55 protein-coding genes (2 of these 55 cut by a window edge) are annotated in these 56,611 nt (G+C 62.8%); 25 read left to right on the forward strand and 30 right to left on the reverse strand.

What is annotated here, in order from left to right; translation table 11 throughout:
* From HNQ71_RS05915 to HNQ71_RS05940, 6 genes are all read left to right on the forward strand, one after another.
* Positions 1-461, forward strand: the 3' portion of a protein-coding gene (locus HNQ71_RS05915) for a zinc-dependent alcohol dehydrogenase family protein (RefSeq protein WP_184871608.1). Its footprint begins 529 nt before the window's first position; 461 of the gene's 990 nt are visible here — the last part of the coding sequence; its start codon lies beyond the left edge, outside the window; it ends in the stop codon at positions 459-461.
* Between the two features lie 165 nt (positions 462-626).
* Positions 627-926, forward strand: a complete 300-nt coding sequence (locus tag HNQ71_RS05920) for a TFIIB-type zinc ribbon-containing protein (protein ID WP_184871609.1) — start codon at positions 627-629, stop codon at positions 924-926.
* Positions 927-1,000: 74 nt separating this feature from the next.
* On the forward strand, positions 1,001-2,023 hold the full coding sequence (locus HNQ71_RS05925; protein ID WP_184871610.1) for a Tim44 domain-containing protein: 1,023 nt from the start codon (positions 1,001-1,003) through the stop codon (positions 2,021-2,023).
* 390 nt (positions 2,024-2,413) lie between these two features.
* The gene (locus tag HNQ71_RS05930; protein WP_184871611.1) at positions 2,414-2,965 is read left to right on the forward strand and encodes a MaoC family dehydratase; all 552 of its coding nucleotides are present in this window, start codon (positions 2,414-2,416) and stop codon (positions 2,963-2,965) included.
* 2 nt (positions 2,966-2,967) lie between these two features.
* Entirely contained in the window at positions 2,968-4,128 is a 1,161-nt protein-coding gene (locus HNQ71_RS05935) for a CaiB/BaiF CoA transferase family protein (RefSeq protein ID WP_184871612.1), read from the forward strand.
* 26 nt (positions 4,129-4,154) lie between these two features.
* Positions 4,155-5,291 carry an extracellular solute-binding protein gene (locus tag HNQ71_RS05940; RefSeq protein ID WP_184872247.1) on the forward strand — a complete coding sequence of 379 codons (1,137 nt, stop codon included), beginning with the start codon at positions 4,155-4,157 and terminating at the stop codon, positions 5,289-5,291.
* Between the two features lie 10 nt (positions 5,292-5,301).
* Here the strand turns inward: HNQ71_RS05940 and HNQ71_RS05945 are convergent, their stop codons facing one another.
* Both HNQ71_RS05945 and HNQ71_RS05950 read right to left on the reverse strand, forming a co-directional pair.
* Positions 5,302-6,141 carry an amidohydrolase family protein gene (locus HNQ71_RS05945; RefSeq protein ID WP_184871613.1) on the reverse strand — a complete coding sequence of 280 codons (840 nt, stop codon included), beginning with the start codon at positions 6,139-6,141 and terminating at the stop codon, positions 5,302-5,304.
* Positions 6,142-6,204: 63 nt separating this feature from the next.
* Positions 6,205-6,990: an IclR family transcriptional regulator gene (locus HNQ71_RS05950; protein ID WP_184871614.1), complete on the reverse strand. Its 786-nt coding sequence runs from the start codon at positions 6,988-6,990 to the stop codon at positions 6,205-6,207.
* 168 nt (positions 6,991-7,158) lie between these two features.
* Here HNQ71_RS05950 and HNQ71_RS05955 point away from each other — a divergent pair, with 168 nt between their 5' ends.
* From HNQ71_RS05955 to HNQ71_RS05990, 8 genes are all read left to right on the forward strand, one after another.
* Entirely contained in the window at positions 7,159-8,478 is a 1,320-nt protein-coding gene (locus HNQ71_RS05955) for an ABC transporter substrate-binding protein (RefSeq protein WP_184871615.1), read from the forward strand.
* Between the two features lie 163 nt (positions 8,479-8,641).
* Positions 8,642-9,538 (forward strand): carbohydrate ABC transporter permease, encoded by an 897-nt coding sequence (locus HNQ71_RS05960; RefSeq protein WP_184872248.1) that lies wholly within the window; start codon positions 8,642-8,644, stop codon positions 9,536-9,538.
* Positions 9,539-9,540: 2 nt separating this feature from the next.
* Complete coding sequence (locus HNQ71_RS05965) at positions 9,541-10,407, forward strand: carbohydrate ABC transporter permease (protein WP_184871616.1); 867 nt, start codon at positions 9,541-9,543, stop codon at positions 10,405-10,407.
* Positions 10,408-10,410: 3 nt separating this feature from the next.
* Entirely contained in the window at positions 10,411-11,508 is a 1,098-nt protein-coding gene (locus tag HNQ71_RS05970; protein WP_184871617.1) for an ABC transporter ATP-binding protein, read from the forward strand.
* A gap of 5 nt (positions 11,509-11,513) precedes the next feature.
* Positions 11,514-12,626, forward strand: coding sequence for a mandelate racemase/muconate lactonizing enzyme family protein (locus HNQ71_RS05975; RefSeq protein WP_184871618.1), 1,113 nt, complete (start codon positions 11,514-11,516; stop codon positions 12,624-12,626).
* 9 nt (positions 12,627-12,635) lie between these two features.
* Positions 12,636-12,965, forward strand: coding sequence for an L-rhamnose mutarotase (locus HNQ71_RS05980; protein WP_184871619.1), 330 nt, complete (start codon positions 12,636-12,638; stop codon positions 12,963-12,965).
* Positions 12,961-14,034, forward strand: coding sequence for a Gfo/Idh/MocA family oxidoreductase (locus HNQ71_RS05985; RefSeq protein ID WP_184872249.1), 1,074 nt, complete (start codon positions 12,961-12,963; stop codon positions 14,032-14,034). The genes HNQ71_RS05980 and HNQ71_RS05985 overlap by 5 nt, the downstream gene beginning before the upstream one ends.
* Entirely contained in the window at positions 14,031-14,486 is a 456-nt protein-coding gene (locus HNQ71_RS05990; RefSeq protein ID WP_184872250.1) for a MaoC/PaaZ C-terminal domain-containing protein, read from the forward strand. Before HNQ71_RS05985 ends, HNQ71_RS05990 begins: the two co-directional genes overlap by 4 nt.
* 80 nt (positions 14,487-14,566) lie before the next feature.
* On the opposite strand, the gene HNQ71_RS05995 is transcribed toward HNQ71_RS05990, so the two are convergent.
* The 4 genes from HNQ71_RS05995 to HNQ71_RS06010 form a co-directional block, all read right to left on the reverse strand.
* Entirely contained in the window at positions 14,567-15,349 is a 783-nt protein-coding gene (locus HNQ71_RS05995; RefSeq protein ID WP_343068055.1) for an MFS transporter, read from the reverse strand.
* 123 nt (positions 15,350-15,472) lie between these two features.
* The gene (locus HNQ71_RS06000) at positions 15,473-15,991 is read right to left on the reverse strand and encodes a 4-vinyl reductase (protein ID WP_184871620.1); all 519 of its coding nucleotides are present in this window, start codon (positions 15,989-15,991) and stop codon (positions 15,473-15,475) included.
* Positions 15,992-16,001: 10 nt separating this feature from the next.
* Positions 16,002-17,276 (reverse strand): metal-dependent hydrolase family protein, encoded by a 1,275-nt coding sequence (locus HNQ71_RS06005; RefSeq protein WP_184871621.1) that lies wholly within the window; start codon positions 17,274-17,276, stop codon positions 16,002-16,004.
* A gap of 27 nt (positions 17,277-17,303) precedes the next feature.
* Entirely contained in the window at positions 17,304-18,149 is an 846-nt protein-coding gene (locus HNQ71_RS06010; protein ID WP_246461210.1) for a fumarylacetoacetate hydrolase family protein, read from the reverse strand.
* 184 nt (positions 18,150-18,333) lie between these two features.
* Here HNQ71_RS06010 and HNQ71_RS06015 point away from each other — a divergent pair, with 184 nt between their 5' ends.
* Positions 18,334-19,035 carry a GntR family transcriptional regulator gene (locus HNQ71_RS06015; RefSeq protein ID WP_184871623.1) on the forward strand — a complete coding sequence of 234 codons (702 nt, stop codon included), beginning with the start codon at positions 18,334-18,336 and terminating at the stop codon, positions 19,033-19,035.
* A gap of 77 nt (positions 19,036-19,112) precedes the next feature.
* On the opposite strand, the gene HNQ71_RS06020 is transcribed toward HNQ71_RS06015, so the two are convergent.
* The 10 genes from HNQ71_RS06020 to HNQ71_RS06065 all read right to left on the reverse strand — a co-directional run bounded on the left by HNQ71_RS06020 (position 19,113) and on the right by HNQ71_RS06065 (position 29,398).
* Positions 19,113-20,159, reverse strand: a complete 1,047-nt coding sequence (locus HNQ71_RS06020; protein WP_184871624.1) for an extracellular solute-binding protein — start codon at positions 20,157-20,159, stop codon at positions 19,113-19,115.
* A gap of 80 nt (positions 20,160-20,239) precedes the next feature.
* Complete coding sequence (locus HNQ71_RS06025) at positions 20,240-21,043, reverse strand: ABC transporter permease (RefSeq protein ID WP_184871625.1); 804 nt, start codon at positions 21,041-21,043, stop codon at positions 20,240-20,242.
* Complete coding sequence (locus HNQ71_RS06030) at positions 21,040-21,909, reverse strand: ABC transporter permease (RefSeq protein ID WP_184871626.1); 870 nt, start codon at positions 21,907-21,909, stop codon at positions 21,040-21,042. The genes HNQ71_RS06025 and HNQ71_RS06030 overlap by 4 nt, the downstream gene beginning before the upstream one ends.
* 7 nt (positions 21,910-21,916) lie before the next feature.
* Positions 21,917-22,915: an ABC transporter ATP-binding protein gene (locus tag HNQ71_RS06035; protein ID WP_184871627.1), complete on the reverse strand. Its 999-nt coding sequence runs from the start codon at positions 22,913-22,915 to the stop codon at positions 21,917-21,919.
* A gap of 210 nt (positions 22,916-23,125) precedes the next feature.
* Entirely contained in the window at positions 23,126-24,217 is a 1,092-nt protein-coding gene (locus HNQ71_RS06040) for an ABC transporter ATP-binding protein (RefSeq protein ID WP_184871628.1), read from the reverse strand.
* Positions 24,218-24,221: 4 nt separating this feature from the next.
* Positions 24,222-25,151, reverse strand: a complete 930-nt coding sequence (locus HNQ71_RS06045; RefSeq protein ID WP_184871629.1) for an ROK family protein — start codon at positions 25,149-25,151, stop codon at positions 24,222-24,224.
* Positions 25,151-26,194 (reverse strand): SIS domain-containing protein, encoded by a 1,044-nt coding sequence (locus tag HNQ71_RS06050; RefSeq protein ID WP_184871630.1) that lies wholly within the window; start codon positions 26,192-26,194, stop codon positions 25,151-25,153. The genes HNQ71_RS06045 and HNQ71_RS06050 overlap by 1 nt, the downstream gene beginning before the upstream one ends.
* Before the next feature lie 63 nt (positions 26,195-26,257).
* Positions 26,258-27,112: an ABC transporter permease subunit gene (locus tag HNQ71_RS06055; protein ID WP_184872251.1), complete on the reverse strand. Its 855-nt coding sequence runs from the start codon at positions 27,110-27,112 to the stop codon at positions 26,258-26,260.
* 29 nt (positions 27,113-27,141) lie between these two features.
* A complete protein-coding gene (locus HNQ71_RS06060; RefSeq protein ID WP_184871631.1) occupies positions 27,142-28,029 on the reverse strand; it encodes a carbohydrate ABC transporter permease in 888 nt (295 codons plus the stop codon).
* Positions 28,030-28,129: 100 nt separating this feature from the next.
* The gene (locus tag HNQ71_RS06065) at positions 28,130-29,398 is read right to left on the reverse strand and encodes an ABC transporter substrate-binding protein (RefSeq protein WP_210333747.1); all 1,269 of its coding nucleotides are present in this window, start codon (positions 29,396-29,398) and stop codon (positions 28,130-28,132) included.
* A gap of 176 nt (positions 29,399-29,574) precedes the next feature.
* On the opposite strand from HNQ71_RS06065, the gene HNQ71_RS06070 reads away from it, so the two are divergent.
* The 4 genes from HNQ71_RS06070 (at position 29,575) to dhaL (ending at position 33,301) form a co-directional block, all read left to right on the forward strand.
* Positions 29,575-30,618: a Gfo/Idh/MocA family protein gene (locus HNQ71_RS06070; protein ID WP_184871633.1), complete on the forward strand. Its 1,044-nt coding sequence runs from the start codon at positions 29,575-29,577 to the stop codon at positions 30,616-30,618.
* The gene (locus tag HNQ71_RS06075; RefSeq protein WP_184871634.1) at positions 30,608-31,384 is read left to right on the forward strand and encodes a GntR family transcriptional regulator; all 777 of its coding nucleotides are present in this window, start codon (positions 30,608-30,610) and stop codon (positions 31,382-31,384) included. Before HNQ71_RS06070 ends, HNQ71_RS06075 begins: the two co-directional genes overlap by 11 nt.
* Before the next feature lie 185 nt (positions 31,385-31,569).
* Positions 31,570-32,577, forward strand: coding sequence for a dihydroxyacetone kinase subunit DhaK (locus HNQ71_RS06080; RefSeq protein WP_184871635.1), 1,008 nt, complete (start codon positions 31,570-31,572; stop codon positions 32,575-32,577).
* A gap of 82 nt (positions 32,578-32,659) precedes the next feature.
* On the forward strand, positions 32,660-33,301 hold the full coding sequence (gene dhaL / locus HNQ71_RS06085) for a dihydroxyacetone kinase subunit DhaL (protein WP_184871636.1): 642 nt from the start codon (positions 32,660-32,662) through the stop codon (positions 33,299-33,301).
* A 25-nt stretch (positions 33,302-33,326) separates the two neighbouring features.
* On the opposite strand, the gene derI is transcribed toward dhaL, so the two are convergent.
* The 14 genes from derI to tssH form a co-directional block, all read right to left on the reverse strand.
* A complete protein-coding gene (gene derI / locus HNQ71_RS06090) occupies positions 33,327-33,764 on the reverse strand; it encodes a D-erythrulose-4-phosphate isomerase (protein WP_095080806.1) in 438 nt (145 codons plus the stop codon).
* 32 nt (positions 33,765-33,796) lie between these two features.
* On the reverse strand, positions 33,797-34,564 hold the full coding sequence (locus HNQ71_RS06095) for a triose-phosphate isomerase (protein WP_184871637.1): 768 nt from the start codon (positions 34,562-34,564) through the stop codon (positions 33,797-33,799).
* A 60-nt stretch (positions 34,565-34,624) separates the two neighbouring features.
* On the reverse strand, positions 34,625-35,563 hold the full coding sequence (locus HNQ71_RS06100) for a sugar phosphate isomerase/epimerase family protein (protein ID WP_184871638.1): 939 nt from the start codon (positions 35,561-35,563) through the stop codon (positions 34,625-34,627).
* Positions 35,563-37,071, reverse strand: a complete 1,509-nt coding sequence (locus HNQ71_RS06105; protein ID WP_184871639.1) for a glycerol-3-phosphate dehydrogenase — start codon at positions 37,069-37,071, stop codon at positions 35,563-35,565. The genes HNQ71_RS06100 and HNQ71_RS06105 overlap by 1 nt, the downstream gene beginning before the upstream one ends.
* Before the next feature lie 4 nt (positions 37,072-37,075).
* On the reverse strand, positions 37,076-38,644 hold the full coding sequence (locus tag HNQ71_RS06110) for an FGGY-family carbohydrate kinase (RefSeq protein WP_184871640.1): 1,569 nt from the start codon (positions 38,642-38,644) through the stop codon (positions 37,076-37,078).
* A gap of 100 nt (positions 38,645-38,744) precedes the next feature.
* Positions 38,745-39,686 carry a D-ribose ABC transporter substrate-binding protein gene (locus HNQ71_RS06115; RefSeq protein WP_184871641.1) on the reverse strand — a complete coding sequence of 314 codons (942 nt, stop codon included), beginning with the start codon at positions 39,684-39,686 and terminating at the stop codon, positions 38,745-38,747.
* Positions 39,687-39,725: 39 nt separating this feature from the next.
* The gene (locus HNQ71_RS06120; RefSeq protein WP_184871642.1) at positions 39,726-40,859 is read right to left on the reverse strand and encodes an ABC transporter permease; all 1,134 of its coding nucleotides are present in this window, start codon (positions 40,857-40,859) and stop codon (positions 39,726-39,728) included.
* A gap of 26 nt (positions 40,860-40,885) precedes the next feature.
* On the reverse strand, positions 40,886-42,427 hold the full coding sequence (locus HNQ71_RS06125) for a sugar ABC transporter ATP-binding protein (protein ID WP_184871643.1): 1,542 nt from the start codon (positions 42,425-42,427) through the stop codon (positions 40,886-40,888).
* On the reverse strand, positions 42,424-43,080 hold the full coding sequence (locus HNQ71_RS06130) for a DUF2291 family protein (protein ID WP_184871644.1): 657 nt from the start codon (positions 43,078-43,080) through the stop codon (positions 42,424-42,426). Before HNQ71_RS06130 ends, HNQ71_RS06125 begins: the two co-directional genes overlap by 4 nt.
* A gap of 33 nt (positions 43,081-43,113) precedes the next feature.
* Positions 43,114-44,187, reverse strand: a complete 1,074-nt coding sequence (locus HNQ71_RS06135) for a sugar-binding transcriptional regulator (RefSeq protein ID WP_246461214.1) — start codon at positions 44,185-44,187, stop codon at positions 43,114-43,116.
* A gap of 371 nt (positions 44,188-44,558) precedes the next feature.
* Positions 44,559-46,271 (reverse strand): glycerol-3-phosphate dehydrogenase/oxidase, encoded by a 1,713-nt coding sequence (locus HNQ71_RS06140; protein WP_184871646.1) that lies wholly within the window; start codon positions 46,269-46,271, stop codon positions 44,559-44,561.
* Positions 46,268-47,044 carry a DeoR/GlpR family DNA-binding transcription regulator gene (locus tag HNQ71_RS06145; protein ID WP_095080779.1) on the reverse strand — a complete coding sequence of 259 codons (777 nt, stop codon included), beginning with the start codon at positions 47,042-47,044 and terminating at the stop codon, positions 46,268-46,270. The genes HNQ71_RS06140 and HNQ71_RS06145 overlap by 4 nt, the downstream gene beginning before the upstream one ends.
* On the reverse strand, positions 47,041-48,576 hold the full coding sequence (locus HNQ71_RS06150) for an FGGY-family carbohydrate kinase (RefSeq protein WP_184871647.1): 1,536 nt from the start codon (positions 48,574-48,576) through the stop codon (positions 47,041-47,043). Before HNQ71_RS06150 ends, HNQ71_RS06145 begins: the two co-directional genes overlap by 4 nt.
* A gap of 472 nt (positions 48,577-49,048) precedes the next feature.
* The gene (gene tssH, locus HNQ71_RS06155; protein WP_184871648.1) at positions 49,049-51,868 is read right to left on the reverse strand and encodes a type VI secretion system ATPase TssH; all 2,820 of its coding nucleotides are present in this window, start codon (positions 51,866-51,868) and stop codon (positions 49,049-49,051) included.
* 219 nt (positions 51,869-52,087) lie between these two features.
* On the opposite strand from tssH, the gene tssA reads away from it, so the two are divergent.
* The 6 genes in view from tssA to tssF are tightly spaced (at most 45 nt apart) and all read left to right on the forward strand, a layout consistent with a single transcriptional unit that may run on beyond the window.
* Positions 52,088-53,260: a type VI secretion system protein TssA gene (tssA, locus tag HNQ71_RS06160; protein ID WP_184871649.1), complete on the forward strand. Its 1,173-nt coding sequence runs from the start codon at positions 52,088-52,090 to the stop codon at positions 53,258-53,260.
* Between the two features lie 6 nt (positions 53,261-53,266).
* Positions 53,267-53,806 (forward strand): type VI secretion system contractile sheath small subunit, encoded by a 540-nt coding sequence (tssB, locus tag HNQ71_RS06165; protein ID WP_095080775.1) that lies wholly within the window; start codon positions 53,267-53,269, stop codon positions 53,804-53,806.
* Between the two features lie 3 nt (positions 53,807-53,809).
* Positions 53,810-55,315 carry a type VI secretion system contractile sheath large subunit gene (gene tssC / locus HNQ71_RS06170; protein WP_184871650.1) on the forward strand — a complete coding sequence of 502 codons (1,506 nt, stop codon included), beginning with the start codon at positions 53,810-53,812 and terminating at the stop codon, positions 55,313-55,315.
* Positions 55,316-55,360: 45 nt separating this feature from the next.
* On the forward strand, positions 55,361-55,816 hold the full coding sequence (locus tag HNQ71_RS06175; protein ID WP_095080773.1) for an Hcp family type VI secretion system effector: 456 nt from the start codon (positions 55,361-55,363) through the stop codon (positions 55,814-55,816).
* A complete protein-coding gene (tssE, locus tag HNQ71_RS06180) occupies positions 55,803-56,558 on the forward strand; it encodes a type VI secretion system baseplate subunit TssE (RefSeq protein WP_184872252.1) in 756 nt (251 codons plus the stop codon). Before HNQ71_RS06175 ends, tssE begins: the two co-directional genes overlap by 14 nt.
* Position 56,559: 1 nt before the next feature.
* A protein-coding gene (gene tssF / locus HNQ71_RS06185) for a type VI secretion system baseplate subunit TssF (RefSeq protein ID WP_184871651.1) crosses the window boundary here: on the forward strand, positions 56,560-56,611 show its 5' end (the start). It continues 1,823 nt past the right edge of the window; only the first 52 of its 1,875 coding nucleotides appear in the window; its start codon is at positions 56,560-56,562; its stop codon lies off the right edge, out of view.

Below are 56,611 nucleotides of genomic sequence, written 5' to 3' on the forward strand. Positions count from 1 at the left end.
CGCGGACATCGGCCAAGAAGCAGGCCCTGCTCGATGCCGGTGCAGCTTATGTCGTGGCGGTGACGGAGGAGGATCTGGCCGCACGGCTCGATAAAATCGCCGGGCCGCAAGGCGTGCGCGTCGTGTTCGATGCGATCGGCGGCCCGATCTTCGAGCCGCTGGCGGCGGCGATGTCGCGGGGTGGCATTCTCATCGAGTATGGTGGCCTCAGCCCGGAGCCGACGCCGTTCCCGTTGTTTGCCGTGCTGGCCAAGACGCTGACGCTGCGCGGTTATCTCGTCCACGAGATCACCGGCAACCCGGCGAAGCTGGAAGCGGCCAAAGCGTTCATCCTCGAAGGCCTGGAGACCGGCGCGCTGAGGCCGATCATCGACAGAACTTTCCCGTTCGAGCAGGTCGTCGAGGCGCATCGCTATCTGGAATCGAACCGGCAGTTCGGAAAGATTGTGGTGACGGTTTAAGCAACAATCCCTTGAAGGCGCGCCTCTGCATTCCTAACTGCCTTGTGCGGGCCGGGCCCCTCTGACTGTCGCTTCTTTGGCGATTGTGATGTCGGACCGCTGTAACGGGCCCGTTTCTATTCTTTTCGGTCAAGCGGGCTCATTCTTTTTGGTTTGGAGCCCCTCATGACATCTTCCCTCCTTGGTTTGGTTTGCCCCTCCTGCCGCATCGCGCTCGTGATGAGCGAACGCCAGGGGATCGAGATCGATTATTGTCCGCAGTGCCGCGGCGTGTGGCTTGATCGCGGCGAACTCGACAAGATCATCGAGCGTTCCGGCAGGGACGCTGCGCCTGTGCAACAGCCACAGCCGGCAGCATTCTCCCAGCCGCAACATGGCCAAGGGCGCGATGACGATTATTCCCGCTCGCAAGGCCACCGCTATCCGAAGCGGAAGAAATCATTCTTCGAAGAATTGTTCGATTGACCGCATGATGCCCGGCATCCGGGCCGGCGTTTGCTGAAAAATTCCGAAACCACATCGAAAAAAGGCCAACCCCGATGATTTCTCGCTCAAGCCGATTTGCCGCCCTGTTTGCAGGGCTGGTCCTTGCATTCTCCATGGTCGCGATGGAGCACGCCGAGGCTCGTCGCGGTGGCAGTTTTGGCAGTCGTGGCACGCGTACGTTCCAGTCGGCACCGCCGACCAGAACGGCACCGGCGCCGACCGCTCCGGTCGAGCGTTCCATGACGCCCAACACCGGCGTGAACACTTCGGCACGGCAACCCCAGGCCGGGCTGCAGAGGCCCGGCTTCATGAGCGGCTTCGGTGGAACGATGATGCGCGGCCTGCTGCTCGGTGGCCTGATCGGCCTGCTCGTCGGCCAAGGCTTCGGCGGCCTGGCCGGCATGTTCGGTTTCCTGCTTCAGGCCCTGCTCATAGGTGGCGCAATCATGCTGGCCATTCGCTTCTTCCGGTCGCAATCCGCGGGCGGCCCTGCCTCGGCACTGGCCGGTGCAGGCAATGCCCAATCTTCCAATGCCCAGGCTTCCAATGCCCCGGCTTCGAGATTTGAGAACCGCGCAACAGCACAGCAGCAGGCGGACACTGCTCGCTCCTTCACAATTCCCGGCTTTGGCGGCGGTCCCGGCGGCGACTCTCCAGCCAGCGGTTCCGAGGAGATTACGCTGGCTCAGACCGACCTCGACGCATTCCAGCAGTTGTTGACTGACGTTCTGGAAGCATTCGGGCGCGAAGACCATGCCGCTCTGCGCCGGGCGACGACCCCCGAGATGGTTTCCTATCTGTCCGAAGAACTGGCCGACAATGCCCAGAAAGGTCTCAGGAACGACGTGTCGGACATCACTTTGCTGCAGGCCGACATCGCGGAAAGCTGGCGCGAGGATGACCGCGACTACGCCACCGCCGCACTGCGCTACGAGTCTCGTGACGTGATGCGCGAACGGGCCACCGGCAAGGTCGTCGAGGGCGACGATGATCATCCGACAGAAACCACGGAGCTGTGGACATTCATGCGTGAGAATGGCTCGAGCTGGAAGCTCTCGGCAATCCAACAGGCCTGAGCCCCGGCCAGTTCTGTTCCGAGGCTTCGAGGGAAGTTGCGGCGTTCGGCCCACTTTCTTGACTTATATCGGCGTGCCGATCTCGGCGGCCCGTCCGGTGTCGGTCAGCATGCCGCTGTCGGTGTCGCGCCCTGAAAATACGGCGCCTCACGATTCAAGCGGCCGATAAATACCAGACAGGCATTGCGGATTGTTTGCTCTCCTGCCCGCTAGCGCTTCGGCGCGCGGGAACGGCCAAGATTTCGCCTGTTCACGCTTGCAACGTAACCCCATATGTGAAAATACTATTTACAAAAGAAGATTGGCCGGAGGAAACGTCGTGCTTTCAGGCGCTTTTGTGCGTGCTCCAGCACCTGTGCGGTGCCCCCCACAGGGCTGGCGGAGCCGACCATGAACGATTTTGCGCCCACCGTCGGGGTCGCCTCGACGCACCCCGCCAACATGCCCGAGGATCACTCAGCCCTGCCGGTGTGGAACGCCGAGAACTGGTTCTATGAGGACTGGCCGGTCGGCCAGAAGATCCGCTCGTTGCGGCGCACCATGGCGGAAGGCGACAGCCACCTGTTCAACACGCTGGTGCTCGACATCCACCCCTATGTGCAGGACCAGATGTTTGCAGAGACGGAAGGCATTTTCGGCAAGCGGCTAATCGCCGGCGCTTTCGTGTTTTCGGCTGGCCTTGGGCTGGTCGCCACCAATTGCGTCAACGCCTTTTCCTATGGCTACGACAGGCTGCGTTTCATAAAGCCTGTCTTCATTGGCGACACGATCTATTCGATCCGCTCCAACCTCGACAAGCAGCCGCGCTACAAGGAGATGGGGCTGATCCGCGCCAGCTACGAGGTATTCAAGGGCGAAGGCGAACTCGTTCTCTACTGCGAGCATCTGCAGACGGTGAAGTACCGCAACCCGGCCGACTTTGTCGGCAAGACGGAGAAATAGGGATGCCGGCAGCAGCCGAATTGCCACTTGCGGGTCTCGTCGTCGTCGACATGAGCCAGTTCCTGTCCGGGCCTTACTGCTCGCTCAGGCTGCTCGACCTCGGCGCCCGCGTCATCAAGATCGAGCGTCCGGATGGCGGCGACCTGTCGCGCCGGCTCTACCTCAGCGACACCGAGATCGGCGGCGATTCCACCATCTTCCATGCCATCAACCGGGCCAAGGAAAGTTTTGCAATTGACCTCAAGAACGAGACCGACCTCAAGGCGCTGCGCGGCCTGCTGGCCAAGGCCGATGTGCTGATCCAGAATTTCCGGCCGGGCGTCATCGAGCGGCTCGGCCTCGACTACGAAGCCGTCCGCAAGATCAACCCGCGCCTGGTCTATGCCTCGATCAGCGGCTACGGCGAGGACGGCCCATGGGTCAAGCGGCCGGGCCAGGATCTGTTGGCGCAGTCGCGCTCCGGGGTGATGTGGCTGAATGGCGACGAGGAGCAGGGCCCGGTGCCGTTCGGGCTCGCCATTGGAGACATGCTGGCGGGTGCCGCCTGCGCGCAAGGCATACTGGCAGCGCTGGTGCGGCGCGGCATCACCGGCCAGGGAAGCCATATCGAAACCAGCCTGCTGGAAGCGCTGGTCGATTTCCAGTTCGAGGTGCTGACCACACATCTCAATGACGGCCGCCGCTTGCCCAGGCGCTCCAGCTTCCGCAGCGCGCATGCCTATCTCTCGGCGCCTTACGGCGTTTACGCGGCCAAGGACGGTTACCTCGCCATCGCCATGACGCCGATCCCCAAGCTGGCCGACCTGCTGTCGCTCGGCGAACTGGCGCCCTATCGCGACAAGCCGGCATCGTGGTTCACGGCGCGCGACGACATCAAGGCGATCATCGCGCAAAGGATCGCCACCAAGACCATAGACGAGTGGCTTGATATCCTGGAGCCGGCCGACATCTGGTGCGCCAAGGTGCTGACCTGGCCGGAAATGCTGGCAAGCGAAGGGTTCCAGTCGCTCGATATGCTGCAGACGGTGACGCGCGACGACGACGTCTCGATCCTCACCACCAGCTCGCCGCTCAGGGTCGACGGTGTCAGAGCCAAGGTCGAGCGGGCGGCACCGCGCATCGGCGAGCACAGTGCTGCGATCCGCGAGGAGTTCGGGCTGTGACCACACTCGCGCCCACCCTCAGGGGCATGACCTGGAGCCATCCGCGCGGCTACGATCCGATGGTCGCCTGCTCGTCGCTATGGAAGCAGAAGACCGGCGTTGCCATCGAATGGGACAAGCGCTCCCTGCAGGATTTCGAGTCCTTCCCGGTCGAGGAACTGGCGCGTGCCTATGACCTCATCGTCATCGACCATCCGCATGTCGGTCAGATCACCGCGGAGCGCTGCCTCGAGCCCCTTGATGTCACCGGCCGCGAAGCGGAACGCGCAGCCCTTGCCTCCGGCAGCGTCGGCCAGTCCTATCCGAGCTACAGCTGGCAGGGACGGCAATGGGCCTTCCCGATCGACGCGGCCAGCCAGGTCCAGGCCTGGCGGCCGGATGCGCTCGATGCACCGCCATCGCGTTGGAACGAGGTGCTCGACCTCACCCGGCAAGGCCGCGTGCTGTTGCCGCTGCGACCACCCCACTCGTTGATGGTGTTCTATACACTTGCCGGCAATCTCGGACACTCGTGCGCAACCGATCCGTCCCGCGATCTCATCGACATCGAGACCGGTAGCGAAGTCTTCGAGGCGATGCGCGATATCGCGGCACTGATCGACCCGGACTGCTTCGAGATGGATCCGATCGCCGTTTCAGAGCACATGACAGAGACGGATTCCCGAATCGTCTGTGCGCCGCTGATCTATGGCTACGTCTCCTATGCGATGGCTGGGTTCCGCGCGCACCGCCTGGCCTTCGCCGACATCCCGGTCATTGGTGCCGGCGGCGCCATCGGTTCGGCGCTTGGCGGCACCGGCATAGCGGTTTCAGCGTTTTCCAAGGCAAAAGATGCGGCGATCGACTTCGCCTACTGGGTCGCCAGCGGCGATGTCCAACGCAGCGCCTATGCCGCCGCCGGCGGCCAGCCCGGCCATGCCGCTGCGTGGGAAGATCAGAAGGTCAACGCCGCGACCGGCAACTTCTATCGCGATACGCGCGCAACGCTGGAAGGCGCATGGGTGCGGCCGCGCCATGACGGTTATATGGCGTTCCAGCAGGCGGCGTCCGACCGCATCATCGCCGGCCTGACATCCAGGCACCGGGCTGGCCAGGTCGTTGCCGATCTCAATCGCCTGTTCCGGGAAAGTGTTCCGGTGCAGGTGTCCGGCGCTCGGGCGTGAACGAACCCAGCTAATCGAGCCGCCACAGCTTGCGGGCATTCGCGAACAAGAGCCTGTCGCGTTCGTCGACGCTGCAGCCTGAAAGCAGCGCATGGGTCGCCGCCACCCAGGTCGAGAGGCCGCCGCCAAGCGTGCAGACCGGCCAGTCGCTGCCCCAGACGACGCGGTCCCAGCCGAACGCGTCGATTGTGTGTTCGACATAAGGCCGCAACGTCCCGGCCGTCCAACTGCCGGGATCGGCATAGGCAACGACGCCGGAAATCTTGGCCATGACATTCGGGCGGCGCGCGATCTCGCTCATGTGTTCGCGCCATGGATGTTCGCCATTGCCCTTGATATCGGGGACGCCGCAATGGTCGAGCACGAACTGGACATCGGGCGCCAGGTCGGCAAGCGCGACTGCCTTGGGAATCTGGTGCGGCAGCACGACCAGATCGAAGGTCAGCCCGCTGCCGCCAAGCCCCCTGATGTTGTCCCGAAACAACGGGCCTTCCGAGAGTTCGTCGGGCACGACATGGAGGACGCGGCGGAAACCCTTGACGAACGGATTTGCCCGCTGCCGGTCGAGATAGGCTGCAAAATCTGCTTCTTCCGGCCGGCAGGACGCGATCGCACCGGCCAGCATGCTGCCGGGCTGCCGCGACAGCCCTTCGACACGATCGGTCTCGGCTTCGATGTCCGCCGGATCGACGTCGACCTCCATATGCAGCACGCGTCCGACGCCGACGCGCTGGGCCTCCACGGCGTATTCCTCGTAGGAAAAGTCGCGGTCGAGCGCCGGTACGTCGGCAAGCCAGGGATAGCGCAGCACCGAACGATCGATGAGATGCAGATGGGTGTCGACGATCACTGTAGCTCCTCCTCTTGGGTCGTTAGATCATCTCACGGAGGAATTCTTCATTCAAATAAGAATTCACGTCGACGAGCCGACCGCCGATCCGGCTAGGTGCGAAAGCTTTTCGGCGGTGACCAACAACAGTTCGATGGTCCTAGTGATGTCAGGCGCGGAAGGCGCGTTGACGACGGTGATGTAGGGAATCGACAGTGCCGCGATCGCCTTGCCATCGGAACTGCGCACCGGCGCCGACAGGTTGAAGACACCGGCGGTCTGCATCGAAGCCATCATCTCGTAGCCGCGGTCGCGGATCTGGTCGAGTCTGGCGAAGAACTCGGCCGACTGCGCCGTCTTGTCGGTGCTGCGAACGTGTTCCGAAATCATCATCTGTCGCTCTTCCTGGGAACGGAAGGCCAGCAGGACATGGCCCGAGCCGGTGTCGAACAGGCTGATGTGGGAGCCGACGCGGATCGAGATGCCCCAGTAATTCGGTGCCTCCTGCTGGGCGATCACAACGGCGGAACCACGATCAAAAACAACGAGTTGGTTGGCCTGCTGCGATGTCTCTGCCAGCTCGCGCATCAGCGGCGTGGCGTAGGAAACCAGCCGTCGCACCGGCGCATGCAGCTGCGCAAGGCCAAACAGCTTCAGCGTCAGCGAATAACGGTCGCCATCCAGCCGGGTGACGTAGCCGCGCCGCACCAGCCGGTCGAGCATCCGATAGAATTCGTTGGGGCTGCGGTCGAGTTTCTTGGCGATTTCGGCCTGCGTCAGGCCACCGTCGACGCCCGCAAGCAGTTCGAGGATGTCGAGCCCCTTGTCGAGCGCCGGCGCGCGATAGCGCTCGTCTTCGCTGTCATCCATGGCGCATCTCTCCAGTGAATTCGATTCTTCATATACGCAGGAACGCGGCCGACGGAAACAAATTTCGCCTTGACGTACCCGTGAATGTTTTGTTTGTATATGAATGTAGCACTGCTTGTCATCAGACGAGTTGCGGTCGCCGCTGAGGCGCACCAAGGGAGGATACCAATGAACAGACTGCTTTCCGGCGTGTCCGCCGGCGCATTGTTGCTTGCATTCGGTGCAGGCGCGGCCCTTGCCGGCGACCTGCCCGGCAAGTTCGAAGGCGTCACCATCGACGCCAAGCTGATCGGCGGCCAGCAATATGAAAAGCTCTACGAGCGCATCCCCGAATGGGAGAAGCTGACCGGCGCCAAGGTCAACATCCTGACCAAGAAGAACGGCTTCGACATCGACAAGGAGCTCAAATCCGACATCGCCTCGGGCAGCACCAACTGGTGCGTCGGCTGGAACCATTCATCGTTCGCGCCGCAGTATACGAGCCTCTACACCGACCTCAGCAAGCTCTTGCCCAAGGCAGAGATCGACGCCTTCGTGCCCTCGACGATCAAGTCGGCAACCATCGACGGCAAGCTGGAGATGCTGCCGCGGGCGCAGTTCGACGTTTCGGCGCTCTACTACCAGAAGAGCCTGTACGAAAACGCCGACAACAAGACCAAGTTCAAGGCGAAATACGGCTATGATTTGGTGCCGCCGGACACCTGGAAGGAAGTCACCGACCAGGCCGAGTTCTTCGCCAACCCGCCAAATTTCTACGGCACCCAGTTCGCCGGCAAGGAAGAGGCGATCAACGGCCGTTTCTACGAGATGGTGGTCGCCGAAGGCGGCGAATATCTCGACAAGGACGGCAAGCCCGTCTTCAACTCCGAAGCCGGCATCAGGGCGCTCGACTGGTTCGTCAACCTCTACAAGGCCAAGGCCGTGCCGGCCGGAACGACCAACTATTTGTGGGACGACCTCGGCCAGGGCTTTGCTTCAGGCACCGTCGCCATCAACCTCGACTGGCCGGGCTGGGCCGGCTTCTTCAACGATCCGAAGTCGTCGAAGGTCGCCGGCAATGTCGGCGTGAAGGTTGCGCCGAAGGGCTCGTCGGGCAAGCGCACCGGCTGGTCCGGATTCCATGGCTTCTCGGTGACCGAGAACTGCCCCAACAAGGAGGCCGCGGCTTCCCTTGTGTGGTGGCTGACCAACGAGGACAGCCAGAAGCTCGAGGCCGCCGCAGGTCCGCTGCCGACCCGCACCGCGGTGTGGGACTGGGACCTGCAGCAAGCAGCAAACGATCCTTACAAGAAGGAGGTCCTTGCCGCCTTCCAGGAAGAGGCCACGCACGCCTTTGCCGTGCCGCAGACGCCTGAGTGGATCGAGATCTCGAACGCCGTCTATCCCGAACTGCAGGCGGCGATCCTTGGCGACAAGACCTCCAAGCAGGCACTGGACGAAGCCTCAGCCAAGGCGACGCAGATCCTCCAGGACGCCGGCAAGCTTTAGCAACCGCTCCCAAGACGGCCTCCCCCATCAGCCATGGGGGAGGCGATCGCGTCTTGCCCGGGCGAGTGCGCGGACCGATCCCTGATAGCCTTCCGTTCCCCGGCCCGGGCCTCGACAAGCAAGAGGCACCGATAAGTTGAATGCAACACCCAACAGGATCCTGATGAAGGGCTTCAAGCCATCCGCGCCATTCCTGCTGCTGCTCCCGGCTGTCATCGTGCTGGCTGCGGTTGTCGTGGTGCCGCTGCTTTTGTCGCTCTATTCCAGCTTCACGCCTTTCCGCCTGACGCGGCCCGAGACTTTCTTCGTCTTTGTCGGCTTCAAGAACTATCTTTCGATCCTGTCCAACACCGACTTCTGGTGGGCGTTCGGCCGTACGGTGCTGCTGCTGACGATCGCGCTCAATCTCGAAATGCTGCTTGGCCTCGGCCTGGCGATGTTGGTCGAGAAGGCGACGCGGGGTCAGCGCATCCTGCGCACGCTGATGATGTTTCCGATGATGTTCTCGCCGATCCTGGTCGGCTTCCAGTTCAAATTCATGTTCAACGACAATATCGGCCTGGTGAACAATGCCTTGCAGTCGCTCGGCATCACGCAGGACGCCATACCATGGCTGATCGAAAGCCACCTCGCCTTCATCGCCATTTCGATTGCCGAAATCTGGTCGTCGACCGCGATCTTCGCCATCCTGATCCTCGCCGGTCTGCTCGCCATGCCCAAGGAGCCGATCGAGGCGGCGCGTGTCGACGGGTGCACGCCATGGCAGACATTCCGTTATGTGACGTGGCCGTTCGTCATGCCCTTTGCCTACATCGCCATGACCATCCGCTCGCTCGACGTGGCGCGCGCCTACGACATCGTCAAGATCATGACAGATGGCGGACCGGCAGGCCGCACCGAGCTGTTGTGGACGCTGGTGGCGCGCACCGCCTACAGCGACGGCCGCATGGGCATGGCCAACGCGATGGCCTATTTCTCGATCCTGCTGTCGATCGCCTTCACCGTCTACTTCTTCAACAAGCTCGCCGCGGCGCGCACGCAGATCGGTGCTGAGTGGTGAAGATGAACGAGAATTCTTCCGCCCGCTTGAAGCGCCGGCTCACAGGCATTGTTTATCGCATCGGACTGTTCCTGGCGATGCTGACCATCTGCCTGCCTGGCCTGTGGATCGTGCTGTCGTCGCTGCGGCCGACGGTCGAGATCATGGCCAAGCCGCCGGTGTGGATCCCGCAGGAGATCTCGTTCGACGCCTATGTCGCCATGTTCAGCGGCATCGGGAAGGGCGGCATCCCGGTGATCGAGTATTTCCGCAACTCGCTGATCATCTCGGTGACGTCGACGATCATTGCCGTGGCCATCGGCATGGCCGGCGGCTATGCCTTCGCGCGCTACCGCTTCCGCGGCAAGTCGAGCGTCTTTCTCGGGCTGATGCTGACACGCACGGTGCCGGGCATCGCGCTGTCGCTGCCGCTGTTCTTCCTCTATGTGCGGCTTGGCATCATCGACACACATTTCGGACTGATCCTTGCCTATGTCGCGCTCAACGTGCCGTTCACCATCTGGCTGATCGACGGCTTCTTCCGCCAGGTGCCGAAGGATCTCGCGGAAGCGGCGCAGATCGACGGCTGCACGCGCTGGCAGGCGTTCTGGCAGGTCGAGTTCCCGCTCGCCGGGCCGGGCATTGCGTCGGCCGCCATCTTCGCCTTCCTGACCTGCTGGAACGAATTCGCGCTGGCCTCGCAGCTGACCCGCTCGGTGAGCGCCAAGACGCTGCCGGTCGGCCTGCTCGACTACACGGCCGAGTTCACCATCGACTGGCGCGGCATGTGCGCGCTCGCCGTGGTGATGATCATTCCGGCCCTCACCCTCACCTATATCGTCCAGAAACACCTTGTCGGCGGCCTGACCTCCGGCGCGGTGAAAGGCTGACCCATGGCAACCGTTTCCCTCACCAAGCTGACCAAGCGCTACGGCAATGTCGGGATCGTGCACGGCATCGATCTCGACATCGCCGACCGCGAATTCATCGCGCTGGTCGGCCCCTCCGGCTGCGGCAAGTCGACTACGCTGCGCATGATCGCCGGGCTGGAGGAGATCAGCGCCGGTTCGATCGAGATCGGCGGCCGCGTCGTCAACGACCTGCCGCCACGCTCGCGCAACATCTCGATGGTGTTCCAGTCCTACGCGCTCTATCCGCACATGACGGTGCGCGAGAATCTCGGCTTTTCCCTGAAGATCGCCGGTGCGGCCAAGGAGGACATGGACCGACGCGTCGCCGAGGCCTCGGCCATCCTCGGCCTCGACACGCTGCTCGACCGCCGCCCGTCGCAACTGTCCGGTGGCCAGCGCCAGCGCGTTGCCATGGGCCGCGCCATCGTGCGCGATCCCGACGTCTTCCTGTTCGACGAGCCGCTCTCCAACCTCGACGCCAAGCTGCGCACGCAGATGCGCACCGAGATCAAGAAGCTGCATGCCAAGGTGCAGTCGACGGTGATCTACGTCACCCATGACCAGGTCGAGGCGATGACGCTTGCCGACCGCATCGTCATCATGCGCGACGGTTACATCGAACAGGTCGGCACGCCCGACGAGGTTTTCCGGCGGCCGGCGACGCGCTTCGTTGCCGGCTTCATCGGCTCGCCGCCGATGAACCTGCACCAAGCCACGATCGATGACGGCCAGATGGTCTTCGCCAGCGGTGAAAAGCTGCCGCTGCCTGGCCAGTTCAAGGCCAATGTCTCCACCGGCGACAAGGTCGTGTTCGGGCTGCGGCCGGACGACATCTACCCGACCGGCCATGGCATCAGTTCCGGCGGTGCCGCCGACGTCCACCAGATCGAGCTGCCGATCACGGTCACCGAACCGCTCGGCAACGAGACGCTGGTGTTCGTCGAATTCAACGGCACTGACTGGGTGTCGCGCATGCTGAACCCGAGGCCGCTGAAATCGGGCGAGCGGATCGCCATGAGTTTCGACATGTCGCAGGCACATCTGTTTGCCGCCGACACCGGGAAGACATTGCGGAGCTGACGGACATGGCCAGAATTGAAAAAGTCGAACTGCGGATGGTGGACCTTGTGCCCAAGGTTAAGCGCACCGACGCCATCCAGAGCTTCGTCAGCCAGGAAACGCCGATCGTGACGATCACCGATTCCGACGGCGCGGTCGGCACCGGTTACAGCTACACGATCGGCACCGGCGGCTCGTCGGTGATGCGGCTCCTATCCGACCATCTGGCGCCGCGCCTGATCGGCCGCGACCCCGACATGATCGAGGCGATCTGGCACGATCTTGAATTTGCCACCCACGCCACCACGATCGGTGCGATCACGGCCATCGCGATCGCGGCGATCGACACGGCGCTGTGGGATCTGCGGGCGAAGAAGCAAAACCTGCCGCTGTGGAAGCTGGCCGGCGGCGCCAAGGACCGCTGCCCGCTCTACACGACCGAGGGCGGCTGGCTGCATATCGAAACGCAGGCGCTGGTCGACGATGCGCTGGCCGCCAAGTCCAAGGGCTTTCGCGGCTCGAAGGTGAAGATCGGCAGGCCGCACGGCTCGGAAGATCTCGTCCGCCTATCGGCGGTGCGCAAGGCGGTGGGCGACAGCTACGAGATCATGACCGACGCCAATCAGGGGTTCTCGGTCGATGAGGCGATCCGGCGCGCGGCCAGGCTGCGCGAGCTCGACCTCGCCTGGATCGAGGAGCCGCTGCCGGCCGACGATATCGACGGGCATGTGCGGTTGTCGAACTCGACGCCAACGCCGATCGCCATCGGCGAGTCGCTCTATTCCATCCGCCATTTCCGCGAGTACATGCAGAAAGGCGCCTGCTCGATCGTCCAGGTCGATGTCGGCCGCATCGGCGGCATCACGCCCTGGCTCAAGATCGCCCATGCGGCGGAAGCCTTCGACATTCCGGTCTGCCCGCATTTCCTGATGGAACTGCATGTCAGCCTGACCTGCGCTGTTCAGAACGGCCGCTATGTCGAGTACATTCCGCAGCTCGACCAGTTGACCGGCAAGCGCATGCGCATCGAGGATGGGCAAGCGCTGGCACCCGACGAACCTGGCATCGGCATCGATTGGGACTGGGACGCGGTCAAGGCCATGAGCATCGCCGAATTCACCACGGCGATCACCAGATAGGAGACGGATATGCAGCGGATGGGGATGGTTCTGGGGCTGAAGCCGGAAAAGGTCGAGGAATATGTCCGCCTTCATGCCGCCGTCTGGCCTGACGTGCTGACCATGATCTCGGCCTGCAACATGAAGAACTACTCGATCTACCTGAAGCGGCCGGAGAACCTGCTGTTCAGCACGTTCGAATACCACGGCACCGACTATGCCGCCGACATGGCCAAGATGGCGGCCGACCCGAAGACGCAGGAATGGTGGGCGGTCTGCATGCCTTGCCAGGAACCGCTGGCGACGCGTGGGGACGGCGAATGGTGGGCACCGATGGATGAGGTCTTCCATCATGATTGAAGGCGGTTTCGACCCTGCCTCACTCGCCCAGTCCTGGCCCAAACCTTCCAAGCCCCGGCCGATCGTCACCTTCGGCGCCGGGTCGATCGTCGGCGACGCGCATTTCCCGGCCTACAGGAAGGCCGGCTTTCCGGTCGCCGGGCTTTACGATCCCGATCATGCCAGGGCCGCAAAGCTGGCGGATCAATGGGGCGTGACGGCGTTTCGTTCGGGGGACGAAGCCGCCGCCGTGGAGGGGGCGATCTTCGACCTCGCGACGCCGCCCTCTCGCCATGCCGATGTGCTGAAATCCTTGCCTGACGGCGCGGTGGCGCTGATCCAGAAGCCGATGGGCAGCAACCTCACCGAAGCGACCACGATCCTCGAAATCTGCCGCGCCAAGAAACTGCAAGCGGCTGTGAACTTCCAACTGCGCTTCGCGCCTATGATGCTGGCGCTAAAGGATGCCATCGGCAAGGGCTGGCTCGGCGAGATCGTCGACTTCGACGCCTGGTTGGCTTTGGCGACACCGTGGGAACTGTGGGAATTCCTGCTCAAGGCGCCGCGCGTCGAGATCGCCATGCATTCGATCCACTATCTCGATCTGATCCGGCAGTTGCTCGGTGACCCCCGAGGCGTGCACGCCAAGACGCTCGGCCATCCCAATCACGGGGTGGCGCAGACGCGCACCAGCGCCATTCTCGACTATGGCGGCACCGTGCGCTGCGCGCTGTCGATCAATCATGACCACAAGTTCGGCCGCCGGCACCAGGCCTGCGAGTTCCGCATCTGCGGCACCGAGGGCGCGGCCTATCTCAAGCTTGGGCTCAACCTCGATTATCCGCGCGGTGAACCGGATGTGCTGGAAATCTACCCCAAAGGCGGGACCGACTGGGTGCCGGTGCCCTTGGCCGGCGAGTGGTTTCCCGATGCCTTCGTCGGCCGCATGGCCAATGTCCAGCGTTTTGCAGTCGGCGAAGATGCGAAGCTGATCAGTCCGGTCGAGGATGCCTGGAGCACGATGGCGCTGGTCGAGGCGGCCTATCAATCGAGTGCGGCACCGGCGACACCGATCACGGAAAGACCCTGATGGAACAGATCCAGTATTTCGAGGACTACGAGATCGGCGCGTCGCGCCTCACCAGCGGCCGCACCATCACCGAAACCGACTTTGTCGTCCATGCAGGCCACACCGGCGATTTCTTCCCGCATCACATGGACGCGGAGTTCATGAAGACGACGCCGTTCGGCCAGCGCATCGCGCATGGCACGCTGGTGTTCTCGATCGGCATCGGGCTGACGGCGACGGTCGTCAATCCTGTTGCCTTTTCCTATGGCTACGATCGGCTGCGCTTCATCAAGCCGGTGTTCATCGGCGACACGATCCGCACACGCACCACCATCGCAGCCAAGGAAGACGATCCCAAGCGGCCGGGTTCAGGACGGGTCATCGAGCGCTGCGAAGTGATCAACCAGCGCGGCGAAGTGGTGCTGGCGGCCGACCACATCTACATCGTCGAACGCATGCCGGCGGAGGGCTGAAGCTCAGGGGCAACTGTGTGGATATAAGTATGCCCGTACACGCGCCTGACGCCACGTCATAACTTTCGTCGCCTTATTTGTTAGAATTGCCCTTCCGAACGTGGCCGCTGACCTGCACGCCGTCCTGGGCGCGCAGACACAGGAAAGCCGGGAGTGGACAGCAGCGGGATGATCGCGGTCAACAGGAACACCTGATGAAAGCGCTCCGGTGTCACGATGTGGGTTTCCCCTGCAACCAGACCCAGCACCATGGCGGCGATTGAAACGCCGAGCGAAACGCTGAGCTGCTGCAGAACACCGCCGAGGCTGGTGGCGCGGCTGAGCTTGTCCGCCGGCAGGTCGGCATAGGACAGCGTGTTGGAGGTCATGAACTGCGCCGACCGGATGATGCCGAACACGAAGACGTAGAGGCCGATCATCCAGTGTGGGGTGTCGGCGCTGATCAGGGCGAAGCCCGCCACAGCGGCAGAGCCGACCACCGCGCTGCCGATCAGCACGACATTGAAACCGAAGCGCCGCAACAGCGGCGACAGCAGCGGCCGAATGAGCAAGGCGCCGAAGCTGCCGACGAATGTCAGCGAGCCGGAGGTGACCGGGCTCATGCCAAAGCCGACCTGCAGCATCAGCGGCAACAGGAACGGCACGCCGTTGAGGCCGACGCGGCACAAGCCGCCGGCGAGCGTACCGACCCAGAACGAGCGAAACCGAAACAGCGTCAGGTCGACTGCCGGCGCGACGACGCGGCGCGCATAGCGCCCGAAGGCGAGCAGCAGCAGGACCGCCGCTGCCAGCACCAGCACCGTCGCCGAAACAGGGATGATCGGCCGGCCGATGCTTTCCAGCCCGAATTGCAGCAGTGCCACGCCGGCTACACCGGAGACTATTGCGGAACCATCCAGTGGACGTTTGGCTTCTGCGGCCCCCACGGTCTGTGAGCCTCATCCGGCCGTAGCGCGCCCCAGGCAAGACAGCTGCGCTCGGATGGCCTATGGCTTTGCCGCGAAGTCGAACCGGCAATGGTCGTGCCGGCCATCACAGGCGCAGTATGTCTCCTCGCATTCGACTTGCGTCGGTGCCGCAAGACCGAGCAGGAACGAGAAGGCGCCGGTGACAAAACCCTCGAACATGTAGCAGACGCGCCGGCCTGGCCCCTGCCCGGCCTCCAGCGCGAAGATCGAATTCCTCAGGCTGATGCTGCCGCGACGACTGGCGAGCGCGTCGATCGAGAACTGGCCCCAGCCGCGCTGCGACAGGCGCTGGAAATAATGGTGGAACGTCGCCTCGGGATCGAGGCCCTTGCCCTGCACCTGCGCCTCGCACCATTCGATGGCGGACTTTGCCGTCGCTGTGCGCAGGATGGCGCGATAGACATCGCGGCCCAGCGCCGCCTCGACCGCGAGATGATTGTTCACCAGAAAGTGCCTGGGCAGGTAAACCATGGGCAGCCCGTCGGTCCGCCAGATGCCGCTCATCTCGTCGACATCGATCGGAACCGCGGGCTGCATGATCCCTAGCCTAGGCCGCTTGACGCTGCGCGGCGAGCGAGGCCGACTGGTCCTTGTAGAGCTCGCCGTCCTTCATGATGACGACGAGGTTCTTCTCATGCACCATCATGTCGAGGTCCTTCAGCGGGTCGCCATTGACCAGCAGCAGGTCGGCGATGAAGCCTTCCTTGACCATGCCGAGTTCGTCGCCGAGGCCCATCACCTGGCCGCCGAGGCGGGTGCCGCATTGCAACGCCTCGCTCGGCGAATAGCCGAGCAGATCGACGAAATGCTTGAGATCGCGCGCATTGGTGCCTTGCGGCGTCTGCGCGAAACCATAGTCGCCGCCGATCAGCGCCCGCACGCCGCGCTTGCGCAGTTCGGTGTAGACCTTGCGGCTGTCGTCGAGGATGCGCTGCATGCCGAACTTGACCGCCATCTCGTGGGTGAAGCCGAAGGGCTCGCCCTCGTAAAGCGTTCCGTAGATGATGCCGATGGCCGGGCCGACGAAGATGCGGTCCTTGGCCGATTCCAGCGCATCGAGCGCTTCCTCGTCGGCGGATTCGCAGTGGTAGATGACGTCGACGCCGCACTTCACCGCGCGCTTCACCGAACCGGCGGCGCGGGCATGGCAGTTGATCTTCTTGCCGAAGTCGCGCGCCACCGACACCGCCGTCATCACTTCGGCCTCGCTCATCACGGTGAGGCCGCCATGCGCCGCGGGGCTGAGATCATCGCCGGAAATGTTGATCTTGATGTTGTCGGCGCCTTCGCGGCAGCACAGGCGCACCGCCTTGGTGATCTCCTCGACGCCGTCGGCGATCATGCCGAAGCTCTCGTGGTACATATGCTGCTGGCGCTCGTCGCCGAGGCCGCCGGTCACCGTGATCTCCGGGCTGCCGGCGCGCATGCGCGGTCCCGGCAGGCGGCCGGCATTGATTTCGTTGCGGATGACGATGTCGAGCCTGAGCTTCGAGGTTGCGGCGCTGTAGGCGCTGGTGAAGCCATGGTCGAGCAATGTCTTGGCATTGCGCATGGTCAGCAGAAGGTGCTCCTCGGGCGGAATCAGGCCAAGGTCGGAATCCTTGATCGCGCCGCCGAAGGAGATGTGGGCGTGGCCTTCGACAAGGCCCGGCATCAGCGTCATGCCGCGGCATTCGACCGTTGTCGCGCCGTCGCCGGACAATTGGCCGGGCGTGCGGGCAATGGTGACGATGCGGCCATTCTCGACCAGCAGATCGGCTGGAAAGGCATCGGCGCCGGTGCCATCCCAAATCATGGCATTTCGAAACATCACTCTTGTCATGACATCGTCCTTTCGGAGTTGGCGGGGTTATTGGTTCACGGCTTGTGCTGATAAGACGTCGTCGGCAACGACATTGGACAGGATGCCGACGTCTTCCAATTCCACTTCGCAGACGTCGCCATGTTTCATGAACAGCTGCGGCTTGCGCGCCATGCCGACGCCGGACGGCGTGCCGGTGACGAGGATATCGCCCGGCTCGAGCGTGATCGCTTCGCTGATGATCGAGATCAGCGAGGCGACATCGAAGATCATGTCGCTGGTCGAGGCGTTCTGGACGACCTCGCCGTTGAGGCGCGTCTGGATGCGCAGCCCCTTGCCGCCCGGCGGTAATTCGTCCGCCGTCACGAAGATCGGGCCGAAGGATCCCGTGCCGTCGAAATTCTTGCCGACGGTCCACTGCGGCGACTTGGTCTGGAAGTCGCGGATCGAGGCATCGTTGAAGATGGAGTAGCCGGCGACATGGCTCAGCGCCTGGCCGGGGGCAATGTGGCGGCCGGCCTTGCCGATGATGGCGACCATCTCGCCTTCGTAGTCGAGCTGGATCGAGGCCTCCGGACGGCGGATGGCCGCGCCATGCCCGATCAGGCTGGTCGAGAAGCGGGCGAACAAGGTCGGATAGGTCGGCGGCACGAAGCCGCTCTCGATGGAATGGTCGACATAGTTGAGGCCGACGCAGATGATCTTGCCCGGCGCCGATAGCGGCGGCAGCCACTCGACCGATCGAGGATCGATCCGCCGTCCGCTGGCCAGCCGCTCGCCTGCCGCCTGCAGCGCCTGCGCGCCCTCGGCGATCAGGTCCCCCAATGTTCCGGGAAACATCGCATCGCTTTCGTCGATGCCGCGGAACTCACCTGCCGGCAATGCGATTGCCAATCCCGGTCCCCGCGGCGATTTATAGGCTGCAAATCGCACTGGCCACATCCTCTTTTGTGAAGGCTGGACTTTGTTCAGAAATTATATATCTGTCAACATAGAATATATTATTTTGCATTCTGATTCCTCCCTGCGATAATGTATGAGAGGCATTCGATGGACAGATTCGGCCGCGGGCGAACCAATGGCTAGGGAAGGCTCGATCAATCTCACCCAAGGCGCGTATGAGGATTTGCGCGCCGACCTGTTGTCGTGCCGCATCGCACCGGGCAGCCGGCTCAAGGTGCAGGAACTGTGCGACAGGCTGTCCGTCAGCCTCGGCGCCATCCGCGAGGCGCTGTCGCGGCTGACGTCCGAGGGCCTTGTCGTGGCCGAACCGCAACGCGGGTTCCGCGCCGCACCGATCTCGGCCGAGGATCTGGTCGACCTCACCAAGACACGCATCCAGATCGAAACGCTGTGCATCCGCCGTGCTATCGAGGTGGGCGACGTCGCCTGGGAATCGCAGCTGGTCGCGGCCCTGCACCGGCTGTCGCGAACGCCAGAGCACACACCGGACCATCCGGTGCATTCGAGCGACGAATGGGCGACCGCGCATGCGGCCTTCCACAAGGCGCTGGTTGGCGGCTGCGACAGCCGCTGGCTGCTGCGCCTGCGCGACCAGCTTTACGACCAGAGCGAGCGCTACCGCCGCCGTTCGGTCGCGCTGGCACCCAATGCCCGCAACATCAGCAAGGAACATCAGGACCTCGCCAATGCCGTGCTCGACCGCAATGCCGAGAAGGCAGCCGAATTGCTGGCAGCGCATCTGGCGGTGACCACCGACATCCTGCTGGCGGCAGAAGCCGACGACCTGCCGGCGCGCGGGACAATTGTGCGGGCGTAGCGCTTCATTTTCGAGATCCTCGGACAGAAGGTAAAAAACGCCGCCCGTGCGAACGGGCGGCGTTTTGGGCCATGAGCCTATTGGCGCAGATTGGTCCAGATACGATCGTAGGCGCGGATCGCCTTCTCGTCGCATGACGGCGCAAACGAGATTTTCAGATCGGCCGGCGGGTTGAACTCCGGCGAGCCGCCAATATCCGCCGCCAGGTATTTGTTCGAGCCGGCGATCGCGCTCTGGTAGCCGGTGTATTTCTGCTGCAGCGCGATGTTTTCGGGATCCATGAGGAAGTTGAGGAACTTCTTGGCATTGTCGACATTGGGCGCCGTAGAGGGAACGGCGACATTGTCCATCCAGCCGACAACGCCTTCCTTGGGATAGACGTATTTGACCGTCGACTTCTGCTGCCGTGTCGCCAGCGCCTTGCCCGACCACTGCTCGTGCATGACCGTCTCGCCGGCGACCTGGCGCTCGACGATGCCGTCGGAATTGTAAACCTTGACGAAGGGCTTTTGCGCTTCGAGCAAGGCATCGAGTTCCTTCAAGTCCGCCGGATTGCTGTTGCACTGATCCTTGCCGAGATAGACCAGCGCCAGCGACATCACCTCGGTCGGCGAGCCGAACATGCCGACCTTGCCCTTGAGTTCCGCCGGAGGATCGAAGAGCGGCTTTAGGCTGTCGGTCGGGCCCTTGTAGACGGCGGTGTCGACCGAATAGGAGGTGGTGCCCCACACCCATGGTACCGTGTATTTCGCGTCCGGATCCCAGGACCGGTGCTGCCATTTCGGATCGACGTTTTTGAAATTCGGCATCGCCGCCGCATCGACTTCCTGGAACAGCTTCTGCTTGACGAAGATCGGCACGAAGTCGTTGCTGATGATCATCACATCGTAGCCGGCGGCGCCCGAGCTCAGCTTGGCGAGCGCGGTCTCGTTCGAATCGTAGGTGTCGATGGTGACCTTGATCCCGGTCTCCGCCTCGAACTTCTTGATCATTTCGTCCGATGTGTAGTCGGTCCAGTTGTAGATGTGCAGTTCGCCGGAACCGGCGAGCGCCGTGGTGGTGATGGCACCCAGTATTGCGGCGGCCAAAGCTATTCCTGAAAGTCCTTCTTTCCATTTGGTCACGGTCGTTCTCCTCTGGTTTGTTTTCTCGTTATGACCATGATCTTTTCCGAAACCCCGCCTTCATTTTTCGGGATCATGGTTCAGGCAAATCTGTTGCGCCGTCCGACGAGCAATGCCGCCGCGACGAAGACGATTGAAACGGCAAGAAGGATGGTGGAGATGGCATTGACCTCCGGCGTCACGCCAAGCCGCATCATGCCGTAGATGTAGACCGGCAAGGTGGTCGAGCCGGCGCTCGAGACCATCATCGAGATCAGGAAATCATCGAGCGAGACGACGAAGGCCATGATGGCGCCGGCCGAGATCGCCGGGATCAGCAACGGCAGCGTGACGCGGCGAAACAGCCGCCACTCGTCGGCATAGAGGTCGCGGCCAGCTTCCTCCAGCGTGCCGCCCATGTCGCGTAGCCGCGCCTGGATTGGCAGCAGTGCGAACGGAATGCAAAAGACGGTGTGGGCGATCATCAGGTTGACGAGCCCGTGATGCATGCCAAGCCCGGAGAAGAAGATCAGCGTGGTGATCGCCACGACGATCTCCGGCACCACCAGCGGCATCGCGATCAGCGCCGTTGCCGCACTGCGCCCGAAGCGCAGCCGGCCGCGTTCCAGCGCCAGCGCGCCGGCCGTGGCGATGGCCGTCGAGGCGATGGTGGCGACGATCGCGACGATGACGCTGTTGAAGGCAGCGTCACGGATCGAGCCGTTGTTGGCGACCGCGACGAACCATTTGAAACTGAAGCCGGCCCAGACGGTGACCAGCCGGCTCGAGTTGAAGGCATAGATCACCAGGATCAGCAGCGGCGCGTAGAAGAAGAGGAATATCAGAGCGGTGTAGGCCGACAGGCCGGGCGTGTGCCGCCAGTCGAAGGGTTTTGCGCCACTCATCGCCGCTCCTCCTGTGCCCTGCGCGAACGGATGACGAAGACGGTCAGCACGACGACCGTGACGACGGTCGAGAGTGCTGCCCCAAACGGCCAGTTGCGCGACGAGGTGAACTGCATCTGGATCAGGCTGCCGATCAAAAGCTTCTTGCCGCCGCCGAGCAGGTCGGGGGCCAGGAACGAGCCCAGCGCCGGTGCAAAGACAAGCGTGGCGCCGGCCAGCGCGCCGGGTCTCGCCAGCGGCCAGACGATGCGGCGGAAGACCGCGGCGCGGCTGGCGTAGAGATCGTGCGCGGCCTCGATCAGACGCGGGTCGATGCGCTCCAGCGTCGAATAGATCGGCAGCACCATGAAGGGCAGGAAGGTGTAGACGAGGCCGAGCAGGATCGACCCGTCATTATAGAGCAGCGGCAGCGGATCGGAGATGATGCCGGCATGGCGCAGCGCACCATTCGCCAGGCCTTCGTCGCGCAGGATGAGGATCCAGCAATAGGTGCGGATCAGTGTGTTGATCCAGAACGGCAGTGTGACGGCAAACAGCAGGACCCGCCGGCGCTCCGGTGTCTGGCAGACGATGTACCAGGCAACCGGCAGGCCGAGCACCAGGCAGATAAGGGTCGTGGCAATGGCGAGGTAGATCGAACGCAAGATGATCAGCGCATAGCTCGGCGAAAACACCAGGCTGTCGTCGAAGTCGCGCTGGTACAGGAACTGGAGATAGGCGTCGAATGTCGCCGGCGCCGTGACGCCGCCATAGGGGTTGGCGGTCATGAAGGAATAGGCGACCGCCAGGAATAGCGGCAGCACCATGAAGATGCCGATGACCAGCATGGCGGGTGCAATCAGCAGGTAGGTGCGGTTCGGACCCATCGCCGCCTCAGTTCGCCAGTTCGCGTTCGGCGTCGCGGGCCCAGTCGACGACGACCCTATCGCCTGTCGCGAGTGCCGCCCCGCCGCGCGAGCGCGACTGCAGCCTTGCCCCCTCTTCGAGCACAATTTCGTAGAGCGTGTCGGAGCCGAGGAAGGTGATGGCTGACACCGCTCCCCTGGCGTGGCCCCTGGCGCCATCCGATGCCGGCGAGACGACGATGTGCTCGGGCCGCACGACGATGGTCTTCGCCGGATCGCGGCCAAGCGCTGCACCCGGCAGCAGGTTGGACTCGCCGATGAAATCGGCAACGAAGCGGTCCTGTGGATTGTCGTAGATGTCGCGCGGCGTGCCGACCTGCAGCACGTCGCCGCTGCGCATCACCGCGATGCGGTCGGACATGGCGAGCGCCTCCTCCTGGTCGTGGGTGACCAGCACGAAGGTGATGCCGGTTTCGCGCTGCAGGCGCTTCAATTCGCTCTGCATGCCTTTGCGCAGCTTGAGGTCGAGCGCCGACAACGGCTCGTCGAGCAGAAGAACGCTGGGCTTCGGAGCAAGGGCACGCGCCACCGCGACGCGCTGCTGCTGGCCGCCCGACAATTGCGCCGGGCGGCGAGTGGCGAAGCCTTCGAGCCGCACCATCTCCAGCGCTTCCCTGACGCGCTCGTCGATCAGCGATTTCGGCGCGTTCTGCATCTCCAGCCCGAACGCCACATTCTCGGCGACGCTCATATGCGGGAACAGCGCATAGCTCTGGAACACGGTGTTGACCGGCCGCTTCTGCGGCGGCAATGCGGCGACATCGCTGCCCGCAATGCGGATGGTGCCCGAGCTTGGCGCCTCGAAGCCGGCGATCAGCCGCAACAAGGTCGTCTTGCCGCAGCCGGACGGGCCAAGCAGGGTGAAGAACTCATTGTCGTAGATTTCCAGGCTGACATCGTTCAGCGCGTGGACCGGATCGGCGTCCCTGGTCACGAAGGATTTTGACACGCTTTGGATGTCGATCATGACCGGCGAATTCCTGGGACTGCGGTGAGATGGCCGTGCCTGCTGGGAACCATCACGGTCGTTCGGAACCGCGCCTAAAAATTCGCTCCAAAATTATATTTGTCAACAAATAATATATTGTTTCTGCTTTCTGACACGCGAAAGTGTGGCGGGGAACGGTGACCCTCTCGGCCGGGCCCTTTGGCATGTCGTGTCGATACCCAGCGGAGCTCAGAGCACCTTGCCGCTGTCGGGATCGAGCAGATGCATATGAGCCATGCCGAGCGAGAGCGTCGCCACCTCGCCCAGCCTCGGTGTCGATGCGGGATCGATGCGCGCCGTCGCCTCCGCGCCGGCGATGAGCACATGCAGCAGCGTCTCCATTCCCATCGGCTCGACCACCTCGACCGGCGCTTTGATGTCGACGACGTCGCGCCGCTCGCGCCGCTCGGTGATGTGCTCGGGACGCAGGCCGAATTCGAGTTCGCGCCCGACATGACTGACGTAGCGTGCCGTGCGGGCAGCAGGGACGGCGAGAGCGGTGCCATCATCGAGCACGACAGCCAATCGGTCGCCGCGCGCTTCCAGGCGGCATTTGAAAAAGTTCATGCCGGGGCTGCCGATGAAACCGGCGACGAAGCGGCTGGCCGGCTCATGGTAGAGATCGTTGGGCGGCCCGATCTGCTCGATGCGCCCCTTGTTCATCACCACGACGCGGTCGGCCAGCGTCATCGCCTCGACCTGGTCATGGGTGACGTAGACCGTCGTGGTGGCGACCATCTGGTGCAGCTTCTTGATCTCGGCGCGCATCTTCACCCTGAGCTTGGCGTCGAGGTTGGAGAGCGGTTCGTCGAACAGGAACACCTTCGGCTGCCGCACCATGGCGCGGCCCATCGCAACGCGCTGGCGCTGGCCGCCAGACAGCTGGTGCGGCTTACGCTGCAGCAGTTCGCTGAGGTCGAGGATGTCGGCGACGCGGGCGATGCGCTGCGTCACCTCGCCGTCCGGCACCTTGCGGATGCGCAGGCCGAAAGCCATGTTCTGCGCGACCGTCATCTGCGGATAGAGCGCATAGCTCTGGAAGACCATCGCGATGTCGCGATCCCTGGCCTGCACGTTGTTGACCAGCCTGCCGCCGATATGGATCTCGCCGCCGCTCGGCCTGTCCAGTCCCGCCACCATGCGCAGCGTCGTCGACTTGCCGCAACCGGACGGCCCGACGAGGACGACGAATTCGCCCTCGGCGATGTCGAGATCGATATCGTGCACGACCTTCAGATTCTGGAAGCTCTTCGAAACCTTCTTCAATTCGACGTCGGCCATGGCGCTATTCCTTTGCCGTGGGCGCGAACATGTCGAGCGCCAGTGCCGCGGCACCTATCACGCCGGCATCGTTGCCGTGCTCCACCGCCACGATCACAGGTGGCCGACCGGGCTTGAGCAGTACGAAATCCCTGACATTGAGGGCAATGCGGTCGGTGAAGAAGGGACCGGCCAGCGCCAGGCCGCCGCCGATGATCGCCGCCTCGATGTTGAGCATGTTCGACATGATGCCGATCATCTGGCCGAGCCAGCGCGCCACCTCGTCGACAACCTGCAACGCGATGGGGTCGCCATCTTTGGCAAGATCGCAAACCGCCTCGGCGTTGGTGGCGTCGGTGTCCGGCTTGAGCTGGCGATAGCGATTGACCAGCGCGCGGGCGCTGGCCAGGTTCTCGACCATGCCAGGCACGGGATCGGCAATGTCGGTGCGGGCCGGATCAAGCGAGATGCAGCCAAGCTGTGGCGGCAACCCGTCCGGGCCGTCGATCACCTTGCGGTCGATGACCATGGCGCCGCCAATGCCGGTGCCGAGCGTCAGCAGCGCAAAGCGCGAGAAGGGACGGCCGGCGCCATGCCGCATCTCGCCATGGGTGGCGCAGACGGCATCGTTGCGGACGATGGCCGGGACGCCGAAGCGAATGCCAAACAGCTTCGACAGCGAACCCTTCAACAGCGCCGGGATCGCCGGGCAGCGGCCGTTGAGCATACCGGTCTCGGGATTTGGCGTGCCCGGCACACCAATGCCGATGGCCGTGATGTCCGGGTATTGCCGCGTCAGCTCTTCGGTTGCCTTGGTGACCAGATGGACGAAATCCGCAAACTCGATATCCCGATGCACCGGGACAGCGTCGCGCGCCAGCACCTTGCCCGAACCGTCGACGGCGCCGAGCTTGACCAGGCTGCCGCCAATGTCGATTCCGATCGCGGTTACCATCAAGCCTCCTTGCGGATGCGCACGTTGAGCCTGCGTCCGAGATTGGGATAGATCATCTTGTCCGGATCGATGCCACGCGCGATCGCCAGTTCGCAGCCATACCATTGCAGCGGGATAGGCGCCCAGCAGCCGGCGAGCCATTGCTGCTCCGGCGCTGTCGGCCAGCTGACATCGAGGTCGAAGCGGGTCGGATGGCTGGAGAGGTTGAGGACGACCGTACGCGGTCCGAGTTCGGCCAGAGCCTCGCCAAGATTGGCGGCGACTTTCGCCTCGGCCTCGGTCTGCGCGATGGCGATCACCAGGCTGTTGTTCGTCGTGCCATAGACGTGCCCATGCAACGCCTCCTCGGTGTCGAAGGCGGCAGTCGGCACGCCGCTGATCTCGGCGATCTTGAGCGACGCCTCGAGCGCAGTGCCAAGATGCGTCGCCTGTCCGGCGACCAGTATGTAATCGGGGACGCCGAAGCGGGTGATCAGATCCTTCGCTGCGGCAAGACCGGTTTCCGCTGTCTGCTCGAGTTGTCCGAGAAGCTCCGACAGATGGACAGTCTTGTTGGCGAGCTTGGCGGCGATCGCCAGCACCGAGATGACGGTGGCGGTATAGCCCATGGTCTTCGGGCCGACCGTCTCCCGGCCGATCGGCATGACGATCACTTCGGCACCGGTCTCCGTAATCAGGCTGCCCTCCTCACCGGTAATGACAAGGGTGGGAAACCCGCGCGCCACGGACAAACGCACCGCTTCGATCGTGGTGATGCTCATTCCGGACTGCGAGGCGGCCAGAACCAGCGTGCGTTGGTCCGATGCCTTGGGCGGCAGGCGCAGGAAAGCCTCCGGCTCCTTGGCGATCACAGACGCCCCGGTGCCCTCCTCCAGCGCCTCGGCGCCGGCCAGCAGCGCATTCATCGAGGAGCCGGTGCCGAGCAGCACGATGCGCTGCGGCTTCTGGCGCAGGCTGGCGAACCGATCCAGATCCGAGCCGATGGCGGCGGGCAGCGCGGTCAGGGTCGAAGGCTGCCGCCGGATGTATTTGCCTATCTGCATCTTGATGTTCCATCAGTTCGAAATTGTAGAAGTCTTGCGAAATCCGTCCGTCGGGACGTCCGGTTATTTGCTGTAGCCTTTGCTCAGGCCGCTGATGAATTGCCGCGAGAACAGGGTGAACAGCAGGACGAGTGGCACCGCGCCAAGCGTCAGCGCGGCGAGAAGTGCGGGATAGTCGTTCATGAACTGCCCGACGAATTGCTGCACGCCGAGCGTCACCGTCTGGTTCTGCCGGCTTGGGGCCAGGATCAGCGGGAACCAGAGGTCGTTCCAGACCGGCAGCATGGTCAGCGCGGCCACCGCGGCGAGGCCGGGCCTGACTAGAGGCAGCACGATCCAGAAGGTGCGTAGTTCGCTCGCGCCATCCATGCGCGCTGCTTCCTTGAGATCTGTCGGAACGGTTTGGAAATAGGTGACCATCAGCGTCACCGCGATCGGGATGCTCATGGCGGTGTAGACAAGGATCAGGGCCGCCAGCGTATCCATCAGCTTCCAGGCAAGCATCATCTGGATCAGCGGGATCGTGCCGAGCCGGATCGGCAACATGATGCCGAGCACGAACAGGCCGGCGAGCAGCGAGGCAACCCGCACGCGGTATTCGACCAGGGCGAAGGCGGCGAGCGTCGACAGGACCACCGTCAGCACGATCGTCGTCACCGTGACGATCAGGCTGTTGCGGTAGTTGACGATGAAATTGCCGCGCATGAAGACCCGCTTGTAGCCTTCAAGGCTGAAGGTCTTGGCCGTCGGCAGGTCGAATGGGCCATCGAAGATCGCCGGCGTCGTCTTCAGCGAATTGATGATGACGATCAGCACCGGTCCTATGGCAAGCAGGACAAAGAGGATCAGCAGCGCGTGGACGATGATGCGCTCCAGCGTCCAGGGTTCGCGGTCCGGGCGGCGGCGGGCAACTGGCATGGTGAGGTCAGGGGCGCTCATGTCAGCTCCTAGACCGAATAGGATTTCAGGCGGCGCTGGATCAGCCAGAAATAGACTGCTGTCACCAACAGAACCGTGAGGAAGATGATCGTCGCGACCGCGGCACCCAGATCGAGATCGGCAAGCTGCCCGCTCGACCCGAAGAAGGTCCGGTAGAAATAGGTGCCGAGGATATCGGTGCTGTAGTTCGGCCCGGGTGCCGATCCGTTGAGTGCGAACACCAGGTCGAAGCCGTTGAACGTCCAGATGTAGGTGAGGATCGCGATCAGACCGAATTGCGGCGCGATCAGCGGGAACTTGATCTTCCAGAACGTCGTCCAGCCGCCAGCGCCATCGATGTTGGCGGCCTCGACGAGCTCGTTGGGCACCGCCAGCAAGGCGCTGTAAAGGAAGACCATCGGGATGCCGAAATACTGCCAGACCGACATCAGCGAAATCGTGGTGAGTGCGGTCGATTCCGTGCCCAGCAGCGGAAAACCGACCAGGCCCCAGAGCGGGTTGATGATCAGGCGCCAGACGAAGCCGACAATGACCACCGACAGCGTCGCCGGTATGAACAGCAAGGTGCGATAGATACCTTCCGACCGTGCCAGTTTTCCCGACGTCAGCAATGCCGCCAACAGCAGGCCCATCGGCACTTCGACAATGAGATGGATGGCGAAATACTGCATGTTGTTCAAAAGCGCGTTCCAGAAGCGGGCGCTGATCGTCGGATGTGTGAACAGGCGCACGTAATTGGCGAGGCCGACAAAGGTGTCGCCAGAGACGCCATTGGTCTGGAAAAAGCTCATCACGATCGAGGTCGCCAGCGGCAGCACGGCAAAGACCAGATAGACGGCCAGGGCCGGCAGCACGAACAGCAACAGGTTTCTGTGGGCGGCAGCGGGAGATATCAATTGATGACCTCTTGTTCACGCCGGCATGGATGCGCCGGCGTGCCCGAAGGCTTCGCGCATGCCTCGCCGGCTGGCAAGACATGCGCAAGGCGTTCCCGGATTACTTCTTTTGCGGTCCGTACCAGGAGGCGAGCCCGGTCTGAAGCTCGGTGGCGACCTGCTGCGGGGTGACGTCCGACTTGGTGAACATCACCTGCAGCAGACGCCAGGTCTCGTCGTCGAGCGGCGGCGTGCCGGCGCTCAAGCGATCCAGCGCCAGCCGCGGTGTCAGCTCAGCGCCTTGCTTGAGGTCGGCGAAATCCTGCGCCAGCTTGTTCTTGTAGGTGACCGGCTTGCTGCTCATGGCAAAGAAGCCGGGCGCTGCGTTGACATAGAGCTCCTGGAATTCGGGTCCGGCGACCCAGTCGAGGAAGGTCTTGGCGGCTTCCTTGTGCGTGCTCTTGGCGTTGATGCCGATGCCCATGTCCGGCATTTCCTGCAGGTAGCGCTGGTCGCCGGCCTTCGGCACCGGCGGACCGAACACGCCGATATTGAGGCCGGTCGAGGTCGCCTGGTTGATGTCCCATGAGCCGTCCGGGAGGATGGCCGCCTTGCCGAGCGTGAACAGCTGCGTCATGTCGGCATAGTTCAGGCTCTCCTGCCCGGCCGGCAGGAACGGCTTCCAGGCTTCGAAGGCGGCGATGGCATCGACGAATTCGGGGTCGGTCAGTTTTTTCTTGCCGTCGATCAGGCCGAGCCGGCCCTCCTCGCCTTTCCAATAGGCCGGACCGATGCTGTAGAGGCCGTTATAGGCGAGCTGCCAGGATTCGGCCGAGCCGTAAGCCAGCGGCGTATAGCGGCCGTCCTTCTTGATCGCCTGCAGGACATCGATGAACTCGGCGCTGGTGGTCGGCACCTTCAAACCCAGTTCCTTGAAGATGTCGGCGTTGTAGTAGAAGCCGGCGAGCACGGCTGCGACCGGCAGACAGTAGGCCTTGTCGTCGGCGCCCGACCAAGCGGCGCGGGAGGTCTTGTCGAAGTTTTCCAGGCCCGGCAGCCCTTCCAGGGATTCGAAATAGCCGCGCTTGATCCATTCGCGATTCACGTCGAAGGGGCGGCAGGTGATCAGGTCGCCGCCAGCGCCGCCTTCGATCTGCGACTGGATGGCGGCGTTGTATTCATTGGTGTTGATCGGCGCGAACTCGACCTTGATGTCGGGATGCTTGGCTTCGAAGGCCGGCAGGATGGTGTCCTGCCAGACCGCGATATCCTCGGTCCGCCAGCTGTTCAAGGTGATGGTGACCGGGTCGGCAAAAGCGGCACCTACGCCGCCTGAAAACATCACGCCAAGCGTCGCCGCCAGCGAGATCGATACACGCATGGAACGCATTTTCCTGCTCTCCCTCAAGATGGTGCCTCGTGTGGATTCACGATTTTGCACTGTTGCCTGGAACCATACCTACTGATACATGTTGTGACAAGTGGTATTGTGTTGTCTTTTCCTATCGAGCGATCGCAGTTCGGACTGGCACCACCAAACAGATGGCAAAAGTCTGGGAGGACTTGATGATTGGAGTTGGAATTCTCGGCTCGGGCTTTATCGCCGAGACCTATGCGGATTCGCTGCTCGACGTACGCAACGCCGAATTCGTGGCCTGCTCCTCGCGCAGCTTCGAGCGCGCCGAAACCTTCGCGAAAAAATGGGGCCCCAAGGTCACCGCCCACAGGGATATCGACGCCCTATGCGCCGATCCGGTGGTCGAGCTCGTGGTGATCGCGCTGCCCAACGAGATCCACCTCGAAGCCGTCAGGATCGCTGCCAGGCACGGCAAGGCCGTCATCTGCACCAAGCCACTGGCGCGCACGGGCAAGGAAGCGCAGGAAATCCTCGATATCGTCCAGCGTGCTGGCATCTGGCATGGCTATGCCGAATGCGCCGTGTTTTCCCCCAACATCGTCAAGGCCCACCAGATGATACAGGCGGGCGGCATCGGCAATCTCCTCACCATGCGCGCCCGGGAAGCACATTCGGGGCCGCACGCGCCGCATTTCTGGAACGCCGAGCTCGCCGGTGGCGGCGCCCTGCTCGACATGGGCTGCCACACCGTCGAAAGCGCCCGCCACTTCTTCGGCAAGGACAATTTGATCACCGAGGTGATGGCGTGGGGCGCAACTATGGTCCACGGTGATAAGACAACCGGGGAAGACACGGCGATCGCACTGCTGAAATTCGCCGGCGGCCAGCTCGCGACGATCGAATCGTCATGGATCGAAAAAGGCGGCATGCAGCTTCGCCACGAACTGGTCGGCTCTGCCGGTCGCATCGTCACCGACACGTCCGTCGGCCCGGTCTGGGGCTTTATCGAAAAGCCCGTGGGTTACCTCGTCGAGAAGGCGGATTCCGAGACCGGCTGGGTCTATCCGGTGCCCGAGGAGACCCGAGCCTACGGTTTTTCACAACAGATGCGGCATTTTGTGGAACACTTCGCGGCGGGGACGACACCACTGGAAACCTTCGAGGACGGCGTCGTCGTCAACCAGGTAATTGACGCCTGCTACCGTTCGATGCGAACGGGCGTTTGGGAAAAGATCAGGGCGGATGGTAACTGAAATGGAGGGCTCGCCACTGCAGTCGGACGGACCCGAACCGCTCTGGCGACAAGCGGCCGATGCGATCCTGCAGGAGATCGCCGCCGGCAAGCTTGCTTCGGGCGCGCGGCTGCCGCCCGAGCGCGATCTGTTCACGCGCATGTCGATCAGCAGGGTGACCTTGCGCCGGGCCCTGCAAAGCCTTGTCGAGGAGGGAGTGCTGACCCCTTCGCATGGGCGCGGCTGGTATGTTTCGGCCAAGGTGCCGAAGGAGTTTCCCAACACGCTGGAATCCTTCAGCGAGACCGCCAGGCGTCTCGGCCTGACGCCCTCCTCCGACGTGTTGCGCGCCGAGGAAGCGCCTGCCTCGCTGGACGAAGCCGAGGAACTGTCGATCGCGCCCGGCGCGACGCTGTTCCACCTGGAAAGGATCCGCCGCCTCGACCAGGTTCCGGTCGCCGTCGACACCTCGTTTTTCGCCGTCGCCCTCGTCCCCGATCTCAGCCGTATCGACTTCCGCACCGCGTCGCTGTTCGGCCTGCTGATCGATGCCGGCGTTGATCTGGCGCGCGCCGAAACCACGATCGAGGCGCACGGCGCCGATTCTATACTGGCGCGCCACCTCGACATCGACGCCGGCAAATCCACCCTGGTGATGCGTCAGCTCATCGTCGATGCGGCCGGCCGGCCGCTGCTGTCGTCGACGATCCGATATGCCGGCGACCGCTATCGCCTTCGCACGTCGTTTTCGCGGACAGGCCGGTCCGCAGGCCGCAGTGCTGGCTAGCCGCCGGATCGCAAGCGCTGGGCACCGCGCAAGCTTGGTGAAGAACACTAATCGCGTCCGTCCAGGCATGCTTGTCAACAACGGCGGCGCGCGAACACCGCAACGCGTGAAATACTGTTTGCCGGGTGGAAATCCCGATAACACCCGGTACTATCTGCAAAAATATCGAAATCGGGAGGCTGCTGGTGCAGACCAAGAAGATCATCAATGACGGCAACCGCGCCGTCGACGAGATGCTGGAAGGCATCCTGGCCGCGCATCCCCGCCATCTCAAGAGCATCGACGGCAGTTCACGCTCGATCATCGCCCGCGACGGACCGCGCCAAGGCAAGGTGGGCCTCGTCATCGGCGGCGGCTCGGGACACGAGCCGAGCTTTCTCGGCTTCGTCGGCAAGGGGCTGGCCGATGCGGCGGCCATCGGCAACGTCTTCGCCTCGCCGCCGCCAGACCCGATCCTCGAATGCGCCAAGGCGGTCAGCGGCGGCGCCGGTGTCCTGTTCATGTACGGCAACTATGCCGGCGACGTGATGAATTTCGACATGGCCGCCGAGATGGCTGATATGGACGACATCGAGGTGCGCACGGTGCTGAGCACCGACGACGTCGCCTCGGCACCGCGCGACCAGCGGCACAAGAGGCGCGGCGTCGCCGGCAATTTCTTCATCTTCAAGGCTGCCGGGGCTGCCTGCGACCGGATGCTGTCCTTCGACGAATGCGAGCGCATCGCCGGGAAGGCCAACGACCACACCTTCACCATGGGCGTCGCGCTGTCGCCCTGTTCGCTGCCGCAGACCCGCCGGCCGAATTTCGAGATCGGGCCGGACGAGATGGAGATCGGGATGGGCATCCACGGCGAGCCCGGCATCGCGCGCGGAAAGCTGAAAACGGCCGACGAGATCACCGACGAGATGCTGGACAGGATCCTCGACGAGATGGCGCCGGCGCGAGGTGACAAGGTCGCGGTACTGGTCAATTCGCTCGGTTCGACGCCGCTGATGGAGCTCTACATCATGAACCGGCGGGTGAAGCGCCGGCTTGATGATATCGGCGTATCCATTCACGCGACCTGGGTCGGCAATTACTGCACCTCACTCGAAATGGCCGGGGCCTCGATTACTTTACATCGGCTGGACGGCGAGTTGCAGACAATGCTGGACCACCCCTGCGACTGCGCCATGTTTCGCGCCGGCTAGACCATGATCCCGAAAAGTGGGGTTCCGATTTTCGGAGAAGATCATGGTCAAACAATAGACCTTCAGCGGCAAGGACAAAGACATGACGACAATCGACAGCGCCCGCCTTGCCGGCATGTTCGCGGCCATCGCGGCCGCCGTATCGGCAGACAGGGACCGGCTGTGCGCACTCGATGGCATCATCGGCGACGCCGACCACGGCATTGCGATGGACTTGGGATTTTCGGCGGCACGCGATGCGGTCGCTGCTTTGGATGCCGCGGCGACCGATCCGACCACCTTGCTGAATACGGCGGCAAAGTCGTTCCTGAATGCCGTCGGCGCCTCCTCGGGTCCGCTCTATGCCACTGCGTTCATGCGCGGCGCGGCAGCCGTGAAGGGCAAGACGACGCTTGACGACGCCGACGCGGTCGCAATGTTCCAGGCCATGGCCAAGGGCATTCAGGATCGCGGCAAGGCCGAGCCGGGCGAAAAGACGATGATGGATGCATGGGCGCCGGCGGCGCAGGCGGCGGGCGAGGCGCTGGCCTCCGGCAAGGGTTTGGCGGACAGTCTCGGGGCTGCTGTCCAGGCGGCAAAGGCAGGCGCGGAAGCGACCAAGGCGATGATCGCCGCCAAGGGCCGGGCGTCGCGCCTCGGCGAACGCTCGCTCGGCCATATGGACCCAGGCGCCGCGTCCGCCGTAACCGTGATCGAGGCAATGCGGGTCGCCCTGACCGGCTGATCAGGAGCGGATCCCCGCGCGTTTTTCAGCGCTTGCTGTCGAGCTTGTCGATGGCCTGCACGTTTGCCGCGGAGGGGCCGTTCGGATCGAACTCCGAGGCCAGCCACGCGTCGGCGATCGATTTCGCCAGTTCGGGACCGATGACGCGGGCGCCCATGGTGATGATCTGTGCGTTGTTGGACTTGGCGGCGCGCTCGGCGGAATAGGTATCGTGGGTCAATGCGGCGCGAATGCCGGGGACTTTGTTGGCGGATATGCTGACGCCAATGCCGGTGCCGCAGAACAGGATGGCCCGGTCGTAGTTGCCGTCCAGAATTTCGTGACCGACCTTGGCAGCGATATCGGCGTAGTATCCGGCCTGGCTAAGATCGATCACCTGCAGCTCCGGCTTCGTGGCGAGATGCTTGGCAATGACGTCGAGCAGCGGCTTGCCGGCGCTGTCGGCTCCAAGTGCAATTTTCATGGCATGAACTCCTTTGCTTCTTATTGAAATGGTCAGCGCTCGATGGCGGCCGACGCCTTTTTCAGGATGTCGATATAGCCTTCCGCCTGCCACGCCGAGCGGCCGATGAACAGGCCATCGACATGCGGCTGGCCGATCAGTTCGGCCGCGTTGCCGGGATTGACACTGCCGCCGTAAAGCACGGGCGGCGCGTTCGGCAACCGGCTTGCGGCGACCTCTTTGATCAGCGCCTGCTGCTTGTCGGCATAGTCGGCGCTGGCCGGGATACCCTTCTCGCCGATCGCCCAGACAGGCTCGTAGGCAAAGAGGATTTCTGCCGACAGTTCACCGTCCTTGAGGCCTTGCAGCGCACCAAGAACCTGCGCGGTCAAAACGTGATCGGCGCGACCGTCCTCGCGTTCGACCAGCGTCTCTCCGACGCAGATCAGCGGCACCAAACCGTGCCTGATCGCCGCGGCCGTCTTCAACCCGACAGTCACATCCGTTTCGCCGAAATGCTCGCGACGCTCGCTATGGCCGAGTTCGATCAGGTCGAGCCCACAATCCTTCAGCATTACCGGCGAAACCTCTCCCGTCCAGGCGCCGGCGTCCGCCCAATGCATGTTCTGAGCGCCGACTTTCACGCGGGTCGCGGCCAATGCCGCCTTGACCTCGCGCACGGCAGTGAACGGCGGAATGACGAACGGTTGTATCGCCGGGTCGAACCCGGGCACGAATGCCGCCAGCACATCGGCAAACTGTAGCGCCTCCGCCAGCGTCTTGTTCATCTTCCAGCTCGTACCGACCCAATATGGGGCCATTCTTTTTCTCCTTCGATCCTTTGTGGCCACATCGGCGCCGGCTTCAGGCGACGTATTCGTTCAGGCACGAGGCTTGAGACTGTCGCGGCCGCTGTCGATGTAAGGCGCCCAGAAATCCACCGACTCGCGGATCATCTCGACAACCTGATGATCGACCGGTTCCCTCTCACGGAAGGAAAGTTCAAGGCAAATTTCGTTGTCGGTTCCGCCACCCTCATGAACCGCATCCAGCAGCCTTTGCGGAATTATGCGGCCATCCTTGTTGTAGGCAGCGGTGAACGGCCAGTGTCCGCCCTTGTTCATCGAAGACTGCTTGATGTGGATGATCGGCGATTGCAATGGAAACGCTCTCGCCCAGGCATAAGGATCGGTGTCGGCAGGATTTGGCGAGGTGACGTCGCCGTGGTCGATATCCACCATCATCTTCATCGGGATCGGCAGCTTGGCGGCATCGATGGCGCGCTGCAGCGTGATGCAGCTTTCGATCGTGTGGCCAAATTCCCGGCCCACCGACATCGGCTCCCAGAACAAATATGTCAGGCCCGCCGCCTTGGCGTGTTCGGCCACCTCGCGCCAGCATTCAAGCGCGATGTCGAGAAGCGCAGCGCGCCGCTGCGGATCGTCAAAGTCTCTGTAGGTGAATATGGCGAACTGCGTGCCCATGCCTGGTGCACCGAGTTCGGCGGAAATGTCGGCGAAGGTCTTGAACCAGTCGACATAGTAGCGCCGGACATCCGCGTCCGGATGGCCGAAATGATTGAGTCGGCCGTAGGGTCCGGTCATGCCGGAGGTAATCCTGACACCGGTCCGCGAAAGCGCCCTGTTGAACAGGCGCAGGAATTTGGCAATCGTCGCCGCCGGCCAGCCCGGATTGACGAATTCATGCGTCAGCTGCACGTCCCGGATGCCGATGCCATAGGCAATGGCATCGATCAGGTCATCGGGATCGGCGAAGCGGTTGACCAGCGGATTGGTGTTGAGGGAAAGCGTGAAAGCCATCAGTCCGCTGCCGCCATGATGTTACCGAACCAGTCCTCGAATGTCTTCCGCTCGGCTGCATTGATATGAAGGCCATGTTTGGTGCGACGCTCCAATATGTCGGCTGATGTGCCGGCCCATTCGGTGTCGATCAGGAACTTTGCCTCCCGTTCATAAAAATCGGGTCCAAAGCGGCGGCCGAGATCCGCCTCGCTTTGCGTGCCGGAGAGCAATTGTCTGGCACGGCTGCCATAGCTTCGAGCGTAGTGCTTCACCAGCGACGGGCTGAGCCATGGAAACTCGGTATGCAAGTCGCTCAGGAACTGTTCGAAGTCGGCATTCGGCAGGTCGCCCCCCGGCAAGGGAATTTTGGCTGTCCAGGCTTTCTTCATCGTTGGAAAGAACGGCTGGATTTTCTCCAGCGCATGTTCGGACAGCTTGCGGAAGGTGGTGATCTTGCCGCCAAACACCGAAAGCAGCGGTGCGCCGCCGCTCGGGGCGTCGAGTTCGAAAATGTAGTCGCGCGTCACCGCGCTTGGATTGTCGGCGTTGTCGTCATACAGGGGACGCACGCCGGAGAAGCTGTAGACCACGTCCCGTGGTGTCAGCTGTCGCTTGAAATAGCGATTGACCACCTTGATCAGATAGTCGACTTCGCTTGGCTCGGCGGTCACTTCCTCCGGCCTGCCTTCGTAGGGAATGTCGGTCGTGCCGATCAGCGCCAGATCGTTCTCGTAGGGGTTGACGAAGATCACCCGCTTGTCGCTGTTCTGGATGAGATAGGCCTGCCGCCCCTCCCAGAATTTGGGCACGACGATATGGCTGCCCTTTACAAGCCGAACATTGCGGGTGGAATTCTGCCCGGCGACGCGGCTGACAATGTCGTTGACCCACGGCCCTGCCGCATTGACCAGCGCGCGCGCGCGGACTTTCGTCACCGCACCCGTGCGGCCATCCTGCATGTCGATCGACCACAGTCCGTCTTCGCGGCGCGCCGCGACGCAGGCGGTGCGCGTGAGCACGGTGGCGCCGCGTTGGCTAGCGTCCAGGGCGTTGAGCAGCACCAGGCGCGCATCGTCGACCCAGCAGTCGGAATATTCGAAACCGCGCTTGAATTCGTGCTTGATCGGCGCCCCTTCCGGCGATGTTCCGAGATCGAGCGTCCTGGTTCCCGGCAGCCGCTTGCGGCCGCCAAGGTGATCGTAGAGAAACAGTCCGAGCCGGACCAGCCATGCCGGCCTGTCTTCGGGGCTGTGCGGAAGAACGAAGCGCATGGGCCAGATGATGTGCGGGGCCGCTTCGAGCAGCACCTCGCGTTCGATCAGCGCCTCGCGAACCAGCCGGAATTCATAATATTCCAAATAGCGCAGGCCGCCATGCACCAGCTTGCCGGAACGCGAGCTGGTGCCTTGCGCCAGATCGTCCTTTTCGCACAGGATGACGGACAGCCCACGACCTGCCGCATCACGCGCAATGCCGGCCCCGTTGACGCCGCCGCCAATCACGAAGAGATCAACTGTATCACTCAAGACCTTACTCCTGTGCACCCGAGATGCGGGGCCGGTGCGCCATGGCTTTCCACACCGGCCGAAGCGCCTGGTGCGCCGCAACGAAGGAAGGGAAGAGCGCATCGTAGGTTTGCGAAAGCGCCTCGTCATAGGCATCGCAGTCGCCGAGAAGCGGCGTCACCCACTCGGCGGCGCAGTCGTCCATGGACCGGTAGACGCCAAGGCCGACAGCGGCCATCATCGCCGCACCTGCAGCACCTGCTTCCTGGCGGCTGCTCGTTCGCACTTTCGCGCGGGTCGCCGCCGCGATGATGCGACGCAGGGACGGGCTGCGCGCAGCACCGCCCGACAGCCGGATCTCGCCCGGCACCGCGCCCATCGCCTGGTAGCAATCGCGAGCGGCGAAGGCCAATCCCTCGAGGACGGCGCGCGCCAGATCGCCGAAGCCGTGCTTGACCGAAAGGCCGATGAAGCCTGCGCGCGCATCAGGGGCGACGAACGGTCCGCGTTCGCCGGCGAGCGAAATGTAGGGCTGATAGACCAGCGATCCCGGTTCCGATCCCTCCACCCAGACGTCGAGCGCCTTCAGCAAATCGTCGCGCGAGAGCTCGGCGCCGCCGGCGGTGAGCACGTCGCGCGCAAGGCCAAGCAGCCAGTCTATGTTGAGCGTCGCCGCCATATTGGACTGCAATTGCGCAAAGCCACCCGGAATAGGCATGGCGATCGTGTAGCCAGACCCATCGCCGTTGAGCACGACATCGCCAGGTGTGCGGGCGAAGCGCGTGTGTATGCCGGTTGAGCCGATGACCGTGCAGCCGACGTTGCCTGAGGGATCATAGAGGCCGGCTCCGAGCGCTGTCATGACCATATCCACATAACCCAGGACAACCGGCGTACCTTCAAGCAGGCCGGTCTCTCCTGCCGCCGACCGCGACAGCGGATGATGGTCGGTGGTGCCCTCAATCATGGGAGGCAACAGGCGGCGATGCGTCGTCAGATCCAGAATGTCGAAGACTTCGTCGGAATAGCTGCGCGAGCGAAAATCGCCGAAGGTGAAGGTTCCTTCGGACGGATCGGTGGCGCGTTCGCCCGTCATCTTGAAGTAGAGCCAATCCTTGCAATGCAGTGCGGTCGCCGCCTGCTTCAGCATGTCCGGATCGTTCTTTTTCATAAAGGCAAGCTGGGCGCCCTGCTGGCAGGAGTTGAGCCCCGTACCGGTCAGTTCAAACCGCGTGCGATCGCGGGGATCGGCGCGCATCTCGTCCACCAGATGTCCGGCTCGGGCGTCGAGCCACAGCCACGCCCGCCCGACCGGCAAGCCGTCGCGATTGATCAGCCAGGTTCCGTCGCCCTGCCCGGTGATGGCAACCGCCGCGGTTCGTTGCGCGACGTCGGGAATTTTGGTCGCCAGGTCACGAACGGTCCGCGCCATGTCGCGCCAGGTCTGATCAAGGTCCTGCTCGGCGCCGCCACCTTCCAGCGTGACGAAGCTGTTGTTCACCGACGTCACTGCAAGCTGCCGGCCTGACAGATCGAAAGCGACCGATTTGATCACCGACGTTCCGGCGTCGATCCCGATCAGCAGATCTTTCATGCCGCAAATTCCGGTTGGTTACGAAGGCGGTTCACAGGGACATTGTCTCGAGCGGTAGATGAGGCAGGGAGTGTCCGCAAGGACACCCCCTGGGCAGGTCTCATTCAGACAGCACGAAGGGTGCCGTGTACTTGTCGACATTGTCCTTGGTGATGAGAAGGCAATCGAACAGCTGCTTCTCGGTCGCGGCACCGGTGGCGCCCGACTTGATGAACGAGTCCGCCTGCTGCACGGCCTTGGCCGAGAAGATGGCGACTGGCTGAAGCACGGTGTACTGCAGTTCACCGGACTTGATCGCAGCAACCGCGTCCGGAGAGCCATCGAAGCCGCCGACCTTGATGCCGGAAAGCTTGCCGGCTTCCTTCAGAGCAGCAACCGCGCCGAGCGCCATTTCGTCATTGCCGCTGATCACGGCGATGATGTCGGGATTGGCCTGCAGCATGCTCTGCATCTTGTCGTGGCCCTTGGTACGATCCCAGTCGGCGACCTGCGAGGCAGCCTTTTCGAGATCCGGATATTGGCTCAGCACGGTCGCGTAACCGTTCGAGCGCGTGGCGGCATTGTTGTCCGACGGGGCGCCGAGGAGTTCGACATATTTGCCCTTTTCGCCAACTGCCTGCACCCATTGCTGGGCGCCCAGAGCAGCACCCTGGGCATTGTTGGAAACGAGCTGCCCCTTGGCGAGACCTTCCTGATTGATCTCGGCGTTGACGAGGAAAACCGGGATGTTGGCGGCAATCGCCTTCTTCACCGCACCGACAGAGCCGTCGGCATTGGCCGGATCAAGGATGATCGCCACGGACTTGTTGGTGATGGCGGTATCGATCAGGTTGCTTTCCGTGTTGGTGTCGCCCTTGTGGGCAGCGACGTTGGCCGTATAGCCGAGCTTCTCGGCTTCGGCCTTGGCGACATTGCCCTCAGTCAGCCAGTAGGGGTTGGCCGGATCGTTGACGATGATCGAGATCAGGCCCGCGGCCGACGCGGCGGCCGTGAACCCGACAACCATCGCAGCGACAAGCAGACTTTTCAGCATGGTTTTCATGTACATTCCTCCAAATGATTTACGCGGTGTTGCTGCCAGTCACCTGGCAGTCTTCCCTTGGGCAGGATTGGCCGGCTCGGCCTTCCCCCGTTGCTGAGAAGTCGGTTGGCCGCCCGTCGAAGCTGGGAGCTTGCTACGGCGGCGATACTGAACGGCATTGAGAAGCACGGCGAGCACGATGACGGCGCCGGTGAACACTGTCTGCCAGTAGGACGAGATGCCGATGATCACCAGACCGTCGGAAAGGAAGCCGATGACGAAGGCGCCGAGCAGGGTTCCGCGGATATTGCCGCGCCCGCCGGTCAGCGCCGCGCCGCCGATGACGACGGCCGCGATGGCCGTCAATTCGTAGGTGGTGCCGGCAGTCGGCCCCGCCGATGTCAGCTGCGAGGACAGGATCAGGCCGGCAATGGCGGCACAGATGCCTGACAGCACGTAGACGGAAACCTGCACCCTCTTGACCGGAACGCCGGACAATTCGGCCGCGCGCTCGTTGCCGCCTGATGCATAAAGCCAGCGCCCGAAAGCGGTGCGGTTCAAGACGATGCTGCCGAGGAGGGCGATGACCACCAGAACCACCACGCCGGTCGGCACGCCGAACAGGCGGTTGAAACCAAGCGCGTCGAAGCCGGTGTTTCCCAGCTCAGGCTTGCCGCCAAGGTTGTTGTAGGTCAGGCCGCTGGTCATCAGCAGCGCCAGGCCGCGCGCCATGTACATGACGCCCAGCGTGGCGACGAAGGCCGGAACCTTGAAGCGCGCGATGAGCACGCCGTTGATCAAGCCGACACCCGCGCCCAGCATGCAGGCAATCACCGCGACCACCCAGACCGGCGGGTAGAGAACGATGCCCAGCCAGGTCAGCGTCACGCCTTGCATCAGGAATCCGGCAACGACGCCGGCCAAGCCCAGTGTCGACCCCACCGACAGATCGATGCCACCATTGAGGATGACGAGCAGCATGCCGACAGCGAGAATTCCGAAGATGGCGACATGCGAGGCCATGGTCAGGAAATTCGCCACCGAGAGGTAGTAGGGCGACAGGATCGAGAAGACGACGATGATGACGATCAGGGCAAAGAAGGCCCGGCCCTCGAGCAACAGCTTGGCGAGATCGAAGCCCTGGCCGGGCGCGCTTGCACTGGACTGTTTTCTGGCCTGGCTGACGTCGGTCATGATCGGGGCTCCGAAATTCATGGTGATCAGGCAACCACGGCTTCGCCGGAGGCGGCCATGATCTGCTCTTTGGTGGCGCTGGCGCCGAACTCTGCTGAAATCCTGCCCCGGCGCATCACCACGATCCGGTGCGCGATGCTGAGGCACTCGTTGACCTCGGAGGTCGAGAAGACGACCGCCAGACCCTGCGCGGCGCGTTCGCTCAGCAAGCGGAAGACCTCGGCCTTGGCGCCGACATCGATGCCGCGGCTCGGCTCGTCGAGGAGGATGACCTTGGGGTTGGTCGTCAGCATCTTGCCGATGACGACCTTCTGCTGATTGCCGCCCGACAGCGATCCGATCATGGCATTGCCGCCCGCGGTCTTGACGGTCACCTTGCGGATCGAGTCCTCGACCAGCTCTCGCTCCCTGGAGCGGGATAGAAACAGCCCTTTTGCAAACGCCTCGATGCTGGCAAGCGAGAGATTGCGGCCGACGGTCATCGTCTGCACCAACCCGTCGCGCTGGCGGTCCTCGGGGACGAGCACAAGACCTTTAGCGATGCGCTGGGCAATGCTCAGTCTCGAGACATCCTCTCCTTCCAGCAGCGCCCGGCCGCCTGCCATCGGCATCCGCCCGGCGACGGCTTCCAGCAATTCCGTACGTCCGGCGCCCATCAGCCCATAGATGCACACGATCTCGCCGGCCCTGACATCCAGCGACAGGTGATCGACCACGGAATAGCCGGAGCCCGAAGCGTCTATGACGCTGACATCCTCGATCGACAGGGCGACCTCGCCGAACTCATGATCGGTCGGCGGCGAGCCGAGATCGAAGTTCTCGCCCACCATGTTGCGGACGATCCACTCGAGATCGATGTCCCTGGCTTCGGCCGTAGCAGTAATCGCGCCATCGCGCAGGACAACGGCGTAGTCGGTGATCTGCAGCGCCTCTTCGAGATGATGTGAAATGTAGACGATGGAAACGCCACGGCTGGTCAGGTCGCGGATCACCTTGAACAGCACCTCCACCTCTGTCGCGCTGAGCGCCGAGGTCGGTTCGTCCATGATGAGGATGCGAGAGTCGACCGACAGCGCCCGCGCGATCTCGACGATCTGCTGCTGGCCGAGGCGCAAATCCTCGACCAGGGTCATCGGGTCGATGTCCTCCTCGAGATCGGCCATCAGCGCGCGCGCCTGGCGCGATTCCTCGGCGAAGTCGAGGCCGGTCCTGGTGCGTAGTTCGCGGCCCATGAAGATGTTGTCGCGAACGCTGAGGTTCGGCGCCAGGCTGAGTTCCTGGTGGATGATCGAGATGCCGCGATCGCGCGCGTCCGAGGACGAGGAAAAAGTGACGAGATTGCCGTCGAGCACGATGTCGCCGGATGTCGGCGTGACGACGCCGGAGAGGATCTTCATCAGCGTCGACTTGCCGGCGCCATTCTCGCCGAACAGCGTGGTGACCTTGCCGCGATGGATGTCGAAATTGACGCCCTTGAGCGCGTGAACGCCGCCATACGACATGACGATGTTGCGCGCCGAAAGCACGGCGTCGCCATTCGCGGGCGCGGTGTCGGCAGCCGGTTTCATTGCACCTCCAGCCTCACCGGAGTGACCAGCCAGCTCTTCGGATTGACCAGCTTGAACGCGCCGACCACCGATATGGTCTTGCCGGTCAGGGCGCTGGTATCGACCTTTGCCAGGACTTCCTTCTTCATCTCGTTGTTCAGCGCCGAGCCGGCGTCCTGGTACTCGATCTGGTTGGTGAACTGACCGAATGTGATCTTGCCGGTGGCGTCGCGCAGCTCGGTGCCGTTGATCGCCGGCCCCGTCTGTACGCGAACCTGCAACGTATCCGGCACGCCCTCGACGGCGACCTTGTAGATACCCGATTTTCCCTCGCCGACGACGCCGGTGAACTTGACCGAGATGACCGGTCCGACGCCCGCGGGCACGCCGTATTCCTTCTCCGCCGTTGCCCGGTCCTTGGCGATCGCCGTCGCCACCGTCACCGCGTCGGCCGCTCGCGCCTCGACATCGGCCTGCACCTTGGGAAATTCCGACTTGCCATAGTCGGCCGCCGAAAAGACGGCGCTGCGAACGTCGCCCGCGGATCCTATCCTGACCACCTTGGTGTCAAGCGCCATGGCGCCGAGCAGGACGACAACCGCGGCACCGGCAAGGATGCGGCGCAGGCCGGGCGAGACCTGCCGGGTCGATGCGGGGGCGGCCTTCGCGCTCATGATACAAACACCGGCGATGCGGGTTTTCCGTTGTCACGCATTCGACGATCCTCCGTTCACATGGCGCTTCGCCGCGCTGGCCGCTCCATTGGACTGGTTCAATTCGACAAGGGCACGGGCGGTGCATTCATCGGTGATCAGGCCGCTCAGGTAATGGCTTTCGAGCACCGCTTTGATCGCCCGCACTTTCACCTTGCCGCCGGCGACGGCGACGATCCTGCGGCCTTTCAATTGGTCCCGCGGGAGCGCCAGGATTCTTTCCGACAGCGCCGTTTCCACAGGACGCCCCTTGTCGTCGAAGAAATGGGCGAGCAGCTCGCCGACGCCGCCATCGCGCTTGACCTCATCGATTTCGGAATGCTCGATCATGCCGGTTGCGACCAGCGAAGCTTCCCGCTCGGCGGTCCCTATGCCGACGAACATCAGGTCGGACCGGCCTGCCAGAGCGAAGACATCGCTGATGCCGCGCTGGCCAAGCAGCACCTCACGGTCCTCGGCGGTGTTGGCGACGAAAGGCACCGGCATCACATAGGCCTGCGCGCCGGTCCGCTCGGCCAGCCGATGCATGACGTCGTGCGGATTGGCAGCAAATTTGCGCGTCACGCCGCCAAGCAGCGAGACGAAACGGATGTGGGCGGCAGGGGTGCGCGTCAGATATTCGACGCTGGCTGCAAGGGTGCGGCCATGGCCGACGCCGATCAGCATGTCTTCGCCACGATCGATCTCGCGCTTCAGGAACTGCGCACCGGCGATGCCCAGTCCCCTGAGCGGCAGGTCTTCCTGATCCAGATCCGGAACCACCTCGCAATAATCGAGCCCGTATGCGGCGGTCAGACGCTGCTCCAACTCCACACACTCGGCGACGTCGCCGTCGATAAAGACCCTGACCAGACCTTCCTGGTTGGCCTTGGTGATGAGCCGATGCGCCTTGAGGCTGGTCAGGCCAAGCCGCTTGGCCACCTGGGCCTGCGTGAGACCCCCGGCGAAGTGAAGCCACGCCGCGCGTGTGGCGAGGCTGGACTCGTGGTCGCGGTTAGCGGTTCCGCCAGATTTCAAGCCATCTCCTCCCGAGATGATATTATTATCTTTGTGTGCAAAAATTTTCATACCTTTGCATCGCTGTCAATCCCTCCGCCAATTGGCCCCCAACCCGTTGCGGGGAATCCACGGGCCTCACCCCTCGCCGATACGTCGCCCTCTCGGTCGGCGTCGGTCTATTAGGAGGTCGGCATGTTGGCCGATCATATGGCGATGTTAAATTAACGTCAATTGATGTTATTTGGCATCCTTGTTGGCGACGTCATGAAGATGATCGTCGCTCATTTGCAAATTAAGTATCTGTTTTTATTATTAAATTCTCATCTGTATAAATATCCCAATTCATCTGTGAGTTGGGACATATTGGGTGCGCGGCGCAGTCAGGAGCAAACCGATCGGATTTGCCCCGAAAAAGGGTATCGACAGTGTCGATGACGCGCTCAGTCCAGCCGCATCAGATTCCTGCCTTCAAGCTCCACGACAGCAGCCTCGACTTCCTGCGCAATTCGCTTGGCGTTCCAGCCCAGCGCACGCCCGGCGATCATGGCGATCTCCTGCAGGTCACGGCTTGTCAGTGAACCGCCTATGGCGAGCGTGCTGCGACGCATGACGATGTCGGCCAGATGTTCGACGAACTCGTTGCGGACGATGTAGTCGATTTCCGATCTGCTGTAGCTGTCGGAGTCCGGCAGTTCGCCCTCATCAGCTGGCCCATGCGTGGCAATCTCCAGGGCTCTGGTCCCGTAGCGCGACAGCAATTGGTCGAGACGTGGTTCCTCGACGTTCGTCTCCGTCCGGGCCTGGGCTAGCCAGCTTGCGCGCGACGCCGCATTGGCAGGGAAGTCCTTGCCGCCGCCGATCGGCATGGATTGCGTCGTTACCTTACGGCTGCGCCGCAGACGGTCGAGTATGGCGTCGGCGACTTCCTCGGCAAAGCCGCGAAACGTCGTCCATTTGCCGCCGACCAGTGAAATGACCGCGAAGGGCCTGTCCCGGTCTGGCTCGGCGACCGGAGCGGAATGATCGCGACTGATCAGGCCCGGCAGCGATGCATCCGAGGCCGGCAGCGGCCTGATGCCGCTATAGGCGTAGACGATCTGGGCGTGTTCGAAAATCATGCCCGGCAACAGCGTCCGCACGCTCTCGAGTAGATAGTCGACTTCGTCGGGTTCGCAGCGGACCTCGTCGGGGTTGTCGGCCTTGATGTCGGTCGAGCCGACCAGCGCCAGGCCGAGATAGTCGTAGACAAGGCAGATGCGGCCGTCATCGGCCTCGAAGTAAAGCATCCGCCCGGCCAGGCTTTTTACCAGTTCGTCATGCTTCAGCAGGATGTGCGAGCCCTTGGTTCCGCCGATCATCTTCGACGGTGCACCGAGCAAGGCGTTGACATCGTCGATCCAGGGACCGGCGGCATTGACCACCAGCTTTGGCCGCACCGAAAATGCACCACCGTTTTCCGGCTGGAAGGTCAGCATGCCATTGGCTGAGCTCTCCAGCGCCGTGTAGTTCGCGCTGGCGGAACCTGCATTGGCCTGCAGCCCGTCGAGGATCAACTCGAGCACCAGCCTTTCGGGATGGCTTATCTTGGCATCGTAATAGGTGCCGGTGGCGACGATCGAAGGGTTGAGCGCCGGCATCTCACTGAGCGCCTGCCGCCGCCCGACCATGCGGTGGCGCGGCATGACCTGGTTTCGCGAGCCGTAGAAATCGTAGATCATCAGGCCGATCTTGATCAGGAGGGCGCCGCGGCTGCGCGGAGCGCTGGTCGAGCCGAACAGCGTTCGCAGCGCCGCCAGCATGCCCTTGCTCCAGGAAAAGATCGGAATGACCGTCGGTAGCGGGCTGACATAGTGCGGCGCGTTCTGCAAAAGCAGGTTGCGTTCGAGCGTCGACTGCGCCACCAGCCCGAACTCGCCGGTTTCGAGATATTTCAACCCGCCATGGATGAGCCGCGAGGGCGCGGCACTGGTGCCGGAGCCGAAATCCGCCTTGTCGACGATCAGGCAGCTGACGCCTTGCGCGCACAGGTCGCGAAACAGCCCCGCCCCGTTGATGCCGGCGCCAAGAATGACGACGTCGACCTCACCAGCCGCGGCCATGGCGGCGAGACGCCCGGCGGCACTTTCCTCACCTGCTGTGTCGGCTTGGCTCATTGTGCCGTCGTCTTGACGATGCGCAGCTTCACGCCGGCCCGTTCGAGGTGCTGCGCCTGTGCATCGCCCAGCCCCTCGGTCGTCAGCACGGCATCGAAACTGGTCAGATCGTCAAAGACATGCAGTGCGATCCGGTCGAATTTCGCATGGTCGACCAGCAGGATGCGCTTCACCGATGCGGCCATCATCGCCTGCTTGACCCGCACGACATTGGGATCCTGAATGAAGGCTGTGGTGCCAGTGATGGCCGAAGCCGAACAGATCAGGACATTGGCTCGAAGCTGCGCCACGGCGTTCTCGCAGACGATGCCGATATAGGCATTGTAGGTGCCGTGGTATTTGCCACCGAGACAGATGAAATCGATGTCGTCGACATTGGTCAGCAGCGAAGCCGTCGCCACGCTGTTGGTGATGACTGTGAGCGGCTTGACGTCGAGCAGCAGCGTGGCGACGGCATTTGCCGTCGATGAATCGTCCAGCATGACCACCTGTCCGGCTTCGACATAGTCCAGTGCCGCCCGCGCCAGCGTATCCTTCTCGGCTCTGTTGACCGTCACCCGATAACGAAAGGCACTTTCGTAGAGGCCGGAAGGCTGAACCGTCACCGCGCCGTGCAGCTTGCGCAGCACGCCCTGTTGCGCCAGCCGGTCGATGTGCCGGTGGATGGTCATGCGCGATACGCCGAAATGCTCGACCAGATCGTCGATGCGCACCTGGCCGAGCTTGATCACATACTCGGCGATCTCTTCGCGTCGTTCGTCGGCCTTGATCATGCAGTCCCCCTGGTGTCTGGCCGCGCCAGCCTTTCGATCTCAGGCCATTGCGATTTCAGCTGCTCGGCGATGCGGCAATAGAGGGAAAACCGCTCGCTGAACACGGCACTGGAGGCAGGCACAGGCTGATACTGGCGCGCCGTCATGCCGACCTGCCTGGCGCCCTGTTGCGGCGTCGCAAAGATGCCGACCGCGGCGCCGGCGCAAAGGGCGGCACCAAAGGCGGCAGCCTCGTCGGTCGAGGTGATGGTGACCGGGGCGTTCAGCACGTCGGCAAACATCTGTACGAATGCCGGATTGCGCGAACCGCCGCCGGTCAGTCGTATCTCGCGGACGGTGAAGCCCTCGCGCAAGGCTTCGACATGGGTGCGGTGATTGAAGACGATGCCTTCCAGAACCGCCTTCAGCATGTCGCCGCGATCGTGCCAGCCATGCAGGCCGACAAAACTGCCGCTGGCAACATCGCCATAGGGGGAGCCGAACAGATAGGGATGAAACAGGATGGTCGAAGGTTTCTTCAGCGCAGCGTCGATCTCTGCTGCCAGCAGTTCGTGGATGGAGCCGCCATCGGCGTTTGTCCTGTCCTGCTCCGAGCGGCAGAAGGTGTCGAGAAACCAGTCATAGTTTGCAGTCGAGGCCGGCGAGATCGCCATGTTGTTCCAGCTGCCTGCATCGATGGCGTTGCGACAGAACCAGCGCCGGTCGACGCGCGGTTTCGAAGAGACGACTTCGTTGATGGAATAGGTGCCGGCGACGACGCTGAGCACGTCCTCTTCATGGCCGCCCATGCCAAGCGCCGAGGCGGTCACATCGTGCAGGCCGCAGGCGACCGGCGTTCCCTTGCGAAGGCCAGTCATTTCGGCGGCATCAGCGGTAACCTGGCCGACGATGTCGGCCGAATGCGCCACCGGCGGCAGCGCGTCGAAAAGCTCGCCCAATCCGAAGACCTGCATCGCTTCCGGCGCGTAGGCCTGCGTGCGGAAATCCGTGAACGACGTGCTGGCCTCGGTACGGTCGGTGCCGATCGTGCCGGTCAGGCAAAAGCGAAGCCAGTCCTTGCAGGCCAGTATGTGACCAATGCGAGCATAGCGATCCGGATCGTTCTGCTTGAGCCATGCAAGCAGCGCCGAAGGCGCCGAAACATGCGGCGTCTGGCCGGTGCGCGCAAGCGCTTCGTCGAAGACCTGATCCGCCGACCATTTTTCGACAATCTCGCCGGCGCGGCTGTCGAGCGACAGGATTCCTGGCCCTAGCGGCCGACGATCCTTGTCGAGCAGATAGAGACCGTCGCCGTGCGCAGTCGCCGCCACCGCCCTGATGTCGTCCGCCGGCCGGCCGCAGAGCGCGATCGCTTCCTTGATGGCGTCGGCGGTCGCTTGCCAGAGGCCTGCCATGTCGCGCTCCACCCAGCGCGCATGGGGCATCGACTGCGGCACCCGCCGGCGCGCCACCGACAACTGCGTGCCATCGGCATCGAAGATCACCGCCTTGGTGACCGTGAGGCCGTTATCGATTCCGAGCAAACTGGGCATGATCACCGCCTCTTTCGGCAACTGGCGATGCGCACTGCGCGACAATCCTGCAGGCTGGGGCAAGCGCTACAGACATAACGACAATCAATGGACAACGGCGATACAATGCGGCTGACACCTTGCGGATTGAACGGACCATATAGCGATGTGAATTTAACGTCAATATGTGAGACAATGACACGGGCAGCGCTAAAATCGAGCGTTATCTGAAATAAAATATTTACAAACTATCTGATTTTGTTGAATTTTTTTCGTTACAAAAATATCCCATCAGGATCGTTCATTCGGTCGGAGCGGCCATTCCTTTCGGACTCGAAATTTCCGAGGACGCCGTCGGATCAAGCCGACGGATTCAAGGCTTCATGGATTGCTTCGACAATGAAGTCCTGCGTGGCTTCGTCCAGGTAGGGCTGCATCGGCAGGCTGAAGACTTCATGTGCCAGCCTTTCGGTGACGGGAAGCCCGCCCTACGCTACTCGAAGGAATAGGTGAAGCCCTCCTTGGAGGCGCCAACGGTTACCTTCGTCATCTTTTCGCCCCCGAGCGACCGGTTCAGCACGCCGCGGCTCAATTCCGGCAGAAGGGTGTTGGTCAGGATGGCATCGATCATCCGCCCGCCGGATTCGATCTCGGTGCAGCGGGCCTTGACCAGGTCCATGACACCGTCGCCGATCACCAATTCGGCGTCGTTGGTTGCACGCAGCCGGCGGGCGATCTTGGCAAACTGATGACGGGTGATCGCTTCAATCATCGAATCCGAGAGCGGATAGTAAGGAATTGTCACCACCCGGCCGAGAAAGGCCGCGGGGAAGACCTTCAGCAGCGGGCTGCGCAACGCGGTGTCCAGATCGTCGAGCCCGGCCCGTAGCGTACCGTTCCTGGTCCGGTCCATGATGACCTCCGAGCCGACATTCGAGGTGAGCAGGATCAGCGTGTTCTTGAAATCGATGCGCCGGCCCTCGCTGTCGTCCATCATGCCCTTGTCGAAAACCTGGAAGAAGATTTCGTGCACGTCCGGATGGGCCTTTTCGACCTCGTCGAGCAGGATCACCGAATAGGGTTTGCGACGGACCGCCTCGGTCAGGATGCCGCCCTTGCCATAGCCGACATATCCGGGCGGTGCGCCCTTCAAGGTAGAGACGGTATGTGCCTCCTGGAACTCCGACATGTTGATCGAGATCAGGTTCTGCTCACCCCCATAGAGCGTTTCGGCCAATGCCAATGCGGTTTCGGTCTTGCCGACACCAGAGGGACCGCAGAGCAGGAACACGCCCACCGGTTTTTCCGGCGCGCCGAGCCCGGCGCGGCTGGTCTGCACACGCTTGGCGATCATCTCCATGGCGTGATCCTGGCCGACCACGCGTTCGGACAAGGTCGCGGCGAGCCGCAGCGCCTTTTCGGTCTGGCTCGACAGCATCCGCCCGGTCGGGATTCCCGTCCAGTCCTGAACGACCGCCGCAATGGCGTTGCGGTCGACCGACGGCAGGATCAGCGGCGTCTCGCCTTGCGCCTCGGCGAGTTCGGCCATCAGTTCGCGCAGCCGGGCTAGATCGGCGGCCGGTTCGGGTGGAGAGGCATTGGCCGCCGCCGGTGTCTCCACGTCGGCCTTGGCTGCCTTGGTCTTTGCCGTTTTGGTTTTGGGCGTTTCGGTCTTTAGCGTTTCGGTCTTGGGCGCTTCGGTCTTGGGCGGTAGAGTCTCAGCGGCATCAGCGCCTGCTGTCTCGGTCTCCGGCGTCTCCACCGCATCGAGCGGCACACCTTCGCCGCGCAGCCGGGCGCGCAATTCGAGTATCTCGCCAACCAGAGCCTTTTCCCGATCCCAACGTTGCTGCGCCGCGGCCAGCGTGACCTCGGTTTCGGCCAGTCCGGCGTCGACCCGTGCCTGCCGCTCGGCCACCTCGATGCCGATCGCGGCCTCGCGGCCGATGATACCGCGCTCGACCTCCAGCGCCTGGCGGCGACGCATGATGTCTTCGACCTCGGCCGGCGTGGCATGCTGTGATATGGCGACACGGGCGCAAGCGGTGTCGAGAAGGCTCACCGCCTTATCGGGCAGTTGCCGCGCCGGGATGTAGCGATGCGACAGGCCGACCGCCGCCTCGATCGCCTCATCCAGTATCTGCACCTTGTGGTGCTGCTCCAGAACCCCGGCCACGCCGCGCAACATGAGAACGGCCACCGCCTCCGACGGCTCGTCGATCTTTACCACCTGGAAACGGCGGGTCAGCGCCGGGTCTTTCTCGATGTGCTGCTTGTATTCGGCCCAGGTCGTTGCCGCGATGGTGCGAAGTTCGCCACGCGCCAGCGCCGGTTTCAGGAGATTGGCGGCATCGCCCGTTCCTGCCGCGCCGCCGGCGCCGATCAGGGTGTGGGCTTCGTCGATGAACAGGATCACCGGCGTTTCGGACGATTGAACCTCGTCGATGACAGCCTTCAGCCGTTTTTCGAATTCGCCCTTAACGCTGGCACCCGCCTGCATCAATCCGACATCGAGCATGCGGACGCTGACATCCTGCAGTGTGGGCGGCACGTCGCCCTGGGCGATACGCAAGGCAAAGCCCTCGACGACCGCCGTCTTGCCGACGCCGGCCTCACCGGTCAGGATCGGGTTGTTCTGCCGGCGTCGCATCAGGATATCGACGATCTGCCTGATCTCCGGATCGCGGCCGACGACCGGATCGATCTTGCCGTCGCGGGCGCGCTGTGTCAGGTCGGTGGCGTATTTCGCCAGCGCCGAATCCCCGCCCGGAGCCCGCTTCGGCGTTTCGGCCGCGGGAACCGCGATCGCTGCACCGGCTTCGAGCGAACCTTCCACGACATCGGCGAACCGCGCAATGACCGCGTCGGCGTCGATCTTGTCGAACTCGGCACTGATCTTCGACAACAGGCCTTCCAGCACCGGCGTCTTCAGGCAGGCAAGGAGAATATGTGCGCTGCGGACTTCCTCGACGCCGAATTCCAGCGTCGCCAGGTTCCAGGCTTCCTGGATGGCGTGGAAGATATGGTCGGAAAATTCCTCGATCGACGTCGCGCCATAAGGCAGCTTGTCGACGGCGCGGGTCATGTCGGCGGTGAGCCGGCTCACATCCAGTCCCGCATCGGCGACCATCATTTGCACATCAGAGCGGTCGGAAAGCACCAGTTGCTCGATGAAGTGGACGAGTTCGACGTAAGGATTGCCGCGCAGCTTGGCGGTATCGGCCGCGGCCTTGAAGGCCCGCACCCCGACAGGATTGAGCTTGCCGACCAGTTCCTTGCGTTTGAAGCTCTGCGATGACCGGCGCTGTTCCATCGAACGTGCTCCTGCAATCTGCCAGTCGATAACCTGCCACAGAAGCCGCCGATTGACAAAGTGCGTGATGGACGGGGCTAGATGCGCAGTCAACCGGCACTCAAGAAGGTCGCATTTAGCTTCTGTTAATTTTTGAGCAGTCGTTGAATTGTGGTAAAGTACAACCGTGTGATAACGTTGCGTCACGTACGGTTTGACGGCCGGTCGCTGGGGGTTGGTGTGATTGATCTCGCACTCTGGCTTACTCCGCTCGACGGTGAAAATCCGTCCGGGGAGGATTTGCGCAACGACCCGGCTTTTCATGAGCTGGAGCGCCTGACTGAAGCCCAGATCAAGGTCCTCCACGACGGCAACAACAAGGCCACCTCGCAAAGCACCATTCCGGCCGACTGGGCGGCGGTGCTTGCCAAGGCGGATGAATTGCGCGCGCATGGCCGGGACCTGCGCCTGCTCGTCATCGTCACGCGCGCGCTGGCCAATGAAGAGGGGCTGGCCGGGCTCGCGCAGGGCCTGACCCTCATTGCGCAGACTTTCGACCAGTATTGGGAAACCATGCATCCGGCACTGCGCCCCAGCGCTTCGCCACGCGATGCCGCCTTGCGCCGCATCAACGCGCTGCTCGACCTGCAGAATGGTCAGGACGGGTTGTTGGCGAACCTGCGGCAAATGACGTTCTTTGCGCCGCGTGCAATCGGCCCGATTCAGGGCATAGACTTGGAAAAGGGCGCGCTCGACGACCGGGTCATGCTCCAGGAAGCCGCCTCGGGGTTGAACGCGGCAGAAAAGGCGGCACTGGTCAGTGCGCACGGACAACTCTTGAACCGGGTGCGTGCCGGATGCGCGGCACAGATGGATCAAGCCAACGCAGAGATGGTCTTGCTCATCGCCGACACCCGGTCAGCGATCGCGGCCCTCGATGCTGTCGAGACCGCCCTCAACGCTCGTCTCGATGGCGGCGGCGCTCCGGTTCCGGAATTAAAGCGGTTTCTGCAGCGTTTGCTGACGACGCTCGAACGGAATTCGGCAGCTGGCGCCGTGGCCAATGGCGCGGCCAAGCCGCCCCCGCCGGCAGAACCGGCAACGCCTGCCCGAAACGGTCATGGAGCCGATGCGATGGCAAGTATGGCAAGCTACGCGGACTCGAGCACGGGGCTTCCCGACCGGATTTCCTCGCGCGACGACGTGGTGAAATGCCTCGACCTCGTGGTCGCCTTCTATGACCGCACCGAGCCGTCGAGCCCGATCCCGCACCTGGCTCGGCGGGTGCGCCGGATGGTGCACATGGATTTCGTTGAACTTATGGAAGATCTCGCCCCGTCGGGGCTGAAGGAATTCCGGCTCCTTGCCGGCGTTCCCGATGCCAAGAAGGCGGCACAGAAGGATGAAAGGTAACAACACATGCCAGCCGAAAGCAAAGCGAAGGTCATCGAACGAAATCGCGCGCCGCGGGTGCAGATCGCCTATGATGTGGAAACCTATGGCAGCCCGACGACGATCGAACTGCCGTTCGTCATGGGCGTGATGGCCGATCTTTCCGGAGCTTCGCAAACCAAGGAAGCGTCAAAATCGGTGCTGGACCGCTCCTTTGTCGAGACCGACGCGAACCGCTTCCCCAAGTTCATGGAGGCGCTCGGGCCCCGCGTCAAAGCCCGGGTGAAGAACACGCTGCCGCAGGCCGAAGGCCAGGAGCGCGACGAGGAACTGGCGCTCGATCTCACCTTCACCAAAATGGGCGATTTCGCCCCGGACAAGATCGCCGCGCAAGTTCCGCAACTGGCTGAGATCCTCAAGATGCGTCGTCAGCTCGAGGAATTGCTGGGCTTCATGGATGGCCGCGTCGACGCCGAGAAGCGCATCGCGCAGCTTCTGAACAACGAGCCGCTTCTTGGCAAGATCGCCAGTCAGGCGCTGACCGACGACGACAAAGCAGGGGAGTAGATCATGGCCGAACAGCAAAAGACCGCCGCCGTCGCCGCCGAGGCCGAAGCCATAGACCTTGGAGAATTCAGCGGGCTCCTCGAGAAGGATTTCAAGGTCAAGAAGGACGACAGCGAGAAGCTGCAGCAACTCGTGCGCAATCTCGCCCTGGCGGCACAGTCCCGTTCCGATACCACGACCATCTCGTCCAATGCGATCAAGTCGATCAAGTCGCTGATCGCGGGCATCGACAAGATGCTGACCACGCAGGTGAACGAGATCCTGCATGCGCCGGAAGTGCGCGAAATGGAGGGCACATGGCGCGGCCTCTGGTATCTCGTCAACAACACCGAGACGGATCAGAAGCTGAAGATCCGGGTGATGAACATTTCCAAGGAGCAACTGGCCGACACGCTTGAAGACTTTGAAGGCCAGATGTGGGACCAGAGCCCGATCTTCAAGAAAGTCTATACGGACGAGTATTCGATGCTTGGCGGCGAACCGATCGGCTGCGTGATTGGCGCCTACGAATTCTCCAACCACCCGCGCGACGTCGGTCTGCTGCGCAACATCTCCGGCATCTGCGCCTCCGCGCATACGCCGTTCATCGCAGCCGCCTCGCCGCGCCTGTTCCGCATGGACAGCTGGCAGGAATTGCCGAACCCGCAAGACCTGCAGCAGATCGTCTCCAATCCGGCCTATGCCTCGTGGCAGTCGCTGCGCGAGAGCGAGGACGCTCGCTACATCGGCCTGACCATGCCCCGAGTCCTGGCCCGGCTGCCCTACGGCACCGATACCGTTCCGGTGAAGGGCTTCACCTTCGAGGAAGAGGTGCAGGGCGATCACAACAAATATGTCTGGATGAATGCCGCCTTCCCGATGGGCGTCAACATCAACCGCAGCCACAAACTGTTTGGCTGGGGCACGCAGATCCGCGGCGTCGAGAACGGCGGCACGGTGCTGAACCTGCCGGTGCACAGCTTCCCGACCGACGATGGGTCGATCGCGATGAAATGCCCGACGGAAGTCGCCATCGACGACCGGCGCGAAGCCGAACTGGCCAAGCTGGGCCTGATGCCGATCCTGCACCGGAAGAATACCGATCTCGCGGCCTTCATCGGCGCACACTCGCTGCAGGACGACGAGACGCGGGCGGGACGGCTGGTCGACCCAGACGCACAGTCGAACGAGCGGCTGAGCGCCAACCTGCCCTATCTCTTCCCGGTCTCGCGCTTTGCGCACTACCTCAAGGCCATTGCGCGCGACAAGGTCGGCTCGTTCAAGGAGCGCGCCGACATGCAGATCTGGTTGACCGAGTGGATCAACCGGTACGTGCTGGCCAACCCGGCCTTTGCCGACGACAAGGCGCGCGCCAAGCGCCCGCTTGCCGCCGCCGAGGTTCAGGTGGACAGCGTGGAGGGGCGTCCCGGCTATTACGCCGCCCGCTTCTATCTGCGCCCACATTACCAGCTGGAGGGCATCAATGCCTCGCTCCGACTGGTGTCGGAACTACCGTCCGTGAAGACTTGATTTGCAGCAACAAACTCTTGGTTTTGAAAGCGGTGGAGAAAGACAATGCCAGTGAAGATTGATGGTTTTCTAAAGGTTCCGGATATCAAAGGCCCGAGCACCCGCGACGGCCACGATGACGAGATCGAAATCCATGGCGTCGACTACAAGATGGTCGCACCGTATGATCCGAATTCGCTCTCACGCCGTGGCCGCGTGTCCATGGGCATGATCAAGTTCATCAAACATTACGACAAATCCTCGCCCTATTTGAAAAAGGCTTTGTTCGAGAACAAGGCCCTGGATGAGGTGGTGTTCTCGGCACGGCGGACCATCGATGGTGAGACCAAGGATTACCTGGTCGTGACCCTCACCGACGCCTCGATCATGGAATACGACATGTCGCAGGCGCCGGACGAGGAAGACCTGATCCAGGAAGAGGTCAGCTTCGCCTACAAGAAGATCAAGTTCGTCTATGACGGCAATGATGAAGCCGAAATGGATGTCTATGTCGGCAAGTGAGGTTCGGCGACCCGGCGCGGGCAAGCAGCAGACTACCGGCAGCTTGCGGGCCAAAAGCGAGGCTGTCCAGCCTTCACTTTGGGATCGCCTCGTCAATGACCTGCCGGGCCTGACCTCGGAGATAGACGGGCTGCGCCATGTCTTGCTCGACGAGCTTGGCGCGGAGCGTCTCGATACCCTTGTCGCCAGCAGTGCGCGAACAATAGACGCCGATGCGGAACTGACACCCGATCAAAAACGGCGTCTGCATCGATTGGCCTTTCAGACCCAGCACCGCGTCGAGATCGAAAGTCGCGGCGTGGTGGTTTCGGCTCGCGTGCTCAGGGAAGCGGTACGGCGTGACATCGAGGCGCTCTTCAACACCGAGCGCTTCGAGGCCACACCGCTGCTTTCCGATCTGGAAAACGAACAGGTGTCGGACAATCCACCTTCGCTTGCCGATTTTCCGGAGGTGCGTCGAAGCGTGGTCAATTACGGCGTGCCTTCCTTCTCGGGCCGGTCGTCCCGCGACTTTGATCGCGACGTGCTGGCGCGCGAGATCCGCGCGGTGCTCGCCACCTTCGAGCCTCGCCTCAAGGAGAGCGAAACAAAGGTTACGGTCACCCTTGGCGACAAGACCGTTGGCCTGAAGATCGAGATTGACGCCGTGCTGATCATGACGCCGACGCCGGAACGCATGCGCCTGCGCACCACGATCAATCTCGACAACGGCTTGGCGCGGACCGAAATTAGGGACGCCTGAGATGGATCGGGTCTTCGTCGAATATTACGAGGAGGAACTGACCCATATCCGTG

Origin of the sequence: Mesorhizobium sangaii (assembly GCF_014207355.1) — a bacterium.
GTDB lineage: Bacteria > Pseudomonadota > Alphaproteobacteria > Rhizobiales > Rhizobiaceae > Mesorhizobium > Mesorhizobium sangaii.

Excerpts from the sequence above, each read along its gene's own strand:
- HNQ71_RS06110 (WP_184871640.1), bottom strand. The coding sequence starts at position 38,644 with ATGAAAGATCTGCTGATCGGGATCGACGCCGGAACGTCGGTGATCAAA.
- HNQ71_RS06030 (WP_184871626.1), bottom strand. The coding sequence starts at position 21,909 with ATGGGTCCGAACCGCACCTACCTGCTGATTGCACCCGCCATGCTGGTC.
- HNQ71_RS06115 (WP_184871641.1), bottom strand. The coding sequence starts at position 39,686 with ATGAAAACCATGCTGAAAAGTCTGCTTGTCGCTGCGATGGTTGTCGGG.
- HNQ71_RS06055 (WP_184872251.1), bottom strand. The coding sequence starts at position 27,112 with ATGCCAGTTGCCCGCCGCCGCCCGGACCGCGAACCCTGGACGCTGGAG.
- HNQ71_RS06120 (WP_184871642.1), bottom strand. The coding sequence starts at position 40,859 with ATGACCGACGTCAGCCAGGCCAGAAAACAGTCCAGTGCAAGCGCGCCC.
- HNQ71_RS05975 (WP_184871618.1), top strand. The coding sequence starts at position 11,514 with ATGGCCAGAATTGAAAAAGTCGAACTGCGGATGGTGGACCTTGTGCCC.
- HNQ71_RS05960 (WP_184872248.1), top strand. The coding sequence starts at position 8,642 with ATGAAGGGCTTCAAGCCATCCGCGCCATTCCTGCTGCTGCTCCCGGCT.
- HNQ71_RS06040 (WP_184871628.1), bottom strand. The coding sequence starts at position 24,217 with ATGGCCGACGTCGAATTGAAGAAGGTTTCGAAGAGCTTCCAGAATCTG.
- HNQ71_RS05935 (WP_184871612.1), top strand. The coding sequence starts at position 2,968 with ATGCCGGCAGCAGCCGAATTGCCACTTGCGGGTCTCGTCGTCGTCGAC.
- tssB (WP_095080775.1), top strand. The coding sequence starts at position 53,267 with ATGCCAGCCGAAAGCAAAGCGAAGGTCATCGAACGAAATCGCGCGCCG.
- HNQ71_RS06025 (WP_184871625.1), bottom strand. The coding sequence starts at position 21,043 with ATGAGTGGCGCAAAACCCTTCGACTGGCGGCACACGCCCGGCCTGTCG.
- HNQ71_RS05970 (WP_184871617.1), top strand. The coding sequence starts at position 10,411 with ATGGCAACCGTTTCCCTCACCAAGCTGACCAAGCGCTACGGCAATGTC.
- HNQ71_RS05930 (WP_184871611.1), top strand. The coding sequence starts at position 2,414 with ATGAACGATTTTGCGCCCACCGTCGGGGTCGCCTCGACGCACCCCGCC.
- HNQ71_RS06000 (WP_184871620.1), bottom strand. The coding sequence starts at position 15,991 with ATGCAGCCCGCGGTTCCGATCGATGTCGACGAGATGAGCGGCATCTGG.
- HNQ71_RS05950 (WP_184871614.1), bottom strand. The coding sequence starts at position 6,990 with ATGGATGACAGCGAAGACGAGCGCTATCGCGCGCCGGCGCTCGACAAG.
- HNQ71_RS06065 (WP_210333747.1), bottom strand. The coding sequence starts at position 29,398 with ATGCGTTCCATGCGTGTATCGATCTCGCTGGCGGCGACGCTTGGCGTG.
- HNQ71_RS06050 (WP_184871630.1), bottom strand. The coding sequence starts at position 26,194 with ATGCAGATAGGCAAATACATCCGGCGGCAGCCTTCGACCCTGACCGCG.
- HNQ71_RS06070 (WP_184871633.1), top strand. The coding sequence starts at position 29,575 with ATGATTGGAGTTGGAATTCTCGGCTCGGGCTTTATCGCCGAGACCTAT.
- HNQ71_RS06005 (WP_184871621.1), bottom strand. The coding sequence starts at position 17,276 with ATGACAAGAGTGATGTTTCGAAATGCCATGATTTGGGATGGCACCGGC.
- HNQ71_RS06015 (WP_184871623.1), top strand. The coding sequence starts at position 18,334 with ATGGCTAGGGAAGGCTCGATCAATCTCACCCAAGGCGCGTATGAGGAT.
- tssC (WP_184871650.1), top strand. The coding sequence starts at position 53,810 with ATGGCCGAACAGCAAAAGACCGCCGCCGTCGCCGCCGAGGCCGAAGCC.
- HNQ71_RS06150 (WP_184871647.1), bottom strand. The coding sequence starts at position 48,576 with ATGCCCAGTTTGCTCGGAATCGATAACGGCCTCACGGTCACCAAGGCG.
- HNQ71_RS06095 (WP_184871637.1), bottom strand. The coding sequence starts at position 34,564 with ATGGCCCCATATTGGGTCGGTACGAGCTGGAAGATGAACAAGACGCTG.
- tssE (WP_184872252.1), top strand. The coding sequence starts at position 55,803 with ATGTCGGCAAGTGAGGTTCGGCGACCCGGCGCGGGCAAGCAGCAGACT.
- HNQ71_RS06130 (WP_184871644.1), bottom strand. The coding sequence starts at position 43,080 with ATGAGCGCGAAGGCCGCCCCCGCATCGACCCGGCAGGTCTCGCCCGGC.
- HNQ71_RS05955 (WP_184871615.1), top strand. The coding sequence starts at position 7,159 with ATGAACAGACTGCTTTCCGGCGTGTCCGCCGGCGCATTGTTGCTTGCA.
- HNQ71_RS06045 (WP_184871629.1), bottom strand. The coding sequence starts at position 25,151 with ATGGTAACCGCGATCGGAATCGACATTGGCGGCAGCCTGGTCAAGCTC.
- HNQ71_RS06140 (WP_184871646.1), bottom strand. The coding sequence starts at position 46,271 with ATGAGCCAAGCCGACACAGCAGGTGAGGAAAGTGCCGCCGGGCGTCTC.
- HNQ71_RS05980 (WP_184871619.1), top strand. The coding sequence starts at position 12,636 with ATGCAGCGGATGGGGATGGTTCTGGGGCTGAAGCCGGAAAAGGTCGAG.
- tssH (WP_184871648.1), bottom strand. The coding sequence starts at position 51,868 with ATGGAACAGCGCCGGTCATCGCAGAGCTTCAAACGCAAGGAACTGGTC.
- HNQ71_RS05920 (WP_184871609.1), top strand. The coding sequence starts at position 627 with ATGACATCTTCCCTCCTTGGTTTGGTTTGCCCCTCCTGCCGCATCGCG.
- derI (WP_095080806.1), bottom strand. The coding sequence starts at position 33,764 with ATGAAAATTGCACTTGGAGCCGACAGCGCCGGCAAGCCGCTGCTCGAC.
- HNQ71_RS05940 (WP_184872247.1), top strand. The coding sequence starts at position 4,155 with ATGACCTGGAGCCATCCGCGCGGCTACGATCCGATGGTCGCCTGCTCG.
- HNQ71_RS05965 (WP_184871616.1), top strand. The coding sequence starts at position 9,541 with ATGAACGAGAATTCTTCCGCCCGCTTGAAGCGCCGGCTCACAGGCATT.
- HNQ71_RS06075 (WP_184871634.1), top strand. The coding sequence starts at position 30,608 with ATGGTAACTGAAATGGAGGGCTCGCCACTGCAGTCGGACGGACCCGAA.
- HNQ71_RS06135 (WP_246461214.1), bottom strand. The coding sequence starts at position 44,187 with ATGAAAATTTTTGCACACAAAGATAATAATATCATCTCGGGAGGAGAT.
- HNQ71_RS06175 (WP_095080773.1), top strand. The coding sequence starts at position 55,361 with ATGCCAGTGAAGATTGATGGTTTTCTAAAGGTTCCGGATATCAAAGGC.
- HNQ71_RS06145 (WP_095080779.1), bottom strand. The coding sequence starts at position 47,044 with ATGATCAAGGCCGACGAACGACGCGAAGAGATCGCCGAGTATGTGATC.
- HNQ71_RS05925 (WP_184871610.1), top strand. The coding sequence starts at position 1,001 with ATGATTTCTCGCTCAAGCCGATTTGCCGCCCTGTTTGCAGGGCTGGTC.
- dhaL (WP_184871636.1), top strand. The coding sequence starts at position 32,660 with ATGACGACAATCGACAGCGCCCGCCTTGCCGGCATGTTCGCGGCCATC.
- HNQ71_RS06100 (WP_184871638.1), bottom strand. The coding sequence starts at position 35,563 with ATGGCTTTCACGCTTTCCCTCAACACCAATCCGCTGGTCAACCGCTTC.
- HNQ71_RS06125 (WP_184871643.1), bottom strand. The coding sequence starts at position 42,427 with ATGAAACCGGCTGCCGACACCGCGCCCGCGAATGGCGACGCCGTGCTT.
- HNQ71_RS06035 (WP_184871627.1), bottom strand. The coding sequence starts at position 22,915 with ATGATCGACATCCAAAGCGTGTCAAAATCCTTCGTGACCAGGGACGCC.